This window comes from Rossellomorea vietnamensis NBRC 101237, from assembly GCF_001591825.1.
GTDB lineage: Bacteria > Bacillota > Bacilli > Bacillales > Bacillaceae_B > Rossellomorea > Rossellomorea vietnamensis.
In genome coordinates this window covers 1-48,517 of the sequence record NZ_BCVQ01000031.1, presented here as the reverse complement: position 1 = coordinate 48,517, position 48,517 = coordinate 1, and the positions used below count along the sequence as shown (strand labels likewise).

Annotated in this window: 57 protein-coding genes and 1 riboswitch; of the genes, 13 read left to right on the top strand and 44 right to left on the bottom strand. The window is 42.8% G+C overall.

Annotated elements, in window-relative coordinates:
- Positions 1-6 precede the first annotated feature (6 nt).
- Positions 7-702 carry a phosphatase PAP2 family protein gene (locus tag BVI01S_RS15150; protein ID WP_061810801.1) on the bottom strand — a complete coding sequence of 232 codons (696 nt, stop codon included), beginning with the start codon at positions 700-702 and terminating at the stop codon, positions 7-9.
- Between the two features lie 30 nt (positions 703-732).
- Positions 733-1,563, bottom strand: coding sequence for a non-homologous end joining protein Ku (gene ku, locus BVI01S_RS15145; RefSeq protein WP_034758737.1), 831 nt, complete (start codon positions 1,561-1,563; stop codon positions 733-735).
- Between the two features lie 138 nt (positions 1,564-1,701).
- Between ku and BVI01S_RS15140 the strand changes: the two genes are divergently transcribed.
- Complete coding sequence (locus BVI01S_RS15140; RefSeq protein WP_061810800.1) at positions 1,702-3,564, top strand: DNA ligase D; 1,863 nt, start codon at positions 1,702-1,704, stop codon at positions 3,562-3,564.
- Between the two features lie 30 nt (positions 3,565-3,594).
- Here BVI01S_RS15140 and dapF read toward each other — a convergent pair whose 3' ends face one another.
- The gene (gene dapF, locus BVI01S_RS15135; RefSeq protein ID WP_061810799.1) at positions 3,595-4,590 is read right to left on the bottom strand and encodes a diaminopimelate epimerase; all 996 of its coding nucleotides are present in this window, start codon (positions 4,588-4,590) and stop codon (positions 3,595-3,597) included.
- A 119-nt stretch (positions 4,591-4,709) separates the two neighbouring features.
- Between dapF and BVI01S_RS15130 the strand changes: the two genes are divergently transcribed.
- Complete coding sequence (locus tag BVI01S_RS15130; RefSeq protein WP_142245355.1) at positions 4,710-5,051, top strand: hypothetical protein; 342 nt, start codon at positions 4,710-4,712, stop codon at positions 5,049-5,051.
- A 2-nt stretch (positions 5,052-5,053) separates the two neighbouring features.
- On the opposite strand, the gene BVI01S_RS15125 is transcribed toward BVI01S_RS15130, so the two are convergent.
- From BVI01S_RS15125 to BVI01S_RS15055, 15 genes are all read right to left on the bottom strand, one after another.
- Positions 5,054-6,301, bottom strand: coding sequence for an EAL and HDOD domain-containing protein (locus BVI01S_RS15125; RefSeq protein WP_061810798.1), 1,248 nt, complete (start codon positions 6,299-6,301; stop codon positions 5,054-5,056).
- A 212-nt stretch (positions 6,302-6,513) separates the two neighbouring features.
- On the bottom strand, positions 6,514-7,803 hold the full coding sequence (locus tag BVI01S_RS15120) for an NCS2 family permease (protein ID WP_061810797.1): 1,290 nt from the start codon (positions 7,801-7,803) through the stop codon (positions 6,514-6,516).
- Between the two features lie 167 nt (positions 7,804-7,970).
- Positions 7,971-8,441: a 6,7-dimethyl-8-ribityllumazine synthase gene (gene ribH / locus BVI01S_RS15115; protein ID WP_034758721.1), complete on the bottom strand. Its 471-nt coding sequence runs from the start codon at positions 8,439-8,441 to the stop codon at positions 7,971-7,973.
- Between the two features lie 16 nt (positions 8,442-8,457).
- A complete protein-coding gene (locus BVI01S_RS15110; protein WP_061810796.1) occupies positions 8,458-9,651 on the bottom strand; it encodes a bifunctional 3,4-dihydroxy-2-butanone-4-phosphate synthase/GTP cyclohydrolase II in 1,194 nt (397 codons plus the stop codon).
- Between the two features lie 16 nt (positions 9,652-9,667).
- Positions 9,668-10,324: a riboflavin synthase gene (gene ribE, locus BVI01S_RS15105; RefSeq protein WP_034758717.1), complete on the bottom strand. Its 657-nt coding sequence runs from the start codon at positions 10,322-10,324 to the stop codon at positions 9,668-9,670.
- Between the two features lie 13 nt (positions 10,325-10,337).
- Positions 10,338-11,432: a bifunctional diaminohydroxyphosphoribosylaminopyrimidine deaminase/5-amino-6-(5-phosphoribosylamino)uracil reductase RibD gene (gene ribD, locus BVI01S_RS15100; RefSeq protein ID WP_061810795.1), complete on the bottom strand. Its 1,095-nt coding sequence runs from the start codon at positions 11,430-11,432 to the stop codon at positions 10,338-10,340.
- A 174-nt stretch (positions 11,433-11,606) separates the two neighbouring features.
- Positions 11,607-11,750, bottom strand: a riboswitch (FMN riboswitch).
- 195 nt (positions 11,751-11,945) lie between these two features.
- Positions 11,946-12,641: a hypothetical protein gene (locus BVI01S_RS15095; RefSeq protein ID WP_034758703.1), complete on the bottom strand. Its 696-nt coding sequence runs from the start codon at positions 12,639-12,641 to the stop codon at positions 11,946-11,948.
- Positions 12,642-12,777: 136 nt separating this feature from the next.
- Positions 12,778-13,650: a patatin-like phospholipase family protein gene (locus BVI01S_RS15090; protein ID WP_034760635.1), complete on the bottom strand. Its 873-nt coding sequence runs from the start codon at positions 13,648-13,650 to the stop codon at positions 12,778-12,780.
- Positions 13,640-14,056 carry an NUDIX domain-containing protein gene (locus tag BVI01S_RS15085; protein ID WP_051758247.1) on the bottom strand — a complete coding sequence of 139 codons (417 nt, stop codon included), beginning with the start codon at positions 14,054-14,056 and terminating at the stop codon, positions 13,640-13,642. The genes BVI01S_RS15090 and BVI01S_RS15085 overlap by 11 nt, the downstream gene beginning before the upstream one ends.
- Complete coding sequence (locus BVI01S_RS15080) at positions 14,053-14,931, bottom strand: GNAT family N-acetyltransferase (protein WP_061810794.1); 879 nt, start codon at positions 14,929-14,931, stop codon at positions 14,053-14,055. The genes BVI01S_RS15085 and BVI01S_RS15080 overlap by 4 nt, the downstream gene beginning before the upstream one ends.
- Before the next feature lie 104 nt (positions 14,932-15,035).
- Positions 15,036-15,812 carry an ABC transporter permease gene (locus BVI01S_RS15075; protein ID WP_061810793.1) on the bottom strand — a complete coding sequence of 259 codons (777 nt, stop codon included), beginning with the start codon at positions 15,810-15,812 and terminating at the stop codon, positions 15,036-15,038.
- Positions 15,809-16,711, bottom strand: a complete 903-nt coding sequence (locus tag BVI01S_RS15070; RefSeq protein WP_061810792.1) for an ABC transporter ATP-binding protein — start codon at positions 16,709-16,711, stop codon at positions 15,809-15,811. The genes BVI01S_RS15075 and BVI01S_RS15070 overlap by 4 nt, the downstream gene beginning before the upstream one ends.
- Positions 16,708-16,923, bottom strand: a complete 216-nt coding sequence (locus BVI01S_RS15065) for a PLD nuclease N-terminal domain-containing protein (protein ID WP_061810791.1) — start codon at positions 16,921-16,923, stop codon at positions 16,708-16,710. The genes BVI01S_RS15070 and BVI01S_RS15065 overlap by 4 nt, the downstream gene beginning before the upstream one ends.
- Positions 16,924-17,053: 130 nt before the next feature.
- The gene (locus BVI01S_RS15060) at positions 17,054-18,049 is read right to left on the bottom strand and encodes a helix-turn-helix transcriptional regulator (RefSeq protein ID WP_061810790.1); all 996 of its coding nucleotides are present in this window, start codon (positions 18,047-18,049) and stop codon (positions 17,054-17,056) included.
- A gap of 136 nt (positions 18,050-18,185) precedes the next feature.
- Positions 18,186-18,509, bottom strand: coding sequence for a DUF4870 domain-containing protein (locus BVI01S_RS15055; RefSeq protein WP_034758689.1), 324 nt, complete (start codon positions 18,507-18,509; stop codon positions 18,186-18,188).
- Between the two features lie 221 nt (positions 18,510-18,730).
- Here BVI01S_RS15055 and BVI01S_RS15050 point away from each other — a divergent pair, with 221 nt between their 5' ends.
- From BVI01S_RS15050 to BVI01S_RS15035, 4 genes are all read left to right on the top strand, one after another.
- Complete coding sequence (locus BVI01S_RS15050; RefSeq protein WP_061810803.1) at positions 18,731-19,510, top strand: undecaprenyl-diphosphate phosphatase; 780 nt, start codon at positions 18,731-18,733, stop codon at positions 19,508-19,510.
- A gap of 10 nt (positions 19,511-19,520) precedes the next feature.
- A complete protein-coding gene (uptA, locus tag BVI01S_RS15045; RefSeq protein WP_061810789.1) occupies positions 19,521-20,120 on the top strand; it encodes an undecaprenyl phosphate transporter UptA in 600 nt (199 codons plus the stop codon).
- Between the two features lie 63 nt (positions 20,121-20,183).
- On the top strand, positions 20,184-21,314 hold the full coding sequence (locus BVI01S_RS15040; protein ID WP_061810802.1) for an amidohydrolase: 1,131 nt from the start codon (positions 20,184-20,186) through the stop codon (positions 21,312-21,314).
- Between the two features lie 275 nt (positions 21,315-21,589).
- Complete coding sequence (locus BVI01S_RS15035) at positions 21,590-22,147, top strand: GNAT family N-acetyltransferase (RefSeq protein WP_034758684.1); 558 nt, start codon at positions 21,590-21,592, stop codon at positions 22,145-22,147.
- Positions 22,148-22,209: 62 nt separating this feature from the next.
- Here the strand turns inward: BVI01S_RS15035 and BVI01S_RS15030 are convergent, their stop codons facing one another.
- The 7 genes from BVI01S_RS15030 to BVI01S_RS15005 form a co-directional block, all read right to left on the bottom strand.
- Positions 22,210-22,788, bottom strand: coding sequence for a hypothetical protein (locus BVI01S_RS15030; protein ID WP_034758682.1), 579 nt, complete (start codon positions 22,786-22,788; stop codon positions 22,210-22,212).
- 220 nt (positions 22,789-23,008) lie between these two features.
- Positions 23,009-23,158 carry a YflJ family protein gene (locus tag BVI01S_RS22220; RefSeq protein WP_079531931.1) on the bottom strand — a complete coding sequence of 50 codons (150 nt, stop codon included), beginning with the start codon at positions 23,156-23,158 and terminating at the stop codon, positions 23,009-23,011.
- A 60-nt stretch (positions 23,159-23,218) separates the two neighbouring features.
- Positions 23,219-24,289, bottom strand: coding sequence for an undecaprenyldiphospho-muramoylpentapeptide beta-N-acetylglucosaminyltransferase (gene murG / locus BVI01S_RS15025; RefSeq protein WP_034758679.1), 1,071 nt, complete (start codon positions 24,287-24,289; stop codon positions 23,219-23,221).
- Between the two features lie 139 nt (positions 24,290-24,428).
- A complete protein-coding gene (locus tag BVI01S_RS15020) occupies positions 24,429-25,916 on the bottom strand; it encodes a phytoene desaturase family protein (RefSeq protein ID WP_061810788.1) in 1,488 nt (495 codons plus the stop codon).
- Positions 25,913-27,007: a glycosyltransferase family 2 protein gene (locus BVI01S_RS15015; RefSeq protein ID WP_061810787.1), complete on the bottom strand. Its 1,095-nt coding sequence runs from the start codon at positions 27,005-27,007 to the stop codon at positions 25,913-25,915. The genes BVI01S_RS15020 and BVI01S_RS15015 overlap by 4 nt, the downstream gene beginning before the upstream one ends.
- A gap of 13 nt (positions 27,008-27,020) precedes the next feature.
- The gene (locus BVI01S_RS15010; RefSeq protein WP_061810786.1) at positions 27,021-27,737 is read right to left on the bottom strand and encodes a lysophospholipid acyltransferase family protein; all 717 of its coding nucleotides are present in this window, start codon (positions 27,735-27,737) and stop codon (positions 27,021-27,023) included.
- Positions 27,734-28,501 carry a carotenoid biosynthesis protein gene (locus BVI01S_RS15005; protein ID WP_034758669.1) on the bottom strand — a complete coding sequence of 256 codons (768 nt, stop codon included), beginning with the start codon at positions 28,499-28,501 and terminating at the stop codon, positions 27,734-27,736. The genes BVI01S_RS15010 and BVI01S_RS15005 overlap by 4 nt, the downstream gene beginning before the upstream one ends.
- Positions 28,502-28,649: 148 nt before the next feature.
- On the opposite strand from BVI01S_RS15005, the gene BVI01S_RS15000 reads away from it, so the two are divergent.
- Positions 28,650-30,008: an MATE family efflux transporter gene (locus tag BVI01S_RS15000; RefSeq protein WP_034758666.1), complete on the top strand. Its 1,359-nt coding sequence runs from the start codon at positions 28,650-28,652 to the stop codon at positions 30,006-30,008.
- A 43-nt stretch (positions 30,009-30,051) separates the two neighbouring features.
- On the opposite strand, the gene BVI01S_RS14995 is transcribed toward BVI01S_RS15000, so the two are convergent.
- The 4 genes from BVI01S_RS14995 to yoyC form a co-directional block, all read right to left on the bottom strand.
- On the bottom strand, positions 30,052-30,828 hold the full coding sequence (locus tag BVI01S_RS14995) for an SDR family oxidoreductase (RefSeq protein WP_034758663.1): 777 nt from the start codon (positions 30,826-30,828) through the stop codon (positions 30,052-30,054).
- Positions 30,829-31,009: 181 nt separating this feature from the next.
- Positions 31,010-31,810: a CAP domain-containing protein gene (locus tag BVI01S_RS14990; RefSeq protein WP_061810785.1), complete on the bottom strand. Its 801-nt coding sequence runs from the start codon at positions 31,808-31,810 to the stop codon at positions 31,010-31,012.
- A gap of 320 nt (positions 31,811-32,130) precedes the next feature.
- Positions 32,131-32,490 (bottom strand): hypothetical protein, encoded by a 360-nt coding sequence (locus BVI01S_RS14985; RefSeq protein ID WP_061810784.1) that lies wholly within the window; start codon positions 32,488-32,490, stop codon positions 32,131-32,133.
- A 102-nt stretch (positions 32,491-32,592) separates the two neighbouring features.
- Positions 32,593-32,877 (bottom strand): protein YoyC, encoded by a 285-nt coding sequence (gene yoyC, locus BVI01S_RS14980; protein WP_034758656.1) that lies wholly within the window; start codon positions 32,875-32,877, stop codon positions 32,593-32,595.
- A gap of 71 nt (positions 32,878-32,948) precedes the next feature.
- Here yoyC and BVI01S_RS14975 point away from each other — a divergent pair, with 71 nt between their 5' ends.
- Positions 32,949-33,197, top strand: a complete 249-nt coding sequence (locus BVI01S_RS14975; protein ID WP_034758652.1) for a hypothetical protein — start codon at positions 32,949-32,951, stop codon at positions 33,195-33,197.
- Positions 33,198-33,264: 67 nt separating this feature from the next.
- Here BVI01S_RS14975 and BVI01S_RS14970 read toward each other — a convergent pair whose 3' ends face one another.
- The 5 genes from BVI01S_RS14970 to BVI01S_RS14950 form a co-directional block, all read right to left on the bottom strand.
- Positions 33,265-34,884 carry an MDR family MFS transporter gene (locus BVI01S_RS14970; RefSeq protein WP_061810783.1) on the bottom strand — a complete coding sequence of 540 codons (1,620 nt, stop codon included), beginning with the start codon at positions 34,882-34,884 and terminating at the stop codon, positions 33,265-33,267.
- 180 nt (positions 34,885-35,064) lie between these two features.
- Positions 35,065-35,442 (bottom strand): MarR family winged helix-turn-helix transcriptional regulator, encoded by a 378-nt coding sequence (locus BVI01S_RS14965; RefSeq protein WP_051758245.1) that lies wholly within the window; start codon positions 35,440-35,442, stop codon positions 35,065-35,067.
- A gap of 138 nt (positions 35,443-35,580) precedes the next feature.
- Positions 35,581-35,940 (bottom strand): DUF2085 domain-containing protein, encoded by a 360-nt coding sequence (locus tag BVI01S_RS14960; protein ID WP_051758244.1) that lies wholly within the window; start codon positions 35,938-35,940, stop codon positions 35,581-35,583.
- A 12-nt stretch (positions 35,941-35,952) separates the two neighbouring features.
- Positions 35,953-36,246, bottom strand: coding sequence for a hypothetical protein (locus BVI01S_RS14955; protein ID WP_034758645.1), 294 nt, complete (start codon positions 36,244-36,246; stop codon positions 35,953-35,955).
- Between the two features lie 27 nt (positions 36,247-36,273).
- Positions 36,274-37,194, bottom strand: coding sequence for a CobW family GTP-binding protein (locus BVI01S_RS14950; RefSeq protein ID WP_034758643.1), 921 nt, complete (start codon positions 37,192-37,194; stop codon positions 36,274-36,276).
- 202 nt (positions 37,195-37,396) lie between these two features.
- Here BVI01S_RS14950 and BVI01S_RS14945 point away from each other — a divergent pair, with 202 nt between their 5' ends.
- Positions 37,397-38,122 carry an AlbA family DNA-binding domain-containing protein gene (locus tag BVI01S_RS14945; RefSeq protein WP_034758640.1) on the top strand — a complete coding sequence of 242 codons (726 nt, stop codon included), beginning with the start codon at positions 37,397-37,399 and terminating at the stop codon, positions 38,120-38,122.
- Here the strand turns inward: BVI01S_RS14945 and BVI01S_RS14940 are convergent.
- The 5 genes from BVI01S_RS14940 to deoD all read right to left on the bottom strand — a co-directional run bounded on the left by BVI01S_RS14940 (position 38,110) and on the right by deoD (position 43,238).
- Complete coding sequence (locus tag BVI01S_RS14940; protein ID WP_051758243.1) at positions 38,110-39,048, bottom strand: LCP family protein; 939 nt, start codon at positions 39,046-39,048, stop codon at positions 38,110-38,112. The two genes, BVI01S_RS14945 and BVI01S_RS14940, sit on opposite strands and share 13 nt — an antisense overlap.
- A gap of 135 nt (positions 39,049-39,183) precedes the next feature.
- Complete coding sequence (locus tag BVI01S_RS14935; RefSeq protein ID WP_061810782.1) at positions 39,184-40,644, bottom strand: lmo1851 family serine protease; 1,461 nt, start codon at positions 40,642-40,644, stop codon at positions 39,184-39,186.
- 117 nt (positions 40,645-40,761) lie between these two features.
- The gene (locus BVI01S_RS14930; RefSeq protein ID WP_034758634.1) at positions 40,762-41,349 is read right to left on the bottom strand and encodes a YitT family protein; all 588 of its coding nucleotides are present in this window, start codon (positions 41,347-41,349) and stop codon (positions 40,762-40,764) included.
- Positions 41,350-41,539: 190 nt separating this feature from the next.
- Positions 41,540-42,385 (bottom strand): D-Ala-D-Ala carboxypeptidase VanY, encoded by an 846-nt coding sequence (locus BVI01S_RS14925; protein ID WP_034758632.1) that lies wholly within the window; start codon positions 42,383-42,385, stop codon positions 41,540-41,542.
- Positions 42,386-42,533: 148 nt separating this feature from the next.
- Positions 42,534-43,238 carry a purine-nucleoside phosphorylase gene (gene deoD / locus BVI01S_RS14920; protein ID WP_034758629.1) on the bottom strand — a complete coding sequence of 235 codons (705 nt, stop codon included), beginning with the start codon at positions 43,236-43,238 and terminating at the stop codon, positions 42,534-42,536.
- A 131-nt stretch (positions 43,239-43,369) separates the two neighbouring features.
- On the opposite strand from deoD, the gene BVI01S_RS23185 reads away from it, so the two are divergent.
- Positions 43,370-43,492 (top strand): hypothetical protein, encoded by a 123-nt coding sequence (locus BVI01S_RS23185; protein ID WP_256503889.1) that lies wholly within the window; start codon positions 43,370-43,372, stop codon positions 43,490-43,492.
- A gap of 17 nt (positions 43,493-43,509) precedes the next feature.
- Entirely contained in the window at positions 43,510-43,653 is a 144-nt protein-coding gene (gene yoyE / locus BVI01S_RS22770; protein WP_167562123.1) for a protein YoyE, read from the top strand.
- A gap of 71 nt (positions 43,654-43,724) precedes the next feature.
- Here the strand turns inward: yoyE and BVI01S_RS14915 are convergent, their stop codons facing one another.
- The 3 genes from BVI01S_RS14915 to BVI01S_RS14905 all read right to left on the bottom strand — a co-directional run bounded on the left by BVI01S_RS14915 (position 43,725) and on the right by BVI01S_RS14905 (position 45,729).
- Positions 43,725-44,045: a YodL domain-containing protein gene (locus BVI01S_RS14915; RefSeq protein ID WP_034758626.1), complete on the bottom strand. Its 321-nt coding sequence runs from the start codon at positions 44,043-44,045 to the stop codon at positions 43,725-43,727.
- A gap of 97 nt (positions 44,046-44,142) precedes the next feature.
- The gene (locus tag BVI01S_RS14910; RefSeq protein ID WP_034758624.1) at positions 44,143-44,913 is read right to left on the bottom strand and encodes a sporulation protein; all 771 of its coding nucleotides are present in this window, start codon (positions 44,911-44,913) and stop codon (positions 44,143-44,145) included.
- Between the two features lie 18 nt (positions 44,914-44,931).
- Positions 44,932-45,729 carry a serine/threonine protein kinase gene (locus BVI01S_RS14905; RefSeq protein WP_051758242.1) on the bottom strand — a complete coding sequence of 266 codons (798 nt, stop codon included), beginning with the start codon at positions 45,727-45,729 and terminating at the stop codon, positions 44,932-44,934.
- A gap of 295 nt (positions 45,730-46,024) precedes the next feature.
- Here BVI01S_RS14905 and BVI01S_RS14900 point away from each other — a divergent pair, with 295 nt between their 5' ends.
- On the top strand, positions 46,025-47,116 hold the full coding sequence (locus BVI01S_RS14900; RefSeq protein ID WP_051758241.1) for a DUF2515 family protein: 1,092 nt from the start codon (positions 46,025-46,027) through the stop codon (positions 47,114-47,116).
- A gap of 124 nt (positions 47,117-47,240) precedes the next feature.
- Here BVI01S_RS14900 and BVI01S_RS22215 read toward each other — a convergent pair whose 3' ends face one another.
- Complete coding sequence (locus BVI01S_RS22215) at positions 47,241-47,417, bottom strand: YozD family protein (RefSeq protein ID WP_079531952.1); 177 nt, start codon at positions 47,415-47,417, stop codon at positions 47,241-47,243.
- A gap of 124 nt (positions 47,418-47,541) precedes the next feature.
- Between BVI01S_RS22215 and BVI01S_RS22595 the strand changes: the two genes are divergently transcribed.
- Positions 47,542-47,712 carry a hypothetical protein gene (locus BVI01S_RS22595; protein ID WP_156029996.1) on the top strand — a complete coding sequence of 57 codons (171 nt, stop codon included), beginning with the start codon at positions 47,542-47,544 and terminating at the stop codon, positions 47,710-47,712.
- Here BVI01S_RS22595 and yodN read toward each other — a convergent pair.
- Complete coding sequence (yodN, locus tag BVI01S_RS14895; RefSeq protein ID WP_034758621.1) at positions 47,696-48,355, bottom strand: germination protein YodN; 660 nt, start codon at positions 48,353-48,355, stop codon at positions 47,696-47,698. The two genes, BVI01S_RS22595 and yodN, sit on opposite strands and share 17 nt — an antisense overlap.
- Between the last annotated feature and the right edge of the window lie 162 nt (positions 48,356-48,517).

Sequence of the window (48,517 nt, the reverse complement as noted above, 5' to 3'; positions counted from 1 at the left end):
AAACGCTCAGGTCTCCTGAGCGTTTTTTATATGCATATCTTCATCTTCTCTCCAATGCTTGCGTTTGTAGAAATACATATAGATCGTGATGCAAAGGGTCAGCCAGGCACCGCCTGCTGTGAATCCGCCAATGATATCACTTGGATAATGAACCCCAAGGTATACCCTGCTCAATCCAATCAAAAGGACAAGCATGGCGACCAGTATCACACTAACCCATTTATACCGTTTACGATCCAGGGCACGGAACAGGATGAATGCCAGTGATCCATAAAATATGAATGAGCTCATGGAATGACCACTGGGAAAACTGTATCCACCCTGCTGGATCAATGCTTCAATATCGGGCCGGTCCCGTTTAAATATCCATTTTAAAAGCCCATTGAAACCCGCACCTGTCAGGATGGTAATCCCTACAAACAGAGCAAGTGGATATTTCTTCATAAACAGAAGGATGATGACTACACACCCGGTGAAGATGGTGATACCCTTTATTCCACCTAAAAAAGTGATGACCGTCATGATTTCCGTTAATTTAGGTGAAATCGTCCCTCTGACAATGTCGAATACACCATTATCAAATTGGGCGATCTCATTTTCTTTCCATTCTTCCACGATCGATACAAATCCCCAGGTGAATACAATCAAACACAACAGGGATACAGCGACAAAGACGCCTTGTTCAATATGTTTCTCCTTCAAGACTTCTCCCTCTCTCCTGACTCACGCCTTCTACTGAGCTTTTTTCTTAGAAGTCGTTTTCTTTTTAGTTGGTTTCTTTGCCTTTTTGGGCTTGGACGAATCGATGGATGCCTGCAGGGCCGCCATAAGGTCCGTTACATTTTCTTTCGGTTCCTTTTCTTTGGATGTGACCATTTTTTCCCCTGTTTGTTTCGATTCTATCAATTGACTTAAGCGTTCACGATACTGATCCTTATAGTTCTCCGGCTGGAATTCTGTCGTCAGTTGATCTATGAGCATGGTCGCCGTCTCCAGCTCCTTTTCGGAAATATCATCTCCTTCAGGCACATTGGGGACATCACCGGTTCCTCTGACCTCATCGGGATAATGGATGGTCTCCATAACGAGGGTCTGCTCGTATACACGGACGATGGAAAGCTGTTCCTTCGACCGCATCGTGATCTTGGCTATCCCTACTTTCCCTGATTCCTGTAGGGCTTTTCTCAAAAGGGAATAAGCTTTTTTTCCGCCGTCGTTCGGTGAAACGAAATAACTTCGATCAAAGAAAATCGGATCGATTTCCTCCATCTTAATAAAATCCACAATCTCAACAGCCTTATCACCGCTTGCTTCCTTCAACTCATTCAATTCCTCATCTTCAAGGACGACAAATTTGCCTTTCGTCACTTCATATCCTTTCACGATATCGCCTTGATCCAGTTCCTTTTCACAAGCAGGACATACTTTTTCGTATTTAATGGGTGTATGACATTCTTTATGAAGTGAACGGAGCTTGATATCCCGGTCTTCTGTAGCAGAATGAAGTTTAATGGGGATGTTCACCAGTCCAAAGCTGATGGAACCCTTCCAAATAGTATGCATATCTTTCAATACCCTCCTTTACATAAACTAATCCCTTATCCATAGCATTTAGTTCCTGAACTTTCTTCATCCCTTTAAACATCTGGAAATATTCCGGGTCCAAAGCGGACACACTACTACTTAAAAAAGGTGAAACAAATGAAACCGATGCTCCCTACATTACGTCATGAACTTCCTTCTGGTCATGACTGGCTATATGAGGTGAAATATGATGGCTTCCGTGGCATTTTATCTGTTCAATCCTCTGATCAAATCAGCCTTCAAAGCCGGAATGGGAAGGAACTTCTGAGTCACTTCCCTGAGATAAAGAAGCATATCCACCAATTACTTGAAGAGCATACACTTCCCCTCCCTCTCGTTTTAGATGGAGAGGTTGCATTATTACGATCCTCCTTCAGCACGGAGTTTCAGGAACTCCAGGTTAGGGGGAGAATGCGGAATGGTCAAAAGATCCTACAGGCAGCTGCCAGTAGACCTGTTACCTTCCTTGCATTTGATTTACTTCAGTCTGAGAAGAAATCATATATCCAGGAACCCTATCTTAGCAGAAAAGAAAAACTGAAAGAGGTCTTCTCACGCCTTCAATTACCGTTGGAACCTGCCCCGTCTCACCCATCGACTTTGCAGATGGTCCCTTATGACCGAAACCTTGAGAGAGTATGGGAGCTCGTTCTAAATGATGAAGGGGAAGGGGTTGTCGCGAAGAGGTGGCAGAGTAAATGGGATGCGGGGAAACGGAGTGCTGACTGGATCAAATGTAAGAACTGGAAACATTGCCAATGCTTCATCACCGCACTGGATGATGCGAATGATTATTTCCATATCGGCGTTTACCATAACGGACAGATCATGCCGATTGGCTTATTTCATTTCGGGCTTTCTTCGGAGGAAAAAAGAACGGTGAAAACGACAATTAAGCAAAATAGTACAGAAAAAAACGATTCTCTTTATTCCATAGATCCAGCCATCACCGTAGAAATAGTCTATCTGAATTGGCAGGACGGAAAGCTTCGTGAACCCCATTTTAAACAATTCCTTTTCACCACTCCACCGGAAGCGTGCACACTTGAGCAATTTATGTTGGACGAAGCCTCCCTTCCAAAAGAGGTTGACATCACTCACCCGGAAAAGACATTGTTTCGGGAGGTTTCCATCACGAAACTGGATTATATCCGTTTCCTCCGAAAGATGTCTGTGGTGATTTTGCCATTTTTAAAGAACAGACCATTAACCTGCATTCGATTTCCCCACGGGGTTTTCGGTGAATCCTTTTACCAAAAAAACACTCCTGATTATTCTCCTGCTTTTGTTGAAACATACAAAGAGGATCATATTCACTACACTCTTTGCAATAACCTGGAAACGTTGATATGGCTTGGAAACCAATTGGCACTTGAATTTCATGTCCCCTTTCAGAAAGCAGGGGAAGAATTCGTCAATGAGGTGGTTTTCGACTTAGATCCACCAAGCCGCGATCATTTTTCACTGGCCGTTAAAGCGGCCACCATCATGAAAGGATTATTTGACGGGCTGAACCTCAAAAGCTTTGTCAAAACATCGGGAAATAAGGGGCTTCAAGTGTATATCCCCCTTCCTCCAGGATATACGTGGGAAGAAACAGGGTTATTTACAGAATTCATTGCTCATTACCTTGTAAGCAATAATCCGGGAGATTTCACGACCGAGCGGTTAAAGAAGAACCGCAAAGGCAGACTATATGTGGATTATATACAACACGGTGAAGGCAAAACCATCATTGCCCCCTATTCATTGAGAGGAAATGAAGAGGCTTTGGTCGCCACTCCACTTTGGTGGGATGAAGTGAATGAAGATCTCAATCCTGAAATGTTCACCATTAACGCAGTCTTAAGAAGATTTCAGGAGAATGGATGTCCCTTTACGGGTTTTGACCAGGTGAAAGCCTCTCAGCCATTTGACAAAGTCATTGATTTTTTGAAAAAGAGGGCCAACTCAAATAAAAAGGGTACCCCGAAATCATAGGGGCACCCTCTTTGGCTATCCATTGGTTATCTATGCGCTCATGAACACTCTGCTTTCGACAATTGACTTGGCATGGTTCTGTAAGTGCTCATACATGCCCTCTTCAGTGAATTCCTGCCTTGATACTTCATGATACTGCTCAGGATGGGAAAGGGACAATTCTAATTGGGATTGATAAAGATACGTTGCATTTCCAATCAACTCCATGTTGTACCGACCTTCACCCAATTCGTTCACGACGACACGGACTTTTCCACCGTTATTGTATACATCGATCTCCTGACCGAATTCATTCTGCTGAAGCAGGCATGTTACAAGACTGGAAGCAGACATGGCTGTCCCACATGCATTGGTGAAACCGACACCTCTTTCATACGTACGAACATAGATGGATCCTTTTTCCATCGGGTGCACAAAACTGACATTGACTCCATCAGGAAACAGGTTATTAGGTCCATTCACTGTTTCAGCAATGGATTTCTGCTCGTTCGAGAGGATATGCTCTGTCCCGACGACACTGATCAAATGGGGGTTCGGCACTGCCAGGGCAGAAAAGGTCAAATGGTCTGAAATTTCAGGGATGCTTTCATTCACCAACGTTGCACGATCGATGTTCATTGGCAGTTGATCCAGCTGAAAAAGGACAGGGGAAATTTCAACATTATAGGTCGGGATGTTTTCGAAAATGGATTCCTGTGAAGACACACGAAGATCCGCCTTCATCGTTTGAACGACGATGGTCTCCTTATCCAGCAGCTCGCATACATAGCGACCGACACATCGCAGGCCGTTTCCACACATCGATGCCTCTGAACCATCTGCGTTGAAGACCCGCATTCTGGCATCACAATTTTCGCTTGATAATACAAACAAGATTCCATCTGCCCCGAAGGCCGACTTACGATCACATAGGGCAAGGGCAAGATTTTGCCTCTCTTCTTCGGTAAAATCATATCCATTCGTCATTTCATCAATAAGTAAAAAGTCATTTCCAGAGCCATGACATTTTATTAGATTCAAGTCCATCGTGAATCCCTCCACGCTAATTTACTAGTAAACTATTCATAATAGTCTTAGCTTGCCACAAACAAGCTCATTACGCAATCCTCTTCCCCTCATTTTCAAAGAATAAAGCATGTTCATTGTTGAATTATGTTGGCCATTTGGAGACAATGGAAGTGGTGATGATGATGAAGGAAGAATACCGTTTTCGTTTTCAAGTCCATAAAGTGGAAGAAGCGGGGGATGAATATGAGTCAAGGGATGTGACTGTGTTCGCCCGGATCTTCAACGAAAAAAAAGACCTCGTCCATGAAGGTCTCTTTCGGGTGCGCTTCAATACAATCGGAATCTACCCTTTCCCTGCAGATGTTGGGCGTCAGATTTATTCAAAGCAATTGCAGCGGCTCTTGCTCATGGAATTGAAACGGTATATCAAACCCCAGAGAAAATATCTTACCCCGGGGGATTATAAACCTGTATGGTAGCATTATGCCATCTCGGTTGCTTCATGATTCAAAAGCTCTTCCGTCCACTTGCAGGAATGATGATAACTCTCCATCACTTCCTTTTTGGTTAACTTCAATTCTGTCATTTGCAACTCGATCTCTGTCCAGTTCGCCTGTTCGATGGAGAGGACGAGTTCCAATATCTTCTTAAGGTCATTACGTGAACCCGTCAAAGCATTGCAAATGTCGTCATTCAAAGGTAAATCCATCAAGATGCGCTCGATCGGCATGGATAGAATCGTATCCATCAAGGAAAACATCCCCGTCAGGAAGTAACTTGATTTAATGGATGGCCGGTTGTGTTTTTCTGCCAGCAGCTCACACATCTTCGCCCTCGTCAAACATAAGGTAATCACTTCATTGTCCAATTGTTTCTTCTTCCCCACTTGTTCCCTGACCGCCAAAATGTAGATCCATCTCTTGATCTCCACTAGACCTAATAGTACAATCGCCTGACGGATGGAATGAATCTTATGTCTCGGGCGGTACGCGGGAGAGTTGATCAATTTCAATAGTTTATAGGATAGGGAAAGATCCTGTTCGATCAATTGACTGATCCTTTCAATGTTCGGCTCCGTCATTTCCAGGCTCTGTATGATGGTATAATACGAATGGAAATAAGTCGGGACATCCTGAGTGGCGATGATCTTCGGCTTACTGAAGAAGTAGCCCTGAAAAAAGTGATACCCCTTCGCGAGCGCTTCTTCATACTGGTCCTCTGTTTCCACTTTCTCAGCAAGAAGCTTGAAGCCAAGTAAAGGGGAAAGGACCTCAATGCTTCCCCGCTCCGTATCAGTCGTGTTCATGAAATCCACCTTCACATAATCCGCCAGTTTCATCAATTCCCTGTAATATGGATTGTATTCATTGAATATAAAATCATCCAAGGCAATCTTATACCCCAGTTCTTTTAATTCCTGACAAACGACCAGCACATCAGGCCCTGGAACCACACTCTCAAGAATCTCCACCACGATCTCCCTGGGATTAAAATAAGTCGGGACTCTCAATCTTAGAAGATTCTCTGTGAAATTAATAAAACAAGGCTTTCCTGCTGAAAGGCTCTCCAGCCCGATATTTAAATAGCTGTTAATGATCACATCTGCGGTTGCCTGATCCCCGTCAATGGATGGAAACATATTGATTTCGTTGTTTCGGTAGAGAAGTTCATACGCCACCGTTTCTTGATTACGATTAAAAATTGGCTGCCGGGCAACAAATACTTCCATTAACATCACTCCTGCGTTCCAGTTCAACATTCAAAAAATAGTTAAAAAGATTCATATTTTTCCTTTAATAGTAACAAGAAATATGTGGAAAGTCCATGTATTTTGACATTAGTTGTAAAATAAGGGAGGGGTACCCCGTAGTGCGAATCAAACAGAACGTAAGCAAAAGAGGCCCCTCAAAATGTGAGGGGCCTCTTTTGCTTACGTTCGCCTTAATGAATCGAATGAACAAAGAAATTCATCAGAAAAAGCGCAGCGATGATATATAGAGGAATGGAAACTTCCCGCGCCTTACCTGTAGCCAATTTTAATACTGGATACAGAATAAAGCCGATGGCGATTCCGTCTGCGATACTGTACGTAAACGGAATCATCGCAATGATGAAAATGGCGGGAAACGCCTCTGTCAGATCACGAAGATCCATATGTCGTATATTTTGAATCATCAATCCGCCGATGATGATGAGAATCGGGGCGATGGCATGATCAGGAATCCACTTTAAATACGGAATGAACAGCACAGATCCCAAAAATAATACGCCCGTAGTCAAGCTTGTCAATCCAGTCCGGCCGCCTGCCGTCATGGCTGCTGCACTTTCCACCGTCGAGACTGTCGGACTCGTTCCGAAAAACCCTGATGTGAAAGCGGAAAAAGCATTAGCTTGAAAGGCTTTAGAATACTTATGCGGTTGATCGATCATATCCGTATGACCATGAACGAGACCGATGTTTTCAAATACCAGCACCATCGTGACAGAAAAAACCGCAATCCAAAACGGGATTTCCATAATGGCACTAAATGATATTTGACCGAATACCTGACTGTATTCACTCAGATGGAATGAGCTTGACTGAATGGAAGGCTCAATACCGAAGATGAATCCCAACAGTGTACCGAATGCGATACTCCATAAAAATTGACCTTTTACATTGCGAATGAAAAGAAAAATCGTCACCAGGAACGTCAGCACCGTGGCCAACACCTTTAACTCCCCAAAATCACCGATCATGATGATGGCACTGTCACCTCTTTGAATGAGGCCGCCTTTTTCAAGACCGATAAACATTAAAAACATCCCTAACCCTACAGTAATGGCTTCTTTTAATGTTTTGGGGATGGCTTCCGATAATACTTTAGAAAGCTTTGTAAATGCAATGATCATAAAGAGTATTCCTGAAATCACTATGACAGCTAATGCTTCCTGCCACGAAAGGCCTGACAACTTCACCAGGGTGAATGTAAACATTGCATTAATTCCCATGCCTGGAACCAGAAGGATCGGCGCATTTGCCCAAAAGGCCATCACCAAACACCCAACGAAGGAAGCAAGTATCGTTGCCATGACTGCCCCTTCAAATGGAATTCCAGCTTCAGAAAGAATTAAAGCATTTACAGCGATGATGTAGACAATCGTAAAGTAACCGATCGCACCTGCCATCATCTCCTGTTTCATCGTGGTACCGTGATCCTTTAACTGAAAAATACCTCCACGTGCTTTCATATAATCTTCCTATAAAACTGCCCTCTCCCTACCCGCTCGTCCCTTCATAAAGGGGAGCCACAAAATACTATTCTAGCAAAAGGTTTGACGTTTGCCAATATGTATTTTGGTGGGGGTTGTCCCCTCAAAAAAAAACGAGTCTCCAGTGCAGGAGACTCGTCAAATTCTTATTTATCTATTTCACGGATCAAATTGGCCATTTCGATGGCTGAAACCGCCGCTTCCCATCCTTTGTTCCCGGCTTTTGTGCCGGCTCTTTCGATTGCCTGTTCGATTGTATCAGTCGTCAAGACCCCGAAGATGACCGGTACGTCTTCCTGCAGGCTAAGATTGGCCACTCCTTTCGCAACCTCTCCGCTTACGTATTCAAAATGAGCGGTTGCTCCACGGATGACCGTTCCCAAAGTTACGACGGCATCATATTTACCAGAACGCGCAAGTTTCTTGGCGATCATGGGAATTTCAAATGCACCCGGGACCCAGGTGACAGAAACATTTTCTTCTTCAACACCGTGGCGCTTTAATGCATCTTCCGCCCCACCCAGCAGTTTTGATGTAATGAACTCATTGAAACGTGAAACGACAATTGCAACCCTTAATCCTGATCCGACTAAATTACCTTCATAAATTGTTTTCATTGTATATTCCTCCTCATTAAAATTTAAGTAAATGGCCAAGCTTGGCCTGCTTTGTTTTCAAATACTTTTCGTTCTCGAATTTGGACGGCAATTGAATCGGCACCCGGTCCACGATTTCCAATCCATATCCATTTATTCCGGCAATCTTTCTTGGATTATTGGTGAGCAGGCGAATTTTCTTGATATTCAGGTCTCTAAGTATTTGTGCACCGATTCCATATTCCCGCAAATCTGCGCCAAAGCCCAATTTATGATTGGCTTCGACCGTATCGTAGCCCTGTTCCTGGAGCTTATAAGCTTTCAATTTATTAATCAGGCCAATCCCGCGGCCTTCCTGCCTCATGTAAAGAAGAACACCTTTTCCTTCTTCTTCTATTTGAGCCAGTGCCGTCGCAAGCTGGGGTCCGCAATCACAGCGATTGGAACCGAATACATCCCCTGTCAGGCATTCGGAATGTACCCGCACTAGCACGTTTTCATCCTCTGACCATTCCCCCTTCACAAGGGCTATATGCTCTTTCCCCGTAAGGTCTTCTGTGTACGCAACCGCTTTGAAGTTTCCAAATTCGGTTGGAAGTTCAATTTCCACTTCTCTTATCACAAGCTTTTCCTTTTTGCGTCTGTATCTGATTAAGTCCTCAATGGAGATGATCTTAAGATCCCACCTATCAGCCAATTTCATCAATTCAGGTACCCTTGCCATCGTGCCGTCTTCATTCATGATTTCACAAATGACGCCTGATGGATGTGAACCTGACAGAACAGCCAAATCGATGGCAGCCTCAGTATGTCCTGCACGTTTCAGTACCCCGCCCTCTTTGGCAACAAGCGGGAATACGTGACCAGGCCTTTTAAAATCCTCGGGCATGGAAACAGGATTCAACAATTCCTGTATGGTGGTCGATCTTTCAAATGCACTAATCCCGGTGGTGGCGGATTTATGATCGACAGAAATGGTAAAGGCCGTTCCATGGGGATCTGTATTGGACATCGTCATAGGGGAAAGCTTAAGTTTTTGTGCAATTTCCTCTGTTATCGGGGCACAAATCAAGCCTCTCCCTTCTTTAGCCATAAAATTAATGACTTCAGGAGTCGCTTTATCCGCCAGGGCAATAAAATCTCCCTCATTTTCACGATTTTCGTCATCCACTACGATGACGACTTTGCCTGCCTGTAAATCTTCCAGAGCTTCTTCGATCTTATTAAACATGGGGCAACCCCTCCTCTTAGTCAGCGAACCCGTTTTGAGATAAAAAATCATAGCTGATGCTGCTTGAAGTACTCTTAGACTGTTCCTTTGCTTCGTAGAAACGATGGAAATATTTCGCCATTACATCACATTCAATATTGACCAGGTCCCCTACTTTCTTTCCACCAAGAACCGTGTCCCCTCTCGTCTGAGGAATGAGGGAAATCGTAATACGATTATTTTTGACACCAAACACCGTAAGGGAAGTGCCGTCAATTGCGACCGATCCCTTCATGATAAACAAATGGCCCTGATGTTCCGGGATGGTGATGTCCATATACCATGCATTTTCCACTTTCTCTACTCTTACGATGGTACCCACCCCGTCTACATGGCCGTTGACAAAATGACCGCCGAAGCGTCCGTTTGCCGCCATGGCTCTTTCCAGGTTCACTTTCGAACCTCGGGTAAGGGTCCGTAAGGTGGTCCCTTCAAACGTCTCAGGCATGACATCAACCTGAAACCTGCTGGAGCTGAATGAGGTGACGGTTAAACAAACCCCGTTCACACTGATGCTGTCCCCGATATGGATATCTTCGAGAATGCGGCTCGCTGCAATCGTCAGTTCCATGGAAGAGGAAGACTTTTTCATCTGTTCGATCGCTCCAATTTCTTCAATGATGCCAGTAAACATCTTTCTCCCCCTTTCACAAAGATTCCCTTTTTGGCCGTGCGACAATTTTGATATCCTGTCCTACACGATCGAGGCTTGCAATCTCCATTTCCAAGCCTTCTGCAATGGTTGGAAATCCTTTTCCTCCAAAACTCGTGAAGGCAGCACTTCCACCAACAAGCTTTGGAGCCATATACATGATCATTTCCTCAAAAGCCCTTTCCTCTAAGAAAGCGGAATGTATAGTAGATCCACCTTCTACATAAAGGGAAGCAATCTTACGGGAACCCAGTTCTTTCAGGACGGTGCGAATCCCAATCTTTTCATCGGTTAGGGAAAAGACTTCGCATCCCCGATCGATATAGGGATTCTTCTGTTCTTCTTTGACCGAACTGCCTGTAAATATGATGGTCCTACTTTCTAGATCCTCTACTACATGAGAGTGGATCGGTGTACGCAAATAAGTATCTAATATAATTCGAATGGGGTTTTTTCCACCTTGGGGCAAACGGGTGGTAAGGTGTGGGTTGTCTTGAATGACCGTATTGACTCCTACTAATATCGCGTCATGCCTGTGACGATCATAGTGGACATCGGTTCTTGAGGCTTCGGATGTAATCCACTTACTATCTCCCGAAGCTGATGCGGTTTTTCCATCTAGTGTAACCGCTGTTTTTAGCGTGACATATGGGGTACCATTTTGAATGAAGTGGAAAAAATGCTTATTCAGCTCCCGGGCTTCTTCTTCAAGCTCTCCCACCACTACTTCAATGCCTGCATCCCTTAATTGTTGAATGCCACGCCCGGCTACCAGGGGATTGGGATCCCGGGTGGCGATATGGACCCTCTTTACGCCGCTTGAAATCAACATTTGAGAGCATGGAGGTGTTTTCCCATAGTGGGAACAAGGCTCGAGGGTAACGTAAATGTCGCTTCCTTTCGCTTTATCTCCTGCCATTTTAATGGCATTCACTTCTGCATGTCCTTCTCCCGCTTTGAGATGAGTACCCATCCCGACAATTTCTCCATTTTTGACCACTACAGATCCTACTACCGGATTAGGCGAGGTCTGGCCAAGGGTTGCCTCTGCCATTGAAATGGCAAGCTTCATATAATGGGTATGATCCAATGGATGTACCTCCCTTCTATCAAAAATACTATTCAGAAATAAAGAAACCCCAAGTAACGTTTTACTTGGGGGAAGTTGGCATGACTAAATAAAGCATTCAATCTGATATTTCAGAAAGGGAAAATCATCCATAAACACTGATTGGACTCCTATCCTGTGTATCACTAAATGCTGCCGTTCCTTCTCCCATCCAGACTTTCACTGTCGGCTTTGGAGTTTCACCAAATCCACCGTCTAATATGTATTAGCCGGGTCACGGACTAAGAGCAATTGCTCATCACCGCCGGTAGGGAATTTCACCCTGCCCCGAAGGAAACCTATTCGATTATCATTATTCTATCATAGTTTCATAAATAAAATCATGTAAGAAGAACTAAAATAAGATTTTTGTCCTAATTTTTAGAATACAAGCCGATGAAATCACGGGATAAAAAAATGCCTCTATATGATTAGAAGCATATTTCTTTCATACGTGTTACATTCTTCCTTTGTTAGTGTACCCAATTGACTTGACTATGATGTGAGAAAATAATCACTGTCTACATACCAAAGAAAGATCAGAAGCCAGTCCAGATCCTCATTGTACGTTTCGTAAAATGATACATAGCTGTGGTGGGAATCGAACAGCCGTTGAACACTTTGGGGGAGGTACCCTTTTTGTAAGGATAGATAATTTTTTTCTTGATAGTTCAAGATCCATCTCTTGTTTCCTTTATAGATGAGGATCGTGTCCCCACCTTCATTCTGCCATTCGATGGCGGTGGCACTTTGATATTTCAGTTGAAACATCATCCTTCTCTCAGGATGATCGATTTTTATGGTTCTGCTCCATTTCGAAAATGACAGCGGAAGTTTGTGCTTTCTGTGAAACAAATATTGTTTTGGGTTATTGATCATGGATGTACGTTGAATAAAATAGTGGGACCAACCGTTCGTTTTTAAATAATAGGAGCCTTCCTTTGTATGGACCCCTATAAGTGAATGCTCGGAGGCTGGCATATTTTCATAATACAGACGGTTTGCCTTCTTAAGTTCCTTTTTCAGGCTATAGCTGAGATATAGATTTGAAAATGCCGGGATGAAGATCAGCAGGGGAAAATAATATAATTGCTGTGTCACTACAAGCATCCCTACACCAATGAGAAAATACATGACACTTCTAAAAAGCAACGTATATTGTTCATTTTTGTATATTTGATAGAGGTTCATAGAATGCTCGTCCTTTCAAGGAATCTCTATCATATGTATGTAAAAAATCCATAAAAAGACCATCCGTCAGGAAAACGGGAGAGAAATGAACAGAACACTCTATCACTGATGAGTGGTTCTATTCATCCCTGACGTCTTATGAGTGCACCAGCTTCCCTGATTGGTTCCAATCGACTAACTGTTTCCATTTTGATTCTGCGTCATGATAGCCCTGCCAGTACAATTCGTCCAGTTTTTGAGGATTTTTTTCAATCCTGCTTACTTTAAGGGGATGCTGGGGCTGGATGATCATTACCTCTCCATTTTTTTCTTTTCTTTCTATCTCCTGAATCGTTTGATTATAGCGCATATAGCGATTCATCAGGGTTTTGTGCAACTCTGGATATTGAGGATATTTTCTTCTCACAAGGAACGAAAATCTTGAAGGCTTTTTATAATATCCCCTATTCCGGGTGAGGATGACCACATTTTTTTTGAATCCGTCCTGCTCGGCTTTTTCTATGGGAACCGGATCGCTTATGCCCCCGTCAAGGAGGTGGCGGGAAGCAAATTCAACAATCGGAGCCACAAATGGAAGAGAGCTTGATGCGCGGATGATCGTGAGAAGGTCCTCTCCATAATCCTTCCTTGAGAAATAGGCTGGCTTTCCTGTATGACAGTCGGTTGTCCCGACTACAAATTCCGTTCGGTTGGAGTGAAAGGCTTTATAATCGAAGGGCACCAATTTATTCGGAATTTCATCAAAGACATAGTCCATCCCGAATAATTCACCCGTTTTCCAGTAGTTCCGCCATGATAAATATTTGGGATCGCGGATGAAATCCACATTCACCTTTTTATTGCGGCCGTTTTGTTTGGACAAATAAGATGCGGCATTACATGCACCTGCCGATACGCCGATGACATAAGGGAATTCAATTCCGTTCTCCAAGAAAAATTCCAGTGCCCCCGCCGTGTATATTCCTCTCATGCCGCCACCTTCGAGGACGAGTCCGGTTTCATTCATCATCATCTTCTTGACCACCTGCCTTTTGCTGTAATAGAAATTGCTTTACTTCCAGAGGGTACAATTTTTTCCCGGCCAGTTCCTCCATCGGGATCCAGCAGGGAATATATTTCCCTCTATCCCTGGTGAAATCGTATTCTTCACCTTTTCCTGAGCCAAATAAGCCATTATATTTTCCCACAAAATAATAGGAATGTGTATCATTCTGCTTGAAGGTCAACGCGGCTTTCAGTTCCGAGACGTTTATTCCCAATTCTTCCTTCGCTTCCCGGACCGCCGTTTCCATTTCGGTTTCCCCATCCTCCATGCCTCCCCCTGGAATCACATAATACATACAGCCGTTCCTTATTCTTTTTATCACTGCCAGATTGCCATTTTCAATGAGGATGATGCCTGCACGCTGGATCATCGGGTGTTATCCAAAGGGATCAATTTGGCCCCGCACGTCTTCTCGTAAAATTCAATGGGACCAGCTTCTTTTAACACGGCATACAGGTATCCTCTTTCTTTCATCCTATGTAATGCAGTGTACAGGAGCTGTTTGCCTACTCCATGAAGACGGGTGGCAGGTATGACACCCATCGGTCCGAATATCCCTTTCTTATTCATATATACGTCATACGCTGCAAATCCGACTAATTTCCCTTTCTCTTCTGCTTTCAAAATCGGGATGAAAGGAGAGGATGATTGAAAAGCGCCGCTTAGTGTTTCGAACCATCTTTCACCGAATTGATGTTTCACCCAGGACAGAAAATCTTCTTCCTCGTTTGGTTGAACCATACTAATGACAACACCTTGAAGTTCTTTATTGATCCAATCATTCGTCAACAAATTAACGGTTAAATCTCTGGCCGTGGTGACGGATTGAATGATCTGTTTCTTCGGGATTTCCATCAACCCCTGTTCTAACTGAGGATGTGAAGGAATATGTAAGAAAAATGCTTGTATGATATGTCCTTCATTCAGGAAAGTTTGATTGTACCGTTTCATGATATCAATCGAAGAAGTCCATATTCTGTGTGCATGTGAAGATAGGGGCATGGAAAAAGGTTCGATCCAATTCTCGGAAGACGGTTCAGGAGTCAGGGTTTCTATCAATCTTTCTATTTTATCTGTGTACGGTTCAAGGAGGTAATGCATTTCCTTTAGTGCGCCCTCCTTTACGAGGGAAGCCCCAATGAACAGATCAATACTTTGTATGCTTCTATGATGATGTCTTTCAGCAATTCTTTCTGCTTGTTGAATCAATTTGATTACTTTATGAGTAAAATGGGGGGCTTTCATGAATCATCCTCCTTCTTCTACCACCATTCGACATTAATCAGTGAAATCCTTTTTCCTCATCCAAGAGGTCCGTCCCTCTTCAGGAAAGAGCTGACGATGTGACGTCAGCTCAGTTCTTTTTTTCTGGAGAGGGTGGGAGTGAGGATGAGGATGGTCAGACATATAGACAGGGTCAGGAAGATTGTTCCTGAGAGATTTTCTGTCCATCGGTCCTCTAGGATTAGATCGTTTACATAGCTGATCAACTGCCCGGGCGACCATTTTAATGTTTTTGTCATATATCCTGAGAAGAAGGTGATCAGCATGGTCAATGCGATTGTGTAAAAAGCAGCAAAACCCGGCGTTTGTACGAGGCTACTGAAGAAAATCACCAATGTCATGATAAAGGTCAGCCACAGGCCGTAAACCAGGAAACCCTCTATGAATGTGTGTAAGTCGATTCCATCGAATAACAGGTGAATATAATACAATCCCGATAGCAACCCAAGGCTGTATGACACCCAAACCAACACGAATGCAGCCGACCATTTGGAGTAAATATACGAACTGTATGGAACAGGTTTCACAAGTACCAATATTGCGTTACCGCTTTTCCTTTCCCCTGCCACCGTCCCCATGAACCCCAATACGATGACCAGGACACCCAGTGTGCTGAATTGATTCATGATGGACAGCAGTACTTCACCCGCAGAAGGGGTGGGTATGGATATGACCGTGCCGTCTGGCAAGTCCCCGACCGATTGTAATATTTCGGGCATATAATAGGCCGTTAAGGGTTCCGTCAAACCAAAAAGAATGAAAATGAAGGGCATCCATATCATTTTATAATTACGGATGAGCTCGAGCATTTCTTTTCTGAATAATACCCAACCGATTTTCATTTCTTCATCACCTCCATGAAGACCTCTTCCAGGCTTTGTTCACTGCTTTCAAATTTGGTCACACCCCATCCATACTCAGTGATCAGTGAAAAAATCCTGGCTCTGTCCCGGTCCAAATCAGCCACCTCAAAGGAAAGCCGCTTCCCGTCTGACGCCATATTATGAATCCACTCTTTTCCCTTTAAGTTTGGAGTATACTTATGGCTATCCTCATTGAAATGCAAGGTCAACCTTAATTTATGGTGTCTTGCCTTCACTTCCTCGATCGCCCCTTGCTCAATCAGCACGCCCTCATGGAGAAAAAGGACATCATCACAAATTTGTTCTGCATCATTTAAAATGTGGGTCGAGAACAGAATGGTCGTTTCCTTCTTTAACGTCTTTAATAAGTCAAGAACTTCCCTTCTGCCGAACGGATCAAGGGCTGATACCGGCTCATCAAGGATGATGAGCTTAGGCTTATGAATGAGAGCCTGAGCGATTCCAAGCCTTTGTTTCATTCCGCCAGAGTACTGACCCACCTTCCGATTCTTCCCTTCTTCCAAACCGACTAAAGTGATCAGTTCTTCTGTCCTTCTCTCTGCGTCCCCCTTCTTCATTCCTGAAATTTCACCGGAGAAAATCAGGAACTCCTTTCCGGTCATCCACTCAAAAAAAGCGGGGTATTGAGGGAGATACCCGATCATTTCACGGATATCATCAGGGGAATCAGGAGCCATGATCATCCCCGCCGTAGGTTTAATTAATCCTGCAAGCATATTTAAAGTCGTCGTTTTGCCGGCACCATTCGGCCCGAGCAAAGCAGTACAAGCCCCACCTTTCAACTGAAAGGAAATATCTTTCACTGCAAGCTTTTCCTTATACCTCTTTTCTAAAGTCGATACTTCCAAGACATTCATCCATTCTGTCTCCTTCCGAAGATGAAGTAGATGACCGGTCCAATAATATTAATGAAAATGATGATCAATACCCACAGCCATTTCGGGCCGTTTGTAGATTTTATTCGGATTACATCGATCATTGCCACCACCATAAGAATGAGCTGAATAATGATAACAGGAGCGATAAGTCCCCAATTGATTGCTTGTAACGATTGTTGTAATTCGTTCATTTTTTCTTCCTCCCTTTCCTTTTTCAACTATAAGACGGCAGAAAGAAAAAATCGTTCACTTTTCCATGAGAATTTTTTTCGCAAGTGAAAAAGCAGCAAGCCCCTTCTCATTTAAGGGGCTCGCTGCTCGTTATTTCTCTTGATATAAAGTATACAATTTATTGACTTCTGCTTTTACGGTTTCGATGAGGGAAGGCGGAGAGATCACTTGAGCCTGACTTCCAAATGTGAGGATCCAGTTTACGAGACCGGTGCTTACCCGGGCTTTTGTCGACAAAATAAAATGGTCCTCGCCGTGCCTTTGGATATTGACATTTTTCCCGAACTTATCAATCATCACATTGATCAGGTTGTTATGAAACTTAATCTTGATCCATTCTTCATCTCCGGCAAACATCTGAAAGGTTGACTGAACGTACTTGGATACATCGAAGTCTTCATATGGGTAGGTTTCTGAAAGCACTTCAACATTACGCAATCGATCGACCCGGTAATGACGTATTTCGTCCGCTTCAAAATAGTAGGCAATAAGATAATAAAAATCATTCGCCCATGCAAGAGCATACGGTCTCACCTTATATAGCCGGCCCTCATGACTGAGGTTAAACTGTTTGTTGACATCATACCGACCATATTGAAAGGTGATCACCCTCCGTTCTGCAATCGCCTCATGGATATCATGGATGGTGCGGCGAATAAAAGGGCTCTCACTTTTGATGGAGGAATCGATCTGGATTTCATTATGTAACTTCTTTCCTTGTTGATGGCTTGTCAGCTGCTTGATCTTCCCTGTCAGCTGCCTCGTTTCCTTCTTCGAAATGAATTTGGCAGATACCACAGCATCGATGAGCATCCGGAGTTCGTATAACTCGAACAAACGATATTGGTGGCTGTAATATTTAGGAAGCCCATCCTTTTCCTGATTGATGGTCACATCAAACCCATGCAGGATGAGATGATCCAGATCATCCTTTAAGGAATTCTTGTTAAGTTTCAATTCCGGGCCATAAGCCTGTCTAAAGCGAAGAATGATGTCATCCAGGTTCAGCTCATGATCCTCGTCCGTTTCGTCTTTTAAAATACTCATTAGCTTAAGCAGTCTTACTTTATTATCAATCCTCGTCATAGGGATGCATTCTCCTTTTTAGAGATGATAGTTTTATAAAATTATAAAGTTTATGAACGTTTTGTCAACATTCTCTTCCTCATTCTGATTCCGAGAATGAAAAAGAACCCATGAGCCTCATGAGTTCTCTCTTTGTTTATTTCAATAATCGAAAGACAGTAGGGATTTTGTAATAGTCACCTTCATATGCCTTTACCGCACCCAGGATGGTGAAGATCAGAGCCAGCAGCCCTACGATGGGAGCTAACACAAATCCGATTAATACCACCATGAGAATGCTGCTTACAAATCCGTAAACGGCATACGAAATGAGAAAGTTCAAGTATTCTTTCCCATGGAAGTCCACGAACTCCGATTCGTCCTTTTTAATGAGCCAAATGATCAGTGGACCGATGAATACGGTGAAGAAGCTTGATATATAGATAAGAGCTGCCATCATTCTTTCATCTTTTGCCGGCATGTCAATTCCTCCTTGTCTAAACCCTGTTAGAAAGACACGTTAATTGTATCCTCCTCTATATTTACGTCCTTTCTTTCATAAAGTTTCACCTATTTGAAGATTTTCTTTATGTGGTCTTTTTTTGTTTCTTCATGACAACCTTCATGAAATGTGACGAATTGGAATATACGTTTAGAAGAGGAGTTTGTCCTTAGAGTATTTGAAGAAAGGCAGTGGTGAATATGAACAAAATCGAGGCCTTTATCCTCGGCGTTATACAAGGGTTAACAGAGTTTCTTCCCATCTCAAGCACCGGGCATCTTTATCTCGGGAGGCTTGCTTTCGGACTGGAAGAAGCCGGGCTTTTCCTGGATACGATGCTTCATATCGGTACTTTGATTGCCGTCATTGTCGTTTATCAGAAGGAACTTTTATACATGCTGAGGCACCCATTCAGTAAATTATCCTGGATTCTCATCATCGGGACCATCCCTGCAGTGATTATAGGATTTATGTTCGAAGACTATTTTGACGCCATATCAAAGACAGGGGCTACCATCGGTTGGGAGTTTCTTGTGACAGGGTGCATTATGTATGTCGCTGACGGGGTGAAGAACGGATACAAGAAGCTGGATGATCTTTCGTATACAGATGCTTTGGTGATCGGGAGCTTCCAAGCGGCAGCCATATTCCCCGCCCTTTCAAGGTCCGGTTTAACGATAGCAGCAGGATTATTCAGGAAATTGGACAGAGAGACTGCAGCCTATTTCTCCTTTCTCCTTTCTACCCCTGCCATTCTGGGAGGTATCGTGTTACAGGGGAAAGAAATGATCGGGGGAGCCCCTGAAGCGATTCCCTTCGCAAGTTTAGCCATCGGAACAGTCAGTGCGGCAGTATTCGGCTATTTCGCCATTATGACCATGGTGAATTTCTTAAAAAAGCACTCTCTGAAAATATTCTCCTATTACGTTTGGGCTTTAGGACTCTTGATTCTCATTCTTCAATACTCAGGATTCATGTAGGAGGAAAAATATGAACCATGAATGGGTTTTACACATCCTTACATTCTTAACCGATTTGGGATATGCGGGAATCTCTCTCGCACTCATGATAGAAGTCATCCCCAGCGAGCTTGTCCTGAGCTATGCAGGCTTCATGGTAACCGCAGGCAAACTCACGTTTATCGGGGCCTTCATCAGCGGCGTCGTCGGTGGGACCATGGCTCAGTTATTTCTTTATTGGCTGGGGTACTATGGAGGCAGACCTTTTTTTGAAAAATACGGAAAATATCTGTTTATTCATTCAAAGCATATTCTTGCTGCAGAGAAGTGGTTTGAGAAGCACGGGACGATCGTCATTTTCACGGCACGTTTCATACCGATCGTCCGGCATGCCATCAGTATACCCGCCGGCATAAGCCGCATGCCCTTCTCTACATTCACTTTGTACACTTTTGCAGCCATGCTGCCCTGGACATTGTTGTTTATGATCATCGGGATGGAACTCGGTACACACTGGGAGCATATTGAAGTCATCGGGACGCGCTATATTAAACCCCTCAGTTTAATAGCTGTCATTTCAACCCTTTTTTATCTAATTTATTCATATAGAAGAAATAAAAGGATTGATTAACTTCTTTTTTTACGCAAAATTGTTTAAAATAATAAGGAAACAAGCCTCATGAAAGGAAAAACGATGAATTCCATACTTTTAAGAAACGTAACCATTTATCCCATTACATCCAAGCCTATTCATAATGGAGCTTTACTCATAAAAGACGGAAAAATCAAACAAATATTCCCCCATGATGTGGAGGGATTCCACCACGCTTCCGTGTATGATTGTCAGGGGAAATTCCTTTTTCCCGGATTCATTGATTGCCACACTCATCTAGGACTCTATGATGAAGGTACAGGCTGGGCGGGTAACGACGCCAATGAAACGATCGAACCGATGACCCCTCATATCAGGGCCTTCGACGGGGTATACCCATTGGACCCTGGCTTTAAAGACGCCCTTACATACGGCGTCACCACCGTGAATGTCATGCCCGGAAGCGCGAATGTGATCGGAGGTACCACAGCGGTGATCAAAACACATGGTTCTAACATCAGATCCATGCTAATCAAAGAAACCTCCGGATTGAAGATCGCTTTAGGGGAAAATCCGAAACGAATCCATAGCAATGGAAACAATGATTCCATTACAAGGATGGGGATCATGGGGATGCTCAGGGAAGCCTTTTTCTCTGCTAAATATTGTGACCAGCCAGAGGAACTGAGAGTCGCTCCTCTCGTTTCCGCTTTAAAGCGGGAAATTCCTGTTCGGATCCACGCTCACAGGGCGGATGATATTTTATCCGCAGTGCGTTTCGCTGAAGAATTCAGCCTTGACCTCCGGATAGAACATTGCACGGAGGGCCACCTTATATCGGATGAGCTGAAAGGAAAAAACTTAAAGGTTTCTGTCGGTCCGACGTTCACAAGACGCTCGAAGGTTGAGCTTAAAAACAAGAGCTGGATCACCTATCAGAAATTGACGGAAGCAGGTGTCGAAGTGTCGGTTACGACCGATCACCCTTACACACCCATCCAGTATCTGAACATGTGTGCGGCGATTGCCGTGCGTGAAGGATTGGAGGAACAGAAGGCATTGGAAGGAATCACCATCGCACCTGCCAGAAACCTTGGTGTATCTGACCGGGTCGGCAGTATTGAAGTAAATAAAGATGCCGATCTGGTCCTGTGGAGCCACCACCCATTTCACTTTATGGCAAAGCCTATGTTGACTTTCGTCAACGGGGAAATCGCTTATCAAAACGTGTAGAAATTTGTTAAAAATTTTCTTCAAAAATCAGCATTTTACCTATTTCCTTTTTGAGATATTTCGTATATGATACAGATGGATAATTTATTTCCGATTACAAAGCGATCTATTCATATATTTTAGCGACTGTAATGAAGGGAAGGCAAAAGGTGCGCCACCAGTTTCTTGACTGGTCTTAGTGGGTTCGATTCCCACCCCGAAATTTTTTAGTTACCATTTAAAAATTTCGAGGGTGGGATCGTACGCGAGTAGACTGCCCTCAAGGAGGGTCTACTATGATCAAGAAACGTGATTTACATGAGTGTCATGAACTTTATGACCTGATGGTGCACCCGGATGTCTTCCCTTTTGTGCGTCAAAAGGCGTATTCCTATGAGGAGCTTCTTTTCCTGACAAAACAAACCATTGAAGCAGAAGAGCGGGGAGAACTTATTTCCCGCACGATTTTGGACGAGTGGGGCAACCCTATCGGAACGATTAATTTATTCGATATCCAGGAAAATGCAGGATTCCTTGGTACATGGCTTGGGAAGCCGTTTCATGGCAAAGGGTATAACCAGCCGGCGAAGGATGCATTCTTTTCCGAGTTATTTTTTGAGTTGGGAATGGAAACCATCTTTATGAGAATCAGAAAGGTGAATACCCGTTCACAAAAGGCCGCAGAAAAGCTTCCTTATGTCGTAAAGGCAAATGAATCAAGGAAATCTCTCTATGATCAATTAAATGCTCTGGATGAGGTGTATGATCTGTATGAGATCCCTAAAGATTTGTACACCCTCTATTTATATCAGCTTCAGCAGTCTCCTGAAGAAGAGCAGGCGCTCGAAGCTTAAAAACAGAAAAAGGTTATCATAAAGGTATTTACCCTTTGTGATAACCTTTTTGTTAGGTCGGATTAAAAAGAAGCATGGATCATAAAGAATACGGTAAAGGTGATGGCAAGTTTTAAATGCCACGCTCGATCTTTCCTTTTGAAGCGCTTAAAACCCATACTTATAAGGAAGAAGAGCGCGATACTCGAAAGGATCCCCGTAATATTGGTGAAGTCCCAGTGGAAATCTCTGATGATGGCCAGAATTCCGTGTAACACCACACCTGCCGATGCCAATAGTGCTAAGGGAACGTGCCATTTCCTCAACAGCTTTCCTACAAATTGGACAAGGCGTTTAATTTCTACATCCTTCCACTTTACCCCTTTCAACCCTTTCCATTTCATTAACAGGAATACCGGAAAGATACTGAGGACGACAAAGTAAATAATTCTTGCTGCGGACCCGAATTGTTTGAGAAATTCCTTATAGGATTCCTCATTCATTCCCATAAGGACTTCCCTGTAAGCAGAAATAAGGAGGATTCCTGCAACCGTTAAACAGATGCTTAATGCCAAGTAGAAGATGACATTTTTTCGTTCCTTAGGATTCGGGATAAATTTTGATAAAAATGATGGATGGCTGATTTTTGATTTGGATTCCATTTATGTTCTCCTATTATCATTAAGAATTATACGATTACTATAACCCTCAAACATGAAAATTAAATGAAAATCCCATGAATATTTGCTTTTGATGTTGCGAGTGGTGGTTGATTGCCGCTCCATCACCTTTCAAAAAATCAATATGTACTAAAAAAAGCCGACAGTATGGATGCCTGATCTTACTCTTTAGGATCAGCACCAATACAGTCAGCCCCTTTTTTTATTTCTGTTTAGCTATTTTTTCGAAGTACAGGTTTCTTACCACGAATGTTTTATAGTTCTCCAATTTTCTTTTTTCTAATGGGTGATGATTGATCCCCATCTTTTTAAGCTCTTGAAGGTACCATCCTTTTGAATATTGATACGCCATTCCACTTCTCCCCTTCAACCATTTGTATACTATATGCTTGAGGGGGAGTACAATGACTCTTTATCTGGACATGGAGGAAAGCACCTCATACATATCCTGGATGGTGTAGGCTTTTTCACCTTTTTCCATATTACGGATCATTGTGTCGCGATTTGACTTAAGCTCATTGACACGGTCCAAGAAGCTCTTTTCGTCCAGTTCTTCTTCTTCCAGCTTTATCGCATAACCGTGTTTCACGAAACTGTTGGCATTGAGGATTTGGTCCCCACGGCTCGCTTCCCTGGAGAGGGGGATCAATAACATCGGTTTCTTTAGTGCCAGGAATTCAAAGATTGAGTTCGAACCGGCACGGGAAATCACGAAATCTGTCATCGCCAGGTAATGAGGCAGTTCACCCTTGATGAATTCGTATTGACGATACCCTTTTTGTACGAGGCTTTCATCCACATTGCCTTTCCCGCAAATATGAATGATTTGAAAGGCAGTCAGCAGCTCCTCCAGATTCCCTCTTACCGCTTCGTTAATTTTTCTTGCACCAAGACTTCCTCCCATGATCATCAGAACGGGTTTATCCTCATAATAACCGGTTAATCTCTTCCCTTCACGGGCATCACCCGTGAATAATTCCTCGCGGATGATGGCTCCTGCGCATATAGATTTTTCACTCGGAAGGGATTGAACCGTTTCAGGGAAGGTGGTGAAAATTTTAGTTGCGAATGGGACGGCTAATTTATTGGCAAGTCCCGGGGTCACATCGGACTCATGGATCGCTACAGGGACTTTCGCCATCTTTGCGGCCATCACGACCGGGACGGAAACGAATCCCCCTTTGGAAAAGATGATGTCCGGCTTCGTTTTCCTGATGACGGATAATGCGTCAAACACGCCTTTCATCACTCGAAACGGATCTGAAAAGTTTTTCCAGGAAAAATATCTCCTCAGCTTGCCGCTGGAAATACTTTTGTAAGGGATATGGGGAAATTGTTCAGTGATGATTTCCTTTTCTATGCCATCTTCCGAACCTATATACGTTATGTCCCAACCTTCTTTTTCAAAGTGTGGAATCAGTGCTGTATTTACCGTGACGTGGCCCGCAGATCCTCCGCCCGTAAATAATATACGTTTCTTCATATGTATAAACTCCTAACTCATATTCTAATTTCCTTCTCTCTAACCATTATACACTTTACCAAAAATAGAAGCGGGATAGAACTACGAAAATTTGACAAAAAGAAACGAGACCCTTTTCGCAATGAATGAAGGGACTCTTTCACGAGAATGACAGGGGTGTATCGCCCCCATCCCTTTTTATAATATAATTGGCTACATTTCTTCCACTTATCGTCACCATCGGGGATCCGCCCCCGGGATGTGTCGTTCCACCCGTGTAGAAAAGGTGATGGATATCCTTGCTGACATTGGAAGGACGAAGAAATGCTTCGGTCATACGGTGGGAGGCCAGGCCGTAAAGAGATCCTTTATAGGCAGAGAATTTATGTTTTATGGTGTCCGGTGTGTAGATCTTCTCCACTTCCAGAGAGTCCTTTATGGCCAGTCCCTTTTCTTCTAATGTATGATAAATCTTCTCTTTATACGACTGAACTTCTTTATCTGTCAATTCTATGGCCGGTGCATTGACAAGGATGAATAAATTACTTCCCTTTGTGACGCTTGGATCTGTCGCTGCCGAGTGGCTGATATAGATCGTTGGATCACTCGGAAGCTTCTTTTCTGAGAATATTTCTGTGAATTCCTTATGATAATCCCCTGTGAAATAAACCTGATGATGATGAATGGATTCCTGGAAGGTTCTGAGACCCGCTAATATCACGAAAGCCGAAATCGATGGTTCATAGGAATCAAGCTTCCCGTCAGGATGACTCGGTCGATCTCCCTCCTCTATCAATTCTTTCGTAGCCGTGATAAAATCCCCATTTACGATCACGTCGTCAGCAGGAAGAAATTCTCCATCTTCTGTTGTCACACCGACTGCCCTTTTCCCCTTCACCACGATCTCTTTCATTCGGACTCCGAGACGTATTCTTCCCCCGAGTTCCTGGAAGAAAGAATTAAACCCTTCCGCAATCCTTGGGTTCCCGCCCTTTGTATAATACACCCCATCTTTCATCTCAAGATGACCGATCAATGAAAAGGTGGCAGGGCACTCATAAGGTGATGAGCCAATATACGTCGCATACCGATTGAACACCTTCAACACTTCTTCATCCTGAAAGAACCTTCTATGAAAATGGTCCATTTTCTCAAAGGGTCGGACCTTCATAAAGCTATAGGAAAGACTTGGTGACAGATAATCCCTCCAAGAACCAAATACCCGGTAAAAAAACCCTTTCTCAGCCAATGTATAAAGTTTTTCTACCTCTTTTAAATACTCTGAATATCGATCTGCACCATAGGGATCGATCCCTTTAAGTTCGTTCACCATTTCTTCGGGGTCGGCTGATTGATAGAGGATCCTTCCATCCGGAAAAATGTTTTTCGTATGTTTTACGAGTCTTTCAAACTCAAAATAACGGGAGGAGTCCCCTCCTGCATCATTGATCACTGATTGAAAGACGTGAGGCATCGTAATCGTGTTCGGGCCGAAATCAAAGGAGTAGCCGTCTATTTCAACGCGCATCATTTTCCCTCCCGGGTGCTGGTTCTGATCTACGACCGTAACATGATATCCTTTACTTTGAAGGGATATCGCTGCTGACAATCCCCCTAATCCGCTGCCAATGATGATGATATTCTTCATGAATAGGTCCTTCCTTTCCACATGTATCCCTGATTTTTCATTCCCCTCACCATAGACGCCCACATGATGAAGATAAAGAAGACGGAAGCGAAAGGAATCAATAGAAAATGCCACTTTGATTGATTGGAGGCGATGTCGATCATGAATGTTTGTACCCATATTCCCAACAGGGGAAGAACGTACCCGAACTCACCCGACATCAACCCGTAAAGGGCTAAAGGCAGAGGAAGGATGAAGAAAATGGAATAAAACAGGGAAAGAAGGATAACTGATATCGGACTTCTTCCCGTGCCTACATAGATATTCTTCAAAAATCCTTCCCATACTTCCTTATTCGTTTCATACATGTGACAGGTCACGTCAAAGCTATTATTGACAAGTGTCACCCTCCACCCGTTTTCCTTTACTTTCCTTGAAAGGTGAACATCCTCCAGGAGGGACGACTTAACAGCCTCATGTCCTCCGCAATCGTTGTACGCTTCCCTTTTGAAAAACATAAATGCTCCATGAGCAGCCGTGAATGCACTTCTGGTCGTATGATTTGCCACAGCGAGGGGAAGATGAAAATAGACGAGAAAGTGCTGGAACGGTACGAGCATTTTACTAAGGAAGGTCGGTAAGGGAAATCGGGGAAATCCCGTTACAAGCCCCGAATCATATTGTTCCATTTGGAATAATACTTTCTCGATGATGGATGGAGAAACCCTCACATCGGCGTCCAGATAAAAATAATACGAACCTGAGGCATGCCGGCTTAGCTCGTCGCAGGCATGGACCTTTCCCACCCATCCTTTTGGGAGGGGCTTTCCATCGATGATCCTGAAACGGGGATCGTCTTTCGTTAAGCGTGTAAGGAGCTCCCTTGTACGATCAGTAGACGCATCATCCAATATGATAAATTCCACGGGGGAATGGGTGATTCGTTTGATGCTTTCGATCAGCCCTTTTACATTCCTTTCCTCGTTCCTCATTGGTACCAGTACGGAAACCAAGTCATTTACAGTCGACTTACGGGATAGCTTTGGTAAAAAGAGCAGATTGATTATCGTAGCCAGTACAAATAGGAAGGTGATCAGTATATAATACATCATTTTCTTTCAACCCCTACTTTCTTCTCTTCCAAAAGCTCAACCATTCACTATTAGTCGGAAATCCTTTAAGTAACAATTCAAATGAGGATATGTTTTCATGAATGATATCCTTCTTCAAGCCATCAAGCCTCGTTTCCATACCCATTCTTAAGTGCCCTGTCATCTCTTCCCGTGTTGAAAGCTGACTTGTATCCAAGTCTTCCCGGCCAATCCGGATGAACAACTCGGGTCTTTGATCATGACGAAAGGTATAATAAAATGTCACCATCGTGACCATGATCTCCGCATTCCGCTCGTACAAATAACCCGGTCCACTCATAAAGGGTAAGGGTCTCTTTTCAAGATGCTCTTCCTTCCCTTGAGGAAAGATCCAAACCGTTTTCTTCTCTTGTAAACACTTCTCAGCGAATTTCAAAGAAGTGATGAGGTCTTTCGGAGAATGTGGATTGACAGAGAATGCGCCGATTTTCCGAAAGAAGGGGAAATCCTCCATTCCTTTCTGACTCATCATGGCGAAGCTGTCTTCTTTTATGACATGATGATTTAAGTAAAAGACCATCAATCCATCCCACCAGCTTGAATGATTGGCAAGTACCAGGTGACCTGAACCCTGTTGAAACGAATCTCGCTGGTCTTCGATCCACACACGATAAAAATGCTTCTTGAGCTGGTAAGTAAGATAGCCCGACAGCAGTTGTTGAAATCTCTTACTTTTTTTCGGTTCAATCATGCTACCTTCTCCAATCGTGTTCTGAGAATAAGAGATGCCGTGTAAAATGACGAAGTGACAAGAACCGCAATCCATAGCCCTTCCACCATAGCCGTTACCATAAACATCAAGATCACAAGGAGGTATAGCTTCCTCATCCGGCCGCTCCATTTGGTAGTGAAACCTTCACGCTCCATCCATACATACAGGAAGCATTGGATGAAAAATGAAACAAAAAACCATCCCAGGAAGTTTTGTACGGGGATATCATAATACGCTCCCCCTTGATCCCATATCCAGTATTCCCTGCCTTTAAAGGCAACGGGATCGATGATCAAATCCATTGTCACCGCTAACAGAGAGGTCACTGTGCTATAGACTAACATTCCCCTGACTGTCTTCTTCCTGTGCAAGAGGAACTCATAATGTGACATGCTGGTGAACACCACCATGACCCAGGCGAAGCCGATTGTCACCGGCACTCCGAATAATTGAAACCCAAAATCCCTTTCATAATGATAGGACCCGAATATCAGACCGTAATGGACACCTAAACTCTCGGCGATAATCGTAAGCAGCATGATGCCTAAAGAAATGATCAGTCCGGGCCGGGTCCCTAGCCTCTTCATGGCATAAAGAATGGCCAATACCCCTGCTAAATATAAAAAAATGGCATTTGCCCAATGCATGGACGGAGGCAGCAAGTCGAGAGAAACCAGGATGATCCCCACCCCATACCATATAATAAACACTATCCAAATCCAGTCCTGCCAATGTTTAGTCATTCTTTCCTCCCATAGGGTGTTTTTCCTCATTCATCTTGAGTACTCGTTTGTTAAGCATATTTCACTCTCTATCCACAGGAAAATATGGTACAGTATGATAGTGAAATCACCATGCTGTATCTGAAGCCATTCAGGAGGAGTACGTTCAATGAGAGAAACTCATACAATGAAAGATAAGATCAAACAGCTATCCATCATACTCATCCCCATCCTAGTCACGCAGCTAGGGATGTTTGCCATGAATTTCTTCGACACGATCATGTCAGGGAAATACTCTCCCATTGATCTGGCAGGTGTCGCCATCGGCTCTTCCCTTTGGGTACCCGTCTTCACAGGATTAAGCGGGATCCTTTTGGCCGTGACGCCCATCGTCGCCCAATTGAATGGACGCGGCAATAAAAAAGAAGTTCCCCATACCGTGTTACAAGGTGTGTATGCAGCCATCGCTTTATCCCTTATCGTCATGGTGACTGGGGGACTCGCCCTCAATCCGATATTAAATGGTATGAATATAGAACCTGAAGTCCGTATGGTGGCGAAGGAGTATCTCATTGCCCTCTCGTTCGGAATGATTCCCTTATTCATCTATAATGTATTAAGATCATTCATCGACGCCCTTGGGATGACGAGGGTGACTATGTTCATTACTCTCATGTCACTGCCGATAAATGTCGTGTTCAATTATCTTCTTATTTTTGGTAAGTTGGGACTCCCTGCACTTGGAGGGGTGGGTGCAGGTGTTGCCTCTGCCATCACCTATTGGCTCATTACACTCATCGCCTTCTGGGTCGTCCATACGAAGGGGCCTTTTAGCCAATATACGATTTTCCGTACCATCCATAAGCCTGACCTTGCTAAGTGGAAAGAAATCTTCGTGATCGGGGTACCGATTGGTTTATCCATTTTCTTCGAAGTAAGTATTTTTTCAGCTGTTACTTTGTTGATGAGCAATTACGATACAGTGGTCATTGCTGCTCACCAGGCAGCGATCAATTTTGCTTCCTTCCTCTATATGATCCCTTTAAGCATTTCCATGGCCTTGACCATCGTCGTAGGCTTTGAGGTCGGTGCCAAGAGGCTTCGGGATGCAAAGGTTTACAGCTGGATGGGCGTCAGCTTTGCATTGCTGTTAGCGGTCATATATGGGATCATATTACTCGTCTTCCGTTCTGAAATCGCCTATCTGTACTCGGATGATGCGTATGTATTAGAATTAACGGCTCACTTTTTATTGTATGCCGTTTTCTTCCAGCTTTCAGACGCGATACAAGCCCCTGTCCAAGGTGCCCTTAGAGGATATAAGGATGTCAATATCACCTTCATCATGGCTCTTGTATCGTATTGGGTGATTGGCCTTCCATTGGGTTATATCCTTGCTAACTACACTACTTTTGGTCCATACGGCTACTGGCTTGGGCTTACTTCCGGCTTAACGGCAGGCGCCATCACATTGTCGGGTCGGCTCCTATTTATACAAAAGAAATATAGACAACAATATAGTCATTAGAATACTGACTGAAAGAGCAACGGACTTCATCTGCCGTTGCTCTCTATTGATGAAATACCTTTCCTAGAACATCCTTACCACCTGTAACGGGAATGATGGAACCGGTAATGAAATCGGATTCTTCCTGACACAGGAACGAAATGATCCTCGCCAAATCCTCCCCTGTTCCGGGTCGGCCAATCGGTGTATGTGGATCATATTGTTCTTTGGCCTTGCTGATTTCGCCCTCTTTCCAATCACCTACTATGTCACCTGGGCAGACCATATTTGCCGTTATGCCGTTTTCTGCTTCTTCGATTGAAATCGTTTTTGTGAAGGAAGCGAGTCCCGCTTTCGCAGCAGCGAAGGCAGAACGATAAATCCAGCCCGGTGCTGATTCGACCCTGTCATATCCAAATGTGATGATTCTTCCCCATTGCTTTTCACGCATCTTTGGAATCAATAACCTGGATAAGTAAAATACACTATTTAAATTCCCATTCACAATATAATTCCATTCTTCTGGGGAATATTCGGCAAAAGACTTTCGTTCTTTAACATAGGGTCCGGCATTGTGAATTAAGATATCGACGCTCTCCACCTTATTCCAGATTTCGGATGCCATCCGTTCACATTCTTCCGGCACGGAAATGTCCCCCTTGACCGGTATGATGGAATTGGAGTAGGTTTGGGTTAATTCATCAACCAACCCTTCTACAAAAGAATCCTCGCTTCTATAATTCAGGATGACCGTGTAACCTTGTTTAGAGAATTCCTCCACGGTCTTTCTTCCGATTCCCTTTGATCCGCCCGTTATCAGGACAACTTTATCTTCTTTCATCAAGCTCACTCCACGTACTCGTTATATTTCAATAGTAAGAATGATTATCATGAAATGCAAATCTAAGCTCTTACATAACTCGTTCAACATAGTATAAAAAAAGAGGCGTATAGCATCATTTGATTACGGAAAACTAAAAAAAGCAGCCTCTCCAAAGAGAGACTGCTTTTCGTTCATGAAATTACTTACCGATGAACTGTTGAGTCCAGTAGTTACCGTTCTCTACATATCCCACACCAATGTGAGTGTAGTTTGAACTCATGATATTTTTACGGTGTCCTTCACTATTCATCCATGCCTGTACTACTTCTTCAGGAGTCTGTTGACCCATAGCGATGTTTTCACCTGCAGAGCTGTACTCGATACCAAACTGCTTCATCATGTCGAATGGTGAACCATACGTAGGGCTTGTGTGAGAGAAGTAGTTGTTCGCTTGCATATCACGAGACTTCTCACGTGCTACCTTGCTTAATTCTGCATCTACTTTTAGAGCTGGAAGACCTTGTTTTGCACGTTCCTGGTTAGTCAATTCCACTACTTTTTGTTCAAACTGGCTTAATTGACCAGATTGTTCACTTGCTTGCTCTGATTGTTGTTTTTGCTCATTTGAAGCCGGAGCTGGAGCTGGTGCTTCTGACTTAGGTGCAGGTGTTTCTGCTTTCGGTGCTTCTGCCGGTGCAGGTGCTTCCGCTTTTGGTGCTTCCTTAGCCGGAGCAGGTGCTGCAGCCTCTGCTTTTGGAGCCTGTCCATTCAGTAATTCTTGTACATTTATATTTTGGCCGTTGATTTGGTATTTTGAGAGAACATCTTGAACATATTTGTTTAGATCTTCTTGATTACCATTATATTTAAAGGCGTTCACTTTTTGAGCGACCTTATCTTGTGCCGGGCACGGTGCTGCAGCATCAGCTTTACCTGCTGCGAATGGAGTTACTAATAATGTTAATGCTGTTGCTGCTGAAACCATCATTTTCTTATTCATAAAAATGAATTCCTCCTTAGTGAATGTGTTTTTCTTTGCTGCACATTCATCATACCACCCTGTTTTTGTTACATTTACGGGAGAACTTGGTAACTAGTAATCAATTGTTCTATTTTGAAAGACAATTTCCTTATAGTAAGATAGTAACCACTGATTCTAGTAGGGAGAAAAGCATGTTTTAAATGATTTACTTACATTTCCAACAGCTGAATGAATTGGATGCTGCAACTAATTATTACCGGTATCCTATTCTTGACAGGTTTTTAGCAGCTCACTCAATGTAACGGATATTACGGGAACATTTCAAATCAGGAAGGATTTCATCCCAGAGAAAGGTATTCATTGCATTTTTTGTCAGAACCGATGAGCAGGTATCCCTTCACGTCGAAGCCCAGCCGTTTTAATTGTCTCACGCCTACATTACACTCGACGAAATTGCTTCCCATCACAATGACAGGCCCTTCTGGAATATCACTTGCATATCTTCGAATGTATCCGCAAGGCAAGGCTATGACCTCTTCGCAATCTCCTTTGGATGAGTCCTGATAATCCCTTACATCCACTACGACATGTTCTGTCGTCACATCAAAGGAATTCCATTGTTTGGTTCGTACGGGAAAATATCGATAATAGATCATGTATGAGAGTATACTGACTAATAATATGGTTAGTAGAGGCATACTGATATCACCCTTTTCATTAAACTCCCCTCATTATATACCTGAGCAGGTATAGTTGAAAAGCGAACTGCTCATATTTACTTTCATGATGATCATTCCTGATTAGAGATTCCTGTCTTTCATTAATTGTGCTGCCATTTCGATATGTAGATGAATTAAACGGACTTTATCATCGTTTGACAAGTCGGATTCAGTAATTCTTTTAGTGGCCAAGTAATATTTAACCTCAATGGACTTACGAACCCTAGGGTGACTATTAGCATCTTCGAGTTCACGTTTAATGGCTTCTTTCAATACTTGTTCCGGTGAAACGTCATTGTTTGCTAACATGCGGTTTTTCCATATTTGTCTGTATGATATCAGCAAATCGTTGAATACTACTGACATATTCAATCATCCTTTACATAAAATCTTTATTCTTTAACCATACTAAAAAAAAACGAAGAAAGGTGATCTCAATGACTACACCCTATCGCTGTCCCAGCTGTAAAACGAATCGAACACGATTTAATATTATACAACAAGTACCTCAGAGTGTGAAACTTGATCCTGCTTCAGGAGAAATCGTTCAGAATTACGAGCAAAATCAACTCGAGCCGTTCCACCTCGCTTACAACGGTCCCCAGTTAAAAGTTCAGTGTGCTGCTTGCGGCCTGGTGGAGGATGAAATGACCTTTAAGAAATTTGGAGAAAGCACAATGTCATAAGCAGAAAGAGGGTAACCAAGCCTGCTCCTTGCAGCAGACATGGTCACCCTCTTTTATTTAATGGTCATCAGTGATTGGAAGCTTTTTTAAGCTTCGTTTCCTTTTCTTCCTCTGGAACATCTTTATTTGACATCCTTAATGGGATCTCTTTCATAAAGAAAGTTAAAACAAATCCTACGAGGAGAACCATGGCTCCAATAAAGAAAACATTTGTTAACGCATAACTCAATGATTCTCTGACACCATCCAGAATGGATGCATAGATCCCTTGGAATTCTTGTGGCAATGTTGATTGAAGCTCTTTTAATTTCCCGCCGTTCATGATGTTCTGTGGATCTTGAAGCTGCTTCATGACGCCAGCCGTTTCAGGATCTGTCAGTAATGGAGAGTCTTTTACTGCAGACATTTTCTCTGTCATCTTTGACGTCATGGAAGAATTCATGACAGTCCCCATGATGGCTACCCCTATCGTCCCTCCGATTTGTCTGAACAATTGCGTAGCAGCCGTAGCGACACCAAGGAACTTATGCTGCACTGCGTTTTGAACCGTCAGTGTAAAAACGGGGAAACTCAGTCCAAGTCCCGTTCCTACGATAATGATATTCATCAGGGCTCTGGCGTTGGTCGTATCCGTATCCATAAAGGATAATAGGATCATACCCGTACTCATGACGAACAAACCAATCAGTGCGAGAAACTTATATTTCCCTGTCTTTGTAATGATTTGTCCCCCGATCGTACTGGCAAATACCATACTCAATGTCATAGGCATCATCACAAGTCCGGACTTTGTCGCAGAGGTACCCATTACTCCTTGAATGAAGAACGGCATATACATAATGGCCCCGAACATTCCGGCTCCGAGAATGAATCCAATGATATTGGAAAGGGTGAAGATCTTATTCTTAAACAATTGTAGTGGAAGTACAGGGTTACTTGCTCTTTTTTCCGTTATGATGAATAGGACCAGTGCTACAACCGAGATGGTCAGTAGTCCAATGATTTGAAGGGAAACCCATTCATAATCGTTTCCACCCCACGTAAAGGCAAGTAATAACGGAATGATCGTTAAAGTCAGCATGATCGATCCCAGGTAATCCACTTTCAGGCCTCTATTTGGTTCTTGGGAAGGGAACATTTTATAAATCATTCCAAATGCAATGAAACCTACCGGAAGGAATACCCAGAATACCCAGTGCCAATCGGCATTATCTACGATCCAACCCCCAAGTGTCGGACCGAATACACTGGCTAAACCAAACACACTGCTCATCAGCCCCTGCCATTTCCCTCTTTCACGTGGAGAGAATAAGTCCCCGACAGCAGTAAAGGCAGTGGACATGATCATTCCGGCCCCGAATCCTTGAATCCCCCGGAAAATGATTAACTGTATGATGGAAGCGGAAAGCCCGTTTAAGAACGAACCAATCATAAAGACTCCTATTCCAAGCAAGATAAAAGGCTTCCTTCCATACATATCGGATAATTTACCGACCAATATGGCGGTTACGGAGCTGGTCAACATGAAGATGGTGAATACCCAGCTATAATAATCCATGCCTCCGATTTCAGAAATGATTTTCGGCAATGCAGTCCCCACAATGGTCTGATTCAATGCGGCAAATAACATGGCTGACATGATCGCAATCATGATCAGTACTTTTTTACGATGTTCTAAATGCTCCATATTCTCTGTCTCCCTCAATATTTATAGTATGAATAATTAACCAACTTAAGTAAATGAGCATAATAGAAGGGATGACCAATCTAAAGGTCAACCCTTTTTTCATTCCTGTCAAATATATGGTTGAACACCTCTGTTCCGAAGCAGAACAGTGACATTTACAGGACATTATCTTGTAACACGTTATGACTTACGAACGGATGAACTCAACAGTTTCTCGAACAGTTCGATCAGGTGCTCGATCTCCTCTTTTTCAAAGGTTTGGAATAACTGCTGAAAATAGTGCGACTTCTTCTCTTCACATTGTGCCAGCACTTCCACTCCTTCAGGAGTAACCGCCAACTCTACGACTCTACGATCTTCATTGGATCGTTGTCTTGTAATATAGCCTTTTTCAACTAGTGTATCAGTAATGGACGTAATGTGACTTGCGGAGACTTCCATTCGCTTTGAAATTTCCGAGGATTTCAGTGCACCATTTTCCCTGATGAGTTGAAGCACCCGGAACTCCCCATTTGAAATGAATTCTCCAAAGATGGTTCGAATATCTGATTTCATCATTCTAAACACGGACCTAAACAGTCCTTCTAGCTCGAACAATTCTTTTCCCACTAAAAATCGACCTTTCTTACACTCAATAAATACTTCACTAAGTTAACTACTAAATAATATACATTTTATTCGATCTTGTCAATGGTTTTATCTTGTTATGGTCATGATCATGTCTACTCCCCATTTGGAAAAAAGGACGATCCCTATCGATAATCCCGTTCCGCACAACAGACCTGTCAACAATCGAAGTATGTTTGTACTCTTCCTCCACCCCCACTTCTGGGTAAACCCGTCAGCTAAAAGGGGGAAAGTCAGCACACCAGCCATCACGAGAGTGATAAACGATAAGGAGGGAACCACAAGCCAGATGATCGGGACCCCCAAATGTATTCCCATGAGTATTCCCATGCATCTGAAGCATACCGGGAATTGCTTCCCCTTCACAATCAGTGAACGTTCCGGTATTCTGTGACACGGCATAAAGGAGAGTGTATACCATTCTTTCACTTCATTCCCCTCCTATGGGCTGCAGTCCGGTGTACAGTCACAGTCCGGTGAATCGCAGTCGAGTTTATTTCCTCTTGGCGCGGGCAGGCAGTCAGGGGAATAAATGGCGCAATCCCAACAGTCATTCGTTCTTTGCCTGCCATGATTTTTGCGCTGATAATAGACGATCGTCCAGATGAACAACAGGATACTGGCCACAATCATGCCGGAGAAGATGAACAGCTGCAGTGAGGTTTCATGAACACTTAAGCCGTAAACCCCAGCAATAAATAATATGAGTTCCACACAAAACATTAAGAAAACCATATAAGGACTCCCCCACCCCCTTAAGAATTACTCCGTCAGGTCAATCTTCTGTAAAGACTGTACTATTTCTTCTTTATGTAAATTTTCTCCGATTATGACGAAGTTGGTAGGGTATTTCATATCTCCGGGCATAAAGAGGGGCATCCCGTATGAGTACTGAAACAACGTTGGATAGTTCCTGCCTTTCAAAGGGACGTATCCTTTCATCCTGTATATGGAATCAGGCTGGCTTTTCACCCATTCCTCAAAGGCTTCTCCACTCACTTTCCCGCTGAACGTATAAACGACCGCTTGGAGAGTCAGGTGTTCCCCAATGGAAGCTCGATCATACGTATGTGTTTCTTGTTGTGCTTTTAAAGACAGAATATCTTTCATGGACACTTGAGAGTAATTCGTTAAATACACCTTGGCATTTTGATTCAATTGTTGTAGTTCATACGTGAATGTCCCTTGCTCCATTTCAGTCAGCAAGTCCATTTTATTCGCAATGATGAACTGGGCATGACGGATTTGTTCTCTCATCAAATGTAAGACAGCCGGACTGAAGTCGCCCCTGTTCCGCCATTGAAGACCATCCACCACCGTGAGGATACCCCTGAATTCAAAACGATCGGCAAACAGAGGGGACAGGATGGAATCGACCACCTCAACTGGGTGTGCAGCACCCGTTGTTTCAATGACCAGTACATCAAAGTCTTCGTTCAGTAGAAGTTCCTGGAGCTGGGACTCCAATTTTTCTGAAATGGTACAGCAAATACAGCCATCAAGAAGTTCACGCAATGCTGTGTCATCATCAACCGCATCACTATCGATGGATACACTTCCTAATTCATTCATCAGCACCGCGGGTTTTTTATCATGATCCTTTAAGGACTTCAGCAATTGTTTAAGTAAAGTCGTTTTTCCACTGCCAAGAAATCCCGATAATATATAGACATCTTTTTTCATGTAATCTTCCTTTCCAATGATCCCTATACACATTTTATTAGAAAGTGAATAGGAACACAACGGACATCACCGATGGATGACAATAGGAAGGGAAGAATTATTCGTTTAAAGAGCGTTATCCACTTTTTTTACGCATAGAATGTAATAAGGCTATGTACCGTCGTGTTGATACCTGAAGAAACAGTAAAAGGTGGGAAGATTCATGTATTATGAGAAGATTGTTCCGCTTAAACTTAGAGATTTCCTGAAGAATCCTTCTCATGAAACATTGAAGGATCTGTTACTTCATAATACAGGGGAAACAGATTATGTGGATTTCAAGTCCGATTGGATCGAATTCACCAAGATGGCAAAACATATCCTTGCCATTTCCAATACAGGAGGTGGATGTATCATCGTCGGGGTGATGCAATTTGATGACGGATCAGTCGATTTAAAAGGACTGACCGATGAAGAATTTCTCGATAAAGCAGATGTTGATAATAAACTCCAACATCTGCTGCCTAAATATGTGCGGTATCGCACCGAAGATTTCATTTTCCCTGAAAGCACCCATCCATTGATGAGCCTTAAACGATTCCAAGTCCTTATCATCGATTATGATCCAAGGTACGTTCCTTACACTTCCATTGTCACAAGGGGGGAATTGAGATATGGAGCAATTTATGCAAGGCAAGGAACCAAGACCATTGAAGCCACTCACGACAAATTAGTGGATGTCATTCTCCGAAAAGTGCAGTCTGGAGGGTCAGACAGCGATGAAAAAACATTGAAGGAACACCTTGAGCACTTAAAAATCCTTCACACCGAACATGAACTGGCAGAAGATCAGAAATATAAAGACTATCTGCACGAATTGATCATAAGGAAAATGAAAAAAATTGAATCTTTCCTGGACCTTGATTCTTCTGAATTTCATTCATGGTGACTTGAACCAAGAAAATCCATGATGGCTTCCCGATTCTTTTGTTCATCCATCTCGAGGACCAGTCCTGCATGGGCAGCCTTAAGATCAGTAAAGCTTCCTTCAACCGGTATCCTGAGCGTATCCACTTTGTCGATTGGATGAAGCATGACAGACATCCCATATTTCAGAATCTCACTTATAGGAGTGGAGGTTTCCACGTTTTTCAATCCCTCTCTGATGAGAGATACAAGAGTCTTCATCCCTTCCCCCGTCTCCATTTTTTCCATCAGGCTCTTTTCTGCCAATGACATGATCTCCTGCTGTCTTTCCACTCTCCCAAAGTCGTTCTGACTATCCCCCCTGAACCTTACATATTGCAGGATTTCTTCTCCTTTCAGCACGTTTTCACCCGGTTCTCTCGACCAATTCCAGTGAGCGATCATCGGCTCTGTCACCGTAACCGGTACCCCTTCAGGAAACACAAGATCCATCATACTGATGAACTTGTTGAAATCAATTTTAATGGTATGATGTATGTTCAGATTGAAGTTTTTTTGTATCGTATCAGCTAATAATTCTTCCCCTCCCCAGGAATATGCGTGATTGATCTTGCTCTTTTCATAACCGGGAATCTCGACGAATGTATCCCTCATGATGGAAATGATTTTAATAGTCGACGACTCTGGCCTGTATTGAGCAACCATTAGTACGTCAGCCCGTGCAGGCTCATTTTCGCGCTGATCTGAACCTATCAGGAGGAAGTTTACCGGTTGCTTATTTTCATCAAGGGTAAAAGGAAAAACCGATCCATCTGAAGTATTTAATACTTTTTTCGGGGTAGACCCCTCTTCTACAGCAGGCGCTCCTTCATCCTGCCAAATCGGAGAACAGCTCACCGCTACAAAGAGAGAAAGCAGGATTGAAAGGACTAACGCTATCTTTTTCATTGAATCACCTCATATATACTTTCATTGTTGGTATGGAATGAACATTCTATACGAGGATTCAGAAACCAATTCGGCAATCGGCCGCTGCTGCGGAACAAAAAAAGATCTCAGGTGATATCACCTGAGACCTCTGATTTATTGATCTTTGTTTAACACTTCAATCGCTTTTTTCAGTTGGGGATCGTTTTCTTTTAGCTTTTCTCTTAGGTCGGTCATAAGCTTCAAGATGGTTTCACCGTTCAGTGTGCCTGTCACTTCAAGGTCGTTTTCCCCTTGGAATTCCTTAACGGCTGCCGTTGTATCTGCATCATAATAGCCGTCTACCTTCCCTGGATCTAAATCCAGAGCTTTGAGCATTTGCTCTGCTGTTTTCACAGAATCTGATAAATCTTCTTCCTTTAGTTCCTTGTCCGGGTTGATATAAGGAAGCTGGGCATAATCAGGCATCTTCACTTCGACATCTGGCTTGATTCCTTTTTCATGAATCCAGTTTCCTTTAGGCGTCAGCCATTTAGCCGTCGTAAACTTCATATTTGAGCCATCTTTGAAGGTTTCGGCCGTTTGAACGGTCCCCTTACCGAATGTCTTTGTCCCAATCAAAGGTATATCATTGGATTCGCTTACGGCTGCTGATAAAATTTCTGCAGCACTTGCACTTCCTTCATCAACCAGGACGGCTGTAGGGACTTCTACCTTCTGTCCTGATTCTGATACATACTTTTCCACTTTACCGTTACTGTCTTTCACCTGGAATAAGACTTCACCTTCAGGTACAAACAGATTCGAGATCTTGACAGCTTGATCAAGTAATCCACCCGGATTTTGTCTAAGATCCAGAACAAGTTTCTTCATGCCTTTATCGTTCATTTCATTTAACGCTTCTGTCAATTCTTTATACGTATTTTCTGAAAAACTTGTGATTTGGATTTCTGCTACACCATTATCTTTCATTTCTGCATAAACCGTTTCAATCGGGATCTCATCTCTGGTGATGGTTACCTCCATCGGTTTATCCTGCCCTGGCCGTTGAATGGTCAGCGTTACCTTTGTGCCTTTTTCTCCACGAATGAGAAGAACGGCATCTGTCACAGACATTCCCTGAATGCTTTTGTCATCCACCTTCGTGATGATGTCGTTAGGCTGCAGGCCGGCTTTTTCTGCAGGGGAACCTTTAATTGGAGAGACTATGGATATGTAACCATCTTTCTCCTGAATTTCTGCTCCGATCCCTTCAAACGAAGAAGAAATGCTTTCCTGGAACTTCTTCGCCTCTTCCTCGTTCATATAATCCGAATAGGGGTCCCCGACGCTATCGATCATCCCATTGATCGCACCGTTCACAAGTTGGTCCTGATCCAGGTCCTTGTAATAGTTCTGGTTTAACTTATCATAGGCTTCATAAAGCTTCTGAAATTCAGAGCGTTCTGTAACCCCTACGTTAACTGCTTTTTCATCTCCAAACGCCAATGCAAATGTTGTAATTCCTGCCGTTAGGAACACAAGGAAAAATAAGAGCATGACGAATTTGAATTTTTTCATTTTTATATAACTTGACTGGGTTTCCTGTTGTGCCTGTTCTGACTTATCTTGTTCCAAAGCTTCCACCACTTTCGTTGCTATGTATCTTGTGTGAATTTTCGTTTAGAATATCATGAAACATTCCCCTGAGCAATCGTAAGCTCATAACTTCTTCATTCTATCAGCTTTTCCATGTTAGCGAAAGGAAAATCCATCTTCTCCATTATGATGCGTCAAAATCGTCGTAAAAAACCCCACCGTGCTTACAGCTAACAAAGAGTATAAAAATGGTCCCATTCCAATAATGGGGAATCCTGCCATGAGGACGATGCTATCAAAGGCGAAGATCAGCTTACCGACATTCCATCCAAAACTCTTTCCAATCAATTGTGCCAATAAGTCAGATCCACCCGTAGCAGAATTCCCCCTTAGCATGAGGCCGATTCCGATCCCGACAAAAGCTCCTCCAAAAAAAGCGCTTAATAATGGGGGAAGATGGACAAGGGTATGCCATTGATAAAAGTAATCGATCATTAAAGAGGACAACCATAGCCCGTGAATACTGTTATAAAAAAGGATTCGATCTTTAAAGAAGGCAAGCAGATAAAGGGGGATGCTCAGGAGTATGATGGTAAGACCTGGTTTCACACCAAGCCAGTAGTGGGCAATCAAACCGATCCCGATCATGCCCCCATCAAGAAAATGATGGGGGACAAAAAATAGATTGATGCCTATACCTACGAAAATACTGCCAATGATGATTATACTGAACACCCTTATCATACCATCCACCCACCCATTCCAAATTGGACATCCCTTCTTACTGTTGTATGTGGAATCGCAATAAAAGAGAACAAAGCGGTAAGGAATTCTTCCACTATAAAAGCAGAAAGGCCTTGTTATCCCCCTTGTTATCCTTAAATCCCCATCTAAAAAAGGGTCAGGAACCGTAGGCCCTGACCCCTAAACATCATTAGATTTTCTTTACGTTATTAAAGTATTCTTCAAGTGTCCAATCGTTTTCATGAATCACTTTAGCGGCTTCCATTCCGACATATCTATAGTGCCAAGGTTCATATTGATATTGGGTAATGGACACCTTATCTTCGGGATAGCGAAGAATGAACCCGTACTTATATGCGTTCTGTGCCAGCCATTTTCCTTCTTTCGTATCAGCAAATTCTATGTTCACTTGAAATTGGTTACTTTGACTGGAAATATCCATAGCCAATCCAGATTGATGCTCACTTTGTCCCGGAGGCGCAACGGCCATGACCGCCTTTTCTTCGCCGAATTGGGCTATTTCCCTATCAAGGAGCATTTTTTGGTATTCGTATGAACGGTAACCTGAAATGGCTGTCAGGAATACCCCTCCAGCTTTGGCATCTGCGAACATCTTTTCCAGCTGGTCTGCCGCTTCTTTACGGAGGTGCGCTTTTTCAAGGTCCTGATCCCCGAATACGAATGGAACGTTTGGACGGACTAGATCGGCAGGTTTATATTCATCTAAAGCATATTCCTTATTTACCAATGCCAGTAAATTGGATGGATTTTGAATAACCTGTTTTCCGTCCACGACTTTTACGTCATTGAAGTATTGTGACTCTAATTGCAGCTCTTTAGGTACCGCTTCTTCGGCAGGCTGCTGTTCAGGCAATGCTTGTTCATCCTGACCCTTGTCAGGCGTTTGAACCTTTGGTTCCTTTTCCTGTTTCTCTTGCTGCTTTTGGCCAAATAATTCGTCTGACCACTCTTCCACTTGCGAACAACCTGATAATATAACCAGGGAGGCAGCAGTTATGAAGATGATCTTTTTCATACTTTCACCTAGTTTCTCTAAAATGGTTCCACTCTCCATCTTACCATGCCCGGGGCAATATGTAAGCAGGAGAAACTTCACAAAATGAAAAACTGCCTATAAACCCGACATGGGATTGTAAGCAGTTTTTCCCTTTTGCTTCTATAAATTATTCTTGAATGGCTGCTTCTAAAGCTACTTCAATCATTTCATTAAAAGTCGTCTGACGCTCTTCTGAAGAGGTTTCTTCCCCTGTCAGGATATGATCGCTAACAGTTAGAACTGAAAGTGCATTTCGACCATATTTGGCTGCCAATGTGTAAAGGGCAGACGTTTCCATTTCAATGGCAAGGATACCATATTGAGCCCACTTCTCATGCTCCGCATTGTCATTGTAGAACATGTCGGCAGTGAATACGTTTCCTACTTTCAGATTAAGACCTTTTTCTACTCCTGCATCGTATGCTCGTTTTAAAAGGTCGAAGTTCGCTGTAGGAGAATAATCGATCCCGTTGAACGTTAATTTATTCATTTGAGAATCAGTGGACGATGTCATGGCCAGGATGACGTCACGTACTTTGACGTCCTTTTGAATGGCACCACAAGTACCGACACGAATCAAGTTCTGAACGTTATAACTCTGCATCAATTCATTGATATAAATGGAAATCGACGGGACACCCATTCCAGTTCCCTGTACCGAAATTCTTTTTCCTTTGTACGTTCCCGTGTATCCAAACATATTCCGGACTTCGTTGTAGCATGTTACATCTTCTAAGAACGTTTCCGCAATATACTTAGCTCTAAGTGGATCCCCAGGTAAAAGAACTGTTTCTGCAATTTCGTTTTCTTTTGCATTAATATGTATACTCACTTAAATATTCCTCCTATCAAGACTGTTGAAAGACCATTGTAATTCTTTTTCGGGACATATGCAACGCTAGGAAATGGAAGGATAGAATGATGAATGAGAGGTCAAAATAAAGGCAGAAGGAGTGATTGAACATGGCAAAAGAAAAAATGAGCAAAAAACTTAAGCAAGCAGTACAACATGCAAATGAAACCAACCCTTCTACCCGGTCGGGGACCCAACCAACTTCTTCAAGAACAGAAAAGCTTAAATCATAACAAAGGGGGATACATGGATGGGAAAAAAACACCGAAATAGAATCAATGCCCCTAAGAAAAATAATCATATCCCAAAAGAAGCATTGGATGCCGAGCATAATGCACACGGGAAAGAGAACACAGGTCTAAATAGAAAAAATGGTCCAGGACATAATATGTAAGGACTTATATAAAAAAGGAAAGAATCCGGCCTCTGAGGCAGATTCTTTCCTTTTTTCGAATAGTACTTTATCTAATGAATGACGATCCGGTTCACCCGCTTCCATCCATTTGACTGGAGACGATAATAATGATGGCCCCTCCGCCCTTCATCAATGAAGACGATGTCACGTGTAGCAATATATCTGCCTTGATAATCTTTTGGAATCAAGTCTGGTACATTAAACGTTCTGAATGTCTGATACAGGGCTTCTTCATGGTTATTTGCTTCAACCGAGATACGATAAACCTTTTCGTACCCTTTATCCTCCCCATATTTAGGGGTTTGGAAAATGGTCACGTCATAAGTCGATCTCAAAAGCTTTGGACGAATGATTTTTTCAAGTAAAGGCATGAGCACCCCTCCGTCATTATGTTGTACTCATACAATTACACAAACTGTGTGTCGAATCCTTCACAGAATCATAGGAATCTTTGTCGAATGGAATATTTTACGCAAATTTGTCGATGGCTTGTTGAAGTTTCGATGCTAAATGGGGGACATCGGACGAATGTATGGCCAGTTTGACCATGGATTCATCCATTTCGAGAGCTTCAGCCAGGAACCCACCCAGTCCCCTCGCCCGTCTGTCCACTTCCAGAAGCAGTTCCACCCGGTCTTCCGTTTGATTCAGAAACATCACTTCAAGTTCATCCAATTTACGCTGATATGGTCCATTTACCGGTACAAACTCAAACTCCTGAATAAAAGGATATCTCCCTCTGTAACGTCTCGGCGCCTCTTCACATTCCACTGTACGAATTCTGAAGCCGAGTTCCTGTACAGAAGTCAGGACAGCATTTGTCAACTGATTCGGCACGATTTCAATATAGTCTTTGTCTTTTGGATCCACTGCATTTTTAATATCGACCCCTGTCGCTACCCATACCCTGGTGTTCCCATATGTGATCGGGGTTTCAAAGGGCAGGGTGAAGGTGAATGGAAATTCTTTTTTTTCATTTTCCAAAACGATGAATGGATTGGATATTTGCACTTTCTGAATCGGTGCGTAATCTGTATATTTCTTGTCATCCGATTCACGAATATATGTAGTGAAAAGAGTTAAATAGATGGCATCGATACTCTGCTCCGTACTCCCCCCCGTAATTTCCACCACCCCGTTTACCGTCTCCCCTGCAATGTAGCTTGATTTCTCCAATTTCGTATCCACTGTTGCTGCTCCAATACCGATTGAAGCAAATACTTTATTAAAAAATGACATATGAAAATTCCTCCTCGTTTATTGGTTGTGTACTATATGAATGACCTTTACTAAATCCTCGATCAACTCCGAGCCATCAAGATATTCCCCGTCTATTTGCAGAAGTTTTCTCAGGATTGCTTTCGTATCATGGTGAATAGGAAGTTCCTCTTCCCAGCTTGTATCCCTGCTACTCACGGGCTCATAAGAAGAATACAGTAAAAATAATAGAAAATGACCAATTGCGTAATAATCACTTTTCTTCGACTTATCCCTCATATAATCTTTATGAGCTTCCAGGACAGGTGATTCTGTCTCCATTACACACGCAAGACCGAAATCGATGATATGAATGGCACCATGATCAGAAAGAATATTCGGGATCCTCAAATCCCGGTGTACATATCCTTTTTGATGAATGACGTCCACTAATGTTAGTAGCTGCAAACTCACTCTTAAGGATTCTTCCTCCGAATACTTTTTTCCTTCTTGAAAAATCAATTCCTCAAAAGTACGGCCACTCATTTTTTTCATGACAAAGTAGGAAATCCCCTTATATTCGCCAGCCCTGATAAATGCAGGGAAGTTTGGGTGAGATAAAGTTATCAGTGCATCCCTTTCATTTTGGACATATTGGACGTGATTAGAAAATAACTTTTTGTAAGGGCGTATCCGTTTCAAAATCGCTTCTTCTCCAGTAGGGAGCAAGACACTATAAGTCGTACCATAGCTTCCCTTCCCGACTAAACGGATGATTTGGTATTCGTCGACCCAATCTCCCGGTTTCCAGGTTTGTTCGAATGCATCGACAAGTCGGCGAAACAGCACGTGAATCATCTATACCCCCTTACCCTTTCAGCTGCTAAAGAAACTGGAAAAATAACTTTTGCTCTTGTGCTTTTTATAGTGATGGTGTCCGAAATGTTTATGCTTCTGGGATTTATATTTTTTCCAGGCGTCACTGGAACTGTAGTGATGATGCTTTGAGCCTAATAAACTCTTAATGATCTTCTTCAACATAAAAAAACCTCCCAAACAGTGATTCTTATTCATTTGTATTTATATATACGATTCACTGCAGAATTAGTTTCACATGAAAAAATATATTTCATTTTTTGAGAGGTGTGATTACTTGGGTTATTCACCGTTTCAAGTCATCCCAAACCTATTAAAACCGGGTAAACATTCGAATATCTCCCCCCTTCTCGATGTTCAGGCGGTTAACAGGCTTTACGGCGAAATGAAGCAGGAACCGGTCCCTTATGTCTATTTTCCTGAAGAGCAAGCTTTGTTCGAGGAAATTTTCATCAAAGTGAAAAAAGGCAATGTCAATAACTTGACAAGAACTTCTTCCTACCTTGATTTATTCAAAAGACACCCTGAACTGCACTGGTCCTTTCTTGCCCACATGGTATCGAGAAATGCCGGTTATCATATGACAGATATCCATAACGATCTGCTCTCACATCTAATGAGTCACACCGAACAGCAATCTCTATTCGAGTTCCTGGAGCAATGTAATGCAGCTATCTTCGAAGACGCGTATCCTCAACTATTACTTTATGAAAACTGGAAATTAACCGGCCGCCACGCCTTTCACCTCCTGAAAAAGTTCAACGTTTCAATATTCATGCGGAAGCTATGGGCAGATTATCTCAAGACGGGGAATCACCCTGTATTGACCACCGCACTCATTATGAATGAGCAGCACCTGATTCAAAACAAGATATTATCCAGTCCCGATTTTAATATGGGAATTGAAAAGTGGAAGTTTTTCCTACAGGACCGGCTTGAATTCACTTCCATCCTTTTCCCTTATGGCAAGCAGTCCCCATACTCCCTGGCCGGCCTTTCCGTTTCCCACTTTGAGAAGGTGGATCGCAGAATACAATTAGGCAAGAAATTATATAGAGTATTATTCCATCCGAATGTTTACCCCACTGCATTATCTTTCTCCCTTCACCATCCTCATACGGGATCCAGGGAAGATTATTGGCCGCATATTTACTCAACTGTGAAGAAAAGAAAGCATCTATTCAGCCCCGAGCTAAGAGCCGTCTGGGAAAATGTTCATTATGACGATCCTTCGTCGCCGGATTGGTTTAGAGAGCAACCGATTGATGTGATGTCTCCCCTTTTAACGATGACGGACCCTCATCGATTCTCTATGACCCGTAAATGGAAGGCAAGAACGACTATTCTTTTGAAACTAAAGAGGGATTGACTCAAAATAATGTGCCCCCCTTCCTTCATACATAAAGGTATGGGCGACACATCAGAGTCAATCCCCGTTATATGAATGGTCGTTGGCATACTAATTGAAATCCAGATCGATGGGTGAATAGAATCTAAACCTCATCTTCCCATTCTTCATCAATGATACACTTGGCAATCAGATACTCGAATGTGATGTCCGCTATTTCTTCCAGCTCATCTTCTGATGGTGCATATCCTCTTTGGATCAGTTCTTTCATAAAGAACTCAGCAATTTCCTCGGTGTCGATAAAGACTTCTATCTCCCGCATGTGATCGCCCCCTTTGATTCTCAATTTATGACAATACAATCCCGGTTATGCCAGGAAAAAAAGTTTTCATAACATTTTAAAGACAAGCATAGACTTTATCATCAAAGGTAGAGGAGCGGATAGTATGTTACATACATTTACCCAAAAAACGAAATCGATGGTAAGAGACCTGGAAAATGGAGAAGGGATCATTGTTTCAGGCATGCAATGGATCCTTCGTGTCATACTATTATCATTCCTGGTCATAAGCGTCCCGGTTTTTCTATATATTATGTGGCTTATTCCTTCTCTTTGACGATAGACTGTGTGTTTGTATGATTCTTCAATTGTTCTAACACATAATCCATTTTATTCTTGTATTTACTATCATTGAATAATAGATACAGTGTTTTGTAGTCATTGTAATGATCAAGGAGCTGATCAATCCAGGTTGGCTTTGGAAATGCAGGTGAATGGAGCGATTTGGATTTACCTTCTTTTTTTTGTGGGAAGACAAATCCATATTTTTTTATGAAAGCTTCCGCCTGCTCTTCATCGGCAACCAGGGTAATTTCATCTTCGTCCGCCTCCAGCCACTCCCCATCCGTGATCCTCATTAATTCATAGATCACGTCTTCCCATGCATCATCTTTATATCGCCATATCTCTGTTCTGAAACCCACCACTTTAAAGAGATCCTCTTCGTATCCCTTTACAAGGACAAGGTCACCAAACAGAAATTTGTATTCAATATCGATCTGTTCCTGTTCAAAAATATATCCATCATAAGAATCAAGCAGTTCTAATGCTTTTTCCTTGAATAACCCTTCACTTTCGTTGACCTCATATAAAAACTCTCCGTCAATCTTTTTAATGTCTGTGATTTTCCCGACGGTACCATAAATTGTGACGACTACCGTTTCCCCAACTCTGAATCTAGGCTCTTTTCGTTTCTTCATTCTCCCCTCACCCTTAATCGCCTTTTTTATATGATATGCAATAACAATCATATCGGTATACACGAAATCCCTGACTATCTTTTCTTTAGGGTAAGAAATGTTTACATGAAATGACCAAAAAACGAATCATAGCATAGTGCTGGTTGATTTCCGCTGCAGGTG

Coding starts and splice junctions, on each gene's coding strand:
- ku (WP_034758737.1), bottom strand. CDS start 1,563: ATGCATACTATTTGGAAGGGTTCCATCAGCTTTGGACTGGTGAACATC.
- BVI01S_RS15095 (WP_034758703.1), bottom strand. CDS start 12,641: ATGAACCTCTATCAAATATACAAAAATGAACAATATACGTTGCTTTTT.
- BVI01S_RS15060 (WP_061810790.1), bottom strand. CDS start 18,049: ATGACGAGGATTGATAATAAAGTAAGACTGCTTAAGCTAATGAGTATT.
- BVI01S_RS15075 (WP_061810793.1), bottom strand. CDS start 15,812: ATGAAAATCGGTTGGGTATTATTCAGAAAAGAAATGCTCGAGCTCATC.
- BVI01S_RS14995 (WP_034758663.1), bottom strand. CDS start 30,828: ATGAAAGAAGATAAAGTTGTCCTGATAACGGGCGGATCAAAGGGAATC.
- BVI01S_RS14915 (WP_034758626.1), bottom strand. CDS start 44,045: ATGCCTTTACTTGAAAAAATCATTCGTCCAAAGCTTTTGAGATCGACT.
- yoyE (WP_167562123.1), top strand. CDS start 43,510: ATGGGAAAAAAACACCGAAATAGAATCAATGCCCCTAAGAAAAATAAT.
- BVI01S_RS15070 (WP_061810792.1), bottom strand. CDS start 16,711: ATGAATGTCTTGGAAGTATCGACTTTAGAAAAGAGGTATAAGGAAAAG.
- BVI01S_RS15110 (WP_061810796.1), bottom strand. CDS start 9,651: ATGTTTAATAAGATCGAAGAAGCTCTGGAAGATTTACAGGCAGGCAAA.
- BVI01S_RS22215 (WP_079531952.1), bottom strand. CDS start 47,417: ATGCGGGAGATAGAAGTCTTTATCGACACCGAGGAAATTGCTGAGTTC.
- BVI01S_RS14940 (WP_051758243.1), bottom strand. CDS start 39,048: ATGAAAAAGATAGCGTTAGTCCTTTCAATCCTGCTTTCTCTCTTTGTA.
- murG (WP_034758679.1), bottom strand. CDS start 24,289: ATGAAGAAACGTATATTATTTACGGGCGGAGGATCTGCGGGCCACGTC.
- BVI01S_RS14990 (WP_061810785.1), bottom strand. CDS start 31,810: ATGAATAAGAAAATGATGGTTTCAGCAGCAACAGCATTAACATTATTA.
- BVI01S_RS14945 (WP_034758640.1), top strand. CDS start 37,397: ATGTATTATGAGAAGATTGTTCCGCTTAAACTTAGAGATTTCCTGAAG.
- dapF (WP_061810799.1), bottom strand. CDS start 4,590: ATGGACTTGAATCTAATAAAATGTCATGGCTCTGGAAATGACTTTTTA.
- BVI01S_RS15005 (WP_034758669.1), bottom strand. CDS start 28,501: ATGACTAAACATTGGCAGGACTGGATTTGGATAGTGTTTATTATATGG.
- BVI01S_RS22595 (WP_156029996.1), top strand. CDS start 47,542: ATGTTACATACATTTACCCAAAAAACGAAATCGATGGTAAGAGACCTG.
- BVI01S_RS15125 (WP_061810798.1), bottom strand. CDS start 6,301: ATGGAAGTATTTGTTGCCCGGCAGCCAATTTTTAATCGTAATCAAGAA.
- BVI01S_RS14985 (WP_061810784.1), bottom strand. CDS start 32,490: ATGCCTCTACTAACCATATTATTAGTCAGTATACTCTCATACATGATC.
- BVI01S_RS14910 (WP_034758624.1), bottom strand. CDS start 44,913: ATGTCATTTTTTAATAAAGTATTTGCTTCAATCGGTATTGGAGCAGCA.
- BVI01S_RS14965 (WP_051758245.1), bottom strand. CDS start 35,442: ATGATGAAATCAGATATTCGAACCATCTTTGGAGAATTCATTTCAAAT.
- ribH (WP_034758721.1), bottom strand. CDS start 8,441: ATGAAAACAATTTATGAAGGTAATTTAGTCGGATCAGGATTAAGGGTT.
- uptA (WP_061810789.1), top strand. CDS start 19,521: ATGAACCATGAATGGGTTTTACACATCCTTACATTCTTAACCGATTTG.
- BVI01S_RS14955 (WP_034758645.1), bottom strand. CDS start 36,246: ATGGTTTTCTTAATGTTTTGTGTGGAACTCATATTATTTATTGCTGGG.
- ribE (WP_034758717.1), bottom strand. CDS start 10,324: ATGTTTACTGGCATCATTGAAGAAATTGGAGCGATCGAACAGATGAAA.
- BVI01S_RS15080 (WP_061810794.1), bottom strand. CDS start 14,931: ATGAAAGCCCCCCATTTTACTCATAAAGTAATCAAATTGATTCAACAA.
- BVI01S_RS22220 (WP_079531931.1), bottom strand. CDS start 23,158: ATGGCGTATCAATATTCAAAAGGATGGTACCTTCAAGAGCTTAAAAAG.
- BVI01S_RS14970 (WP_061810783.1), bottom strand. CDS start 34,884: ATGGAGCATTTAGAACATCGTAAAAAAGTACTGATCATGATTGCGATC.
- yodN (WP_034758621.1), bottom strand. CDS start 48,355: ATGAAGAAACGAAAAGAGCCTAGATTCAGAGTTGGGGAAACGGTAGTC.
- BVI01S_RS15015 (WP_061810787.1), bottom strand. CDS start 27,007: ATGATGTATTATATACTGATCACCTTCCTATTTGTACTGGCTACGATA.
- yoyC (WP_034758656.1), bottom strand. CDS start 32,877: ATGTCAGTAGTATTCAACGATTTGCTGATATCATACAGACAAATATGG.
- BVI01S_RS15085 (WP_051758247.1), bottom strand. CDS start 14,056: ATGATCCAGCGTGCAGGCATCATCCTCATTGAAAATGGCAATCTGGCA.
- BVI01S_RS15010 (WP_061810786.1), bottom strand. CDS start 27,737: ATGATTGAACCGAAAAAAAGTAAGAGATTTCAACAACTGCTGTCGGGC.
- BVI01S_RS15140 (WP_061810800.1), top strand. CDS start 1,702: ATGAAACCGATGCTCCCTACATTACGTCATGAACTTCCTTCTGGTCAT.
- BVI01S_RS14925 (WP_034758632.1), bottom strand. CDS start 42,385: ATGAAAAAGATCATCTTCATAACTGCTGCCTCCCTGGTTATATTATCA.
- BVI01S_RS15055 (WP_034758689.1), bottom strand. CDS start 18,509: ATGCCGGCAAAAGATGAAAGAATGATGGCAGCTCTTATCTATATATCA.
- BVI01S_RS15000 (WP_034758666.1), top strand. CDS start 28,650: ATGAGAGAAACTCATACAATGAAAGATAAGATCAAACAGCTATCCATC.
- BVI01S_RS14930 (WP_034758634.1), bottom strand. CDS start 41,349: ATGATAAGGGTGTTCAGTATAATCATCATTGGCAGTATTTTCGTAGGT.
- BVI01S_RS15065 (WP_061810791.1), bottom strand. CDS start 16,923: ATGAACGAATTACAACAATCGTTACAAGCAATCAATTGGGGACTTATC.
- BVI01S_RS15120 (WP_061810797.1), bottom strand. CDS start 7,803: ATGAAAGCACGTGGAGGTATTTTTCAGTTAAAGGATCACGGTACCACG.
- BVI01S_RS15035 (WP_034758684.1), top strand. CDS start 21,590: ATGATCAAGAAACGTGATTTACATGAGTGTCATGAACTTTATGACCTG.
- BVI01S_RS15020 (WP_061810788.1), bottom strand. CDS start 25,916: ATGAAGAATATCATCATCATTGGCAGCGGATTAGGGGGATTGTCAGCA.
- BVI01S_RS15050 (WP_061810803.1), top strand. CDS start 18,731: ATGAACAAAATCGAGGCCTTTATCCTCGGCGTTATACAAGGGTTAACA.
- BVI01S_RS14905 (WP_051758242.1), bottom strand. CDS start 45,729: ATGATTCACGTGCTGTTTCGCCGACTTGTCGATGCATTCGAACAAACC.
- BVI01S_RS15030 (WP_034758682.1), bottom strand. CDS start 22,788: ATGGAATCCAAATCAAAAATCAGCCATCCATCATTTTTATCAAAATTT.
- BVI01S_RS14950 (WP_034758643.1), bottom strand. CDS start 37,194: ATGAAAAAAGATGTCTATATATTATCGGGATTTCTTGGCAGTGGAAAA.
- BVI01S_RS15090 (WP_034760635.1), bottom strand. CDS start 13,650: ATGATGAATGAAACCGGACTCGTCCTCGAAGGTGGCGGCATGAGAGGA.
- BVI01S_RS15040 (WP_061810802.1), top strand. CDS start 20,184: ATGAATTCCATACTTTTAAGAAACGTAACCATTTATCCCATTACATCC.
- BVI01S_RS23185 (WP_256503889.1), top strand. CDS start 43,370: ATGGCAAAAGAAAAAATGAGCAAAAAACTTAAGCAAGCAGTACAACAT.
- BVI01S_RS14975 (WP_034758652.1), top strand. CDS start 32,949: ATGACTACACCCTATCGCTGTCCCAGCTGTAAAACGAATCGAACACGA.